We start from the raw sequence: 40836 nt of genomic DNA on the forward strand, positions 1-40836 counted from the left end.
GAATGCGACCACCGCGGCGATCTCGTGCGGGTATCCGTGCCTGCCCACAGCATCGCGCGAACGCTGCATCGCATCGGTGCCCATGCTCGCCTCGAAGTCGGCCAGGATCGGTGTCTCCACCGGCCCCGGACTCACCGACAGCGCCCGGATGCCGTGTGTGGTCAGCTTCGCGGACAGCAGTTGCGTCCAGTCGATCAGTGCGCGTTTGGAGGTGTCGTACGCGTCCGGGCCTTTGACGGGGTGATCCCTCAGCCAACTCTGGAGGTCGGTGCGGTCCCGCACCCGCAGGAGTTCGTCTATCGCGTCCGGTGGTTGGGTGTTGCGTTGGGCGGCAACGGAGGCGACGTTGACGATCGCCGCGCCCGCTGCCATTCGCGGGAGCAGTTGTTCGGTGAGGAGGCGGGCTCCGAGGAGGTTGACCGTCAGCACGGTCTGCGCCGCGGCCGTGCCCGGCACACCCGCGACGTTGGCCAGTCCGGCGACGTCGGCGGGCAGGGCGGCGACGGCGTCGCCGATCGAGGCGGGATCGGCGAGGTCGCACACGATGCTGTGCACCGAACCGAGCGGGCAGTCGCGGCGGTCGAGGGCGAACACCGTTGCGCCGGAGGCACTCAGCTGGTCGGCAAGTGCGAGGCCGATTCCCGACGCGCCGCCGGTGACGACGACGTTGCCGGTGACACTGTTTCCGGTCATGCCATTACCGCCGTCACGTCGGTGAACTCCTCGATGCCGAGGTGGCCGAGTTCGCGGCCGTAGCCGGAATCCTTGATGCCACCGAAGGGGACTGTGGGCCGGTTACGGGTCCGGACCCCGTTGATCTTCACCTGCCCGACGTCGAGTCGCCCGGCCACGGCGCGGGCGCGTTCGACGTCGCCGGACCACACTTCGGCGGACAGACCGTACGCGCAGTCGTTGGCGATGCGGACGGCGTCGTCGACGTCGGTGTAGATCTGTACGGCGAGGACCGGGCCGAAGATCTCCTCACGGATGGCGCGGGCGTCCTCGGGCAGGCCGGTGATGATGGTGGGATCGACGAAGTAGCCGGTCGGGCAGGCCTCGGACGGTTTGCCCGTGCCGGTCAGCAGGTGCCCGCCGGCGGCCACGGCGTCGGCCACGTGATCGAGGACGCGGTCACGTTGGCGCGCCGAGACGAGCGGACCCTGCCGGGTGCGGGGGTCCGCCGGGTCACCCAGAATCTGCTGCGCGACTGCGCCTTCGATGATGTCGACGGCGTCGCCGGCCAGGTGCTCCGGGATCAGCAGGCGGGTGGTGGCGTTGCAGGCCTGGCCGGAGTTCACCAGCCCGGACGTCACCGCTCCGGCGAGCGCGGCCTGCAGGTCGGCGTCGGGTAACACCACCGCCGGGGATTTGCCTCCGAGTTCGAGGGTGCAGCGGGTCAGTGTGGCGGCTGCAAGCCCGGCGACAGCGCGGCCGGCGGCCACACTGCCGGTGAAGGAGACGTGTGCGAGGTCCGGGTGCGCCGCCAGCGCGGCCCCGGTGACCGCGCCGGTTCCGGTCACGACGTTGAACACCCCGGGCGGAAGTCCCGCCTCGAGGAAGAGCCGAGCGAGAGCGTTCGCGTCGTACGGGGTCATCTCCGACGCCTTGAGCACCACCGTCGATCCGGCGGCGAGAGCCGCCGAGACCTTGGCGACGATCTGGTGGACCGGCATGTTCCACGGCGTGATCGCGCCGACCACCCCGCTGCCGCGACGGACCAGGGTGGCGCCGTCGATGTCCTGCGACCACGGGAAGGCGCGGGCGGTGCGGGCCGTGGCCCGCAGCACGTCGGCGGGCAGGTGCGCCTGGGTGACCTCGGCCAGCGAGATCGGCATTCCCATTTCCCGGCTGACCAGCGCGGCGATCGCCGGCCCGTCACGGGTGAGCAGATCCGCCGCACGGTCGAGCAACTCCGCCCGCTCGGTGACGTCGGTGCGCCGCCACGCCGGGTGGGCGGCCGCGGCCGACCGCACGGCGTCGTCGACGACCTCGGATCCGGCGTCGACGACCTCACCCATCACGGTCTCGGTGAACGGGTCGATCACCTCGATCACCGGCCCGGCCGGTACGAACCAGTCGCCGTCGATCAGGCAGCCGGCCCTGTCGAGTAGATCAGCCACGGCGCCGCTCCATCATCACGGGAAGGGACTTGATGCCGCGGAAGAAGTTGCTCTGCAGGCGCTTCGGGGCATCGACCACACTGATGTCGATGCCGCGTTCGACGAGCGCGGTGAAGAACAGCTTCGCTTCGAGACGCGCGAGATGCGCTCCGAGGCAGGCATGCTCACCCCAGCCGAAACCCAGGTGTTCGTTCGGGAATCGATCGGCGCGAAACACGTTCGGCTCGTCGAACACACGCTCGTCCCGATTCGCCGAGCAGAACCACATGACGACCTTGTCGCCGGCCCGGATCGTCTTGCCGTGCATCTCCACATCCCGGGTGGCGGTGCGCCGCATCGACAGCACCGGCGAGACCCACCGCACCATTTCCTCGACGGCGGTCCGGATCTTGCCGGGGTTCTCACGGAGTTCCTCCCACCACTCCGGGTTCTCGTGCAATGCCAGGACACCGCCGGAGAGCAGATTCCGGGTGGTCTCGTTGCCGGCGACCATCAGGATCAGGTAGTACGCGTCGAGGTAGCCGCGGCTGAGCGGGACGCCGTCGAGTTCTGCCGCGGTGAGCACACTGACCAGGTCGTCGGCCGGGCAGGCGCGCCGCTCCTCTTCGAGGGCGCGGAAGTAGGCGAAGACCTCGTCGCGGGCGCGGACCGCGGTCTCGGGCCCCTCGGAGTAGTCGGGGTCTTCCGACGCCATCTGATTGGTCCATCGCAGCAGGTTGGGGCAGTCCTCGAGCGGGGCGCCGAGCAGTCGGCCGATCATCACCAGGGGAAGCTGCGCGGAGATTTCGGCGACCATGTCGATCGGTCCGGCGCCGACGGCCTTGTTCAGCAGTCCGTCGATGACCGCCTCGATGTCCGGGACCAGCGCCTTGACCTTCGCCGGACGCACGTGCGGGGTGACGATCTTGCGCAGCGGGCCGTGTTCGGGCGGGTCGACGTGGTGAATGCTGCGCGCACCCTCACCCTCGGCGCGGCGGCTCGCGATCTGCGTTCCCTCGGTGACGGTGAAGGTCTCGTGGTCGGAGGCGACGGCCTTGACGTCGGCGTACCGCGTCACCGACCAGAAGCCCGGTCCGTTCGGCTCCGCATTCCAGTGCAACGGATCGTGTTCGCGCAGTTGCGCAAACACGTCGTCGGCGTACCCGGATTCGAAGGCCCGCAGGTCCATCAGGTTGATATCACTGCTGGTTGTCATTGGATGTCTCCCGTCACGGTCACGTTCGTTTGTGACATCTGTTTCACTAAATCACAGATCGGCCTTTTTGCAAACACCCCTTGTACGATGAGCCGATTCGCTTGTAGCCTGACCTTGATAGTGACTAACCATTCACAAAAAGAGGTCTTGTGTACCCACCCGCAATCGCCGCCGAGCACCCCGATTCCCGCGCGTTCGTGATGGCCGGTTCAGGCGCCTCGCTCACCTACCGCCAGCTCGACGAGCAGTCCAACCAACTCGCCCATCTGCTGCGCAGCCGGGGTGTGTCGCCTGGCGACTCGATCGTGCTGGTGCTGGAGAACCGGATCGATTGGCCCGTGATCGTCGCGGCGGGCATGCGCTCGGGCCTGTATGTCACACCAGTGAATTGGCACCTCGGCGCCGCCGAACTCGCCGCCCTCCTCGAGGAAGCGTCGCCGGACGCAGTGGTGACCAGCGAGTTGCTGGCCGAGACGGTTGCCGAGGCACTCCCGGCCGGTCGCCCCGCGGTGATCCTGTGCACGGACCCCGGCACCCGGTTCGAACACCTCGCCGCGGCGATCGCACCCCACCCGACGACACCGATCGCCGACGAGCGGTTCGGTGCCCGCGTCCTCTACAGCGGTGGCACGACAGGCAGACCGAAGGCGTTCCGGCAGAAACTGCTCGACATCCACCCCGCCGATGCACCCTCCCGCCACGCCGGGCTCGCCGCAGAACTGGGCATCGACTCGGACACCGTGCTCCTCTCGCCCGCCCCGAACTACCACGCGGCACCGTTCACGTTTCAGCTCATGACGATGGCCGCGGGCGGCACGGTCGTATGTATGGAACGCTTCGACGCCGCGGCGGCGATGGCCGCGATCGACGCCCACGACGTCACCCATTCGCAGTGGGTGCCGACCATGTTGCTGCGGATTCTCCGGCTGCCGGACCGCGAGTCCATCACGCTGTCGCCGACGCACACCACCGCCTTCACCTCCGGCGCGCCGTGCCCCGCGGAGGTCAAGGAACAGATCAACCAGTGGTGGGGGCCGATCCTGCACGAGTACTACGGCGCCTCCGAGGGATACGGGCACACCTACGTCTCCGCCGCCGAATCCGCCGATCACCCCGGATCGGTGGGCAGGCCCCTCGGTGGCACAACTGTGCACATCACGGACGACGAGGGAACACCGCAGCCGGCCGGCGAGATCGGCAAGGTGTGGTTCGAGCCGCCGGTGTCGAGCGTGTACGTGAACTCCGGCGACGCCGCCGCCACCCGCTGGAAAAGCATGGGCGACCGGGGCTATCTCGACGAGGACGGGTTCCTGTACCTCGTCGGGCGCGAGAGCTTCATGATCATCTCCGGCGGGGTCAACATCTACCCCGAGGAGATCGAGGCAGCCCTGCTACGCCACCCGGACGTCGTCGACGCGGCCGTGTTCGGGATTCCCGACCCCGAATTCGGCGAGCAGGTCAAGGCCATGGTCGAACTGCGCGAGGGCATTTCGACGGCCGAGACCACGGAAACCCGACTCATCGATCACTGCCGGGCAACACTCGCCACCTACAAGGCACCGCGATCGATCGACTTCGTCGAGCGCCTCCCTCGACTTCCGACGGGCAAACTCAACAAGAAGGCACTGCGCTCGCCCTATCTCGCCGGCTCGTAACCGGTGCACGACCCTTTTCGCCGACCGAATCGAACAGGAGCCAGATCATGGTTCACACCCAGCAAGACCAGCTCGTCTTCGACGTCCTGCACTCCCTGCGCGTGAAGGGCCTGGCCGGTGACGGCGTGCTCAGCGCGCTGTCCGGCGTCGCGGTCGAGGACCTTCCGGCGGTGGTCGACCCGCTCGTCGAGCAGGGTTTCGTCGTACGCAGAGAAGGCCGGATGGCGGGATCGATGCTGACCCCCGCGGGCAAGGCCGAACATCTGCGCGTCCTCGCCTCCGACGCCGGCACCGCCGGCGGCTCCGGCGCATTGAACGCCTTCTACGAACGCTTCCTGCCGGTCAACTCGGAGTTCAAGCAGGTGTGCCGGCGTTGGCAGATGCGCAGCGACGACACCCCGAACGACCACTCCGACCCCGCCTACGACGAGGAGGTCGTCGACCAGCTCGCGGCGACGGACGCCGAACTCCGGCCACCGCTGCAGGACCTGGCCGAAGCCCTGCCGCGTTTCGCGCGATATCTGCCCCGGCTCACCGCCGCACTCGACCGTATTCGCTCCGGCGACAATGCGGCGTTCGCCCGGCCGATGTACGACAGCTACCACGACATCTGGATGGAATTGCACGAGGATCTCATCCTCAGCTCCGGTCGCACCCGGGGCGCGGCCGACGAGGGCTGACCGACCGACGAACAAGGGAGTGGCCGGTACGCGACCGGCCACTCCCTTATTCGTGTCTTGCGATCGATGCGTCCCCCGATCGGCGTGTCTACCGATCGGCGGCGAGCGGCAGGCGAGTTTCGACGTACGCGGCGACGTCGAGGTCCTCCGGCGCACTGACGACGGCCTGCAACGCGCTGATCGCCACGTAGCCGTCGCGCACCAGCGCCGAATCGGTGCCGGTACCGAGGCGTTCGGTGTTGGCGTAGCGCAGCAGTCGCACGGTGTCGGGGCTCTTCTCGAACGTCAACCCGAGCAGTCCACGCGGGGCGAGTGGCGCGATGCGCGCACCCTCCAGGGCGGTCAGGTCGACGTCCGGAACGTTGACGTTCAGCACCGTCCGCGGGGCACTGTGCGCGATCATCCACCGCGTGACGTCGACGGCGACCCTGCTCGCCGTATCGAAGCGGTGCTCCGGCGGAAACCCGCAACTGACGGCGAGCCCGCGGACTCCGAGCGTCGATGCGGTCAACGCCGCGGCCACCGTGCTCGAGTTCAAGACCATGCGACCGGTGTTGTGGCCGGGATTGATACCACTGACGACGAGATCGGGGGCAGGTCCGAAGACCCCCGCGCACGCGGAGAACACGGCGAAGGCCGGCGGGGCGTCGAAGCTGATCGCCTCCACCCCGGGAAGGTGCTCGAACCGGCGATGCTCGTACGCGATCGCCGCGCCGTGCTCGAGGGTGCCCAGGGATGAACCGCTGCCACTGCACTCCTCGGCCGGAGCCGCGATCGTGATGTCGTATCCCTCTGCCAGCAGTGCCGTCGCCAGTGCGTGAAGCCCGGGTGCGTCGATCCCGTCGTCGTTGGTCACCAAAATGCGCATGCGAGCGCTCTCCTTCCGGCCGACCTCCACGACAGACGCCAGCAAACCTCGTATCGAACGATTGTGACTTAGCATTCACACTTCTGTCCATAGGGGGAGCCGGATCTCCCGAACTCGCTGCAGCAAACGACCCCGTCAACCCTTGACAACGTGATGCCACTCACATAAGAATGTGAACTTACAGTCGCTAAACGAAGCGGCGTAGACATCGCTCCCGGCGCAGACCGGTATTACGCACTCCTGTCCTGAAAGAAGGCATCACATGGCTGAGTGGCCCATCAACGACACCGTGTCGAAGGTGTTTCCCCTGTACTCGCGAGCGAACGTCGGGGAGATCTTTCCCGATCCGATCAGCCCGCTGAACGCCTCGGCGGGATTCCAGCACAATCTCGAACCCGGCTGGCGTGACGCCTTCGTCGACTGCAAGGTCTGGGATCACGACCTCTACGACGCGACCGTCGAGAAGAACATCCTCCCCGCCTTCGGCAGCTACCTGTACATCAACATGTCGTTGATGCGCCTCTTCGGTGTGCGCATTCCGGGCATGTCGCCCGAAGCGGTCGACCTGCAGTATTTCGGCGACATGCCCGGCATCCCCAGCTACGAGAGCGAGAAGCGCGACTTCGACGAGAACCCGGAATTCGAGGCCCGCGCCGGAGCCTGGCTCGTCGAAGAGGTCATCGGTGCCACCGACCTGTCCGAGTACGACGCCGACCGGCAGGATGTCGAGCGCATCCGAGCCGACCGTCCGGACATGACCACACTGACGGATCAGCAGTTGCGCGAGCGCATCACGTCGTTCGACTACATCCTGCGGCCGCTGTTCAAGCGCCACATCGAAGCGAGCCTGAAATCCGGTGTGGGGCTGGGTGCGGTCGCCCAGATCGCCGCGGCAGTCGGACGGCCGGAACTCGCGTTGACCCTCGTCGGCGGCATCGGCGACGTCGACTCCACCGGACCCTCCAAGCGGATGTGGACCCTGAGCCGCTCGGCCCAGGCCCCCGCCGTGGCCGCCCTGTTCGACGCAGGCAGCACCGATCTGTACTCGCGACTGTCGGCGAGCACCGATGCCGCCGTCGTCGCGTTCCGTCACGATCTCGATGTGTTCTTGTCCGACTGGGACTTCCGCGGTCCCGCCGAATGGGAGATCCGCGCCCAGACGTGGGGAGTGAAGCCGGCCCTGGCGCTGGCCACCATCGACCGGATGCGCCAGGTCGGCGACGGCGAGGCCCCGGACGGCAAGGGCGTCACCCGCTCCCAGGAACGTGAAGCTGCGGCCGCGGCGATTCGGGAACTTCTGGCCGAAGACCCGGAGACCTCCGCCCAGTTCGAGGCGACGCTCAATGCGGCAGCGCTCTGGCTGCGCGGCCGCGAACGCGGTCGCACCACCGCCGCCATGGTGATCCACGAAATCCGTCTCCCGGCACGGGAGCTCGGGCGCCGCGGAGTGGCGGCCGGGGCCCTCGACAGCGTCGAACAGAGCTTCATGCTGTTCGCCGACGAACTCGACGACTACCTGACCGATCCCGCCGCGTTCACCGACATCGTGCGCGAGCGGGAGAAGAGCTATCTCGAACTCTTCGACGTCAAGCCGCCGTTTGTCGTGTCCGAAGAGGTTCCGGCCCTGGAGAACTGGGAACGCCGCTCCAGTGGCGCCGGCGCGGCCCTCACAGCCGGTGACTCGATCGTCGGAGTGTCCGGCTGCACCGGCATCGCCCGCGGCCGCGCACGGGTCCTCACCACCGCGGACGACCCCTCCGCGCTCGAGCCCGGGGAGATCCTCATCGCCCCGATCACCGACCCGTCCTGGACGCCGCTGTTCGTCGCCGCTTCTGCCGTGGTCGTCGACGTCGGAGCCCCGTTCTCCCACGCCGCGATCGTCAGCCGGGAAATCGGGATCCCCTGCATCGTCTCCGCCACCGATGCCACCAAGAAGATCCCCGACGGAGCCCTCGTCGAGGTCGACGGCACCACCGGCACCGTCACGGTCATCGAGGCCGCGAACTGACGACGCTGATTGCGTGGGGGAGCTGACACCGCTACCGCTCGATCACCGACACCGTACCGTCGTCTGCGTTCGGGACGAACGCCGTCCGGGTCGAGGGATCCACTGCCACGTCGTGAGGACTCCCGCCGGCCGTGATCGTATCTGTGACGGTATGGGTTTCGGCATCGATCACCGACACCGATCAGTTCAGCCCGGTCGTCGCGACGTACAGCGCATGGGTCGACGGATCGACGCCCATTCCCCCGGGCCGGTTCCCGACCTCGACGGTGGCGGAGACGGTGCGGGTTTCGGTGTCGATGACGGACACTGAACCGTCGTCGACGTTGGCGACGTAGAGAGTGTGGGTCGACGGATCCCCGTCGATGCCCTGGGGCGCGGCACCGACGGGGATCGTGGCCGTGACGACCCGGGATGCGATGTCGACCACCGACACCGCGCCCTCGGCCAGGCTCGTCACGTACGCGGTGTGGGTTGACGGATCCATCGCTACCCCAGCCGGCGCCCGACCCACCTCGATGGCGCTGATGCCGCCGTCGGCGGCGATCATCGACAACAAGTCGTCGCGGCTGCTGGTGACGTAGGTGGTCCCGGTGGACGGATCCACCGTCACATCGAGGAGTGGCCCTTCTCCGACACTCACCGTAGCGGTGACCGTGGGATTCCCCACCGGGGCGTCGTCGACGGCGGAGTCGCTTCGCGACTGCCCGCATGCCGCCACGGTGAGGATCATCGCGGCCACGGCAATCCCGGGCGTTCGCGTCCTACGTCGCCTATGAACGCCGACCATTCCGTCCACGACGTCTCCCGTCGACTCGGATCACCCGTATTCGCCATTCTGTCACCGTCAGCGGTGCGGAATGTCCGAGTTGGGTCGACCGGCCCCTTCGTCGAAGCGAGGATGGAACTCACGCGGCTCCTGCTTGGTCGATGCTCATACCTCGGGTTTCACGAGCACCGAGCATGACGGGTCCCAGGCACACAAGGAAGATCGCACAGATGAGCCAGAACGGTGCACTCGATCCCAGCGTCGTCTGCAGGAAGGGAATCGACGCGACGACGAGGACTCCACCGAAGCATCTGCTCGCGGATTCGACGAATCCGGCGGCGGTTCCCCTCGCATGGGTGGGGAATTGCTCGGAGGTGAACAGTTTGGTGAAGGGCACCAAGCCTGTGCAGAAGAACGCGCTGACAAGCCCGCATGTGACAGCGAGTGCAATGTTCTGAGACAGTGCGAGCGTACTGAATCCGAAGATGGCGCCGACGCTGTAGAGGAGGAAGGTCTTCTTGCGGCCGAGCCTGTCGGCGAACTGTCCCACCGCGATTGCCCCCACTGCGCCGGAAATGATGATTCCGATGGTCGTGACCAACGCTCCCCGGGTTGTCATCCCCATATCCGCGTACATGACCGAGGCGTAGACCAAGAGCACATAGGCGCCCGCGCTGGCACCGGCGCAGATCAGCAGGCACAGCAAGAATCTCCCGAGCAGTGGCCTGCGAAACAGTTCGGTTGTCCCGCTGCCCCGTTCGATGCCGGCCTCGTACTCGGTCCGCACGACGGCCGCAACCTCGGGGTGCACGAGCTCATCCTCGTGCCTGTACCCGGCCTCGCGTTCCAACTGCTCGACCAGTGCCCGCGCTTCGCCTCCGCGACCCTTCAGCAACAGCCACCGAGGGCTTTCGGGCAGATTCCGATAGATCAGCGGCACCGCGAGGATCGGCAGGCCACCGAGGAGGAACAGGATGCGCCAGGCCAGATCGACCGGCAGATGACCGACCATGATGAGGGCTGCCGCCTGCGGAACCAGATAGCTCAGCGCGAGCACCGCAGACGCCGCCGCGATCATTCTGGCGCGGGATCGGGTACCGAGCAGTTCGGAGAGCATGAGGTATGGAATGGGAAAGACCGCACCCAACGCGAGTCCACCGAGAACACGCATCGCCATGATCCACCCGACGTCTGCCGACACTGCGCACAGTGCCGAGAACAGCGAGAACAGCGAAACGCCCCAGAGCAGCACACTTTTACGGCCGTATCGGTCGATGATGCGGCCGGCGAGGGCTGCGCCCACGATGATGCCGCCGGTGGACGCGATCCCGAGCTGAGCGGTTCCCTGAGCCGTCAGACCCCAGGGCTCCTTGACGAGCAGCAAGATCGGGCCGATGACCCCCGTTTCGAATCCTTCGGCGACCCAGATGACGGTCACGAGAATGGTTGTCAGCAGAGCTGTCCGCGTCATCGGCAGCCGGTCGAGACGCGACAGCAGGTTGGCAGTCACCAGGACATCTGGCACCGCAGTGGTTTTGTCCATGACGAACCTCCTTGGGTGTATTCGGGGTCGACGAAGTCCGCGACCGGCACCGGTCGACAGACGCGGACCTGGGCACAGATTCAGTGATGGGTCATTCGGTGCCGAGGATCATCACCATGTACGCGGACATGACCATTCCTCCGGCCTGTACGAGACAGGTACGCGCATCCGGGACCTGGCGTGCGGCGCATTCGCCGCGCAGCTGACGGACAGCCTCGATCATCAGCTGCATACCGAACTGACCGGAATGATTGAAGGAGAGTCCTCCGCCGGAGGTGTTCAGCGGAAATGTCCCGCCGGGCGCTATTCGCCCGCCGCCGACGAATGTGCCGGCACCACCTGGTTCACAGAACCCCAGCCCTTCGAGCGCGACGAGCACGTTGATGGTGAATGCGTCGTAGATCTGTACGATGTCGATGTCCTGGCGGTCGAGCCGCGCCATCGTCAGTGCGTCGTCGGCGATCTCGCGTAGCGCTCCGTTGTCGAGCCAGTCCTCGGTGCCGAGCGGGGTCATATGATGTCGATAGGTATCACCGAAACCTCGAATCGACACCGGTTTCTGCGCCAGATCGGCGGCACGCCCCGCACTCGTCAGGATCATGGCGCCGGCGCCGTCGTTGATCTGGCAGATGTCGAGCTTGCGGAGTGGGTCGGCAATGACCGGTGACGCGAGATAGTCCTCCATGGTCAGGGGTTCCCGGCGTGCCGCGTTCGGATTGAGCTGCGCCCACCGGCGAGCGGCGAGGGCTACCTCCCCGAGATGCTCTGGCAGGCAGCCGAAACGGCTCGAGTACAGCTGGGCCAGCATGGCGTAGTACCCGACCGGATTGAGCATTCCGTACGGCGTCGCGAACTGGCCCATCGGTGAGCGCGGGTCCTGGACGATGCCTCCCCGCGCGCGACTCTTGTCCAGATGCTGGGTGCTGCCGTAGGTGACGAGGGCGACCTCGCACAGGCCTGTCTCGATCGCCGCCATCGCATGAACCAGGTGGGTGATGTTGGACTGGCCGCCGACCACCGTGTTGTCGACGTACCGTGGGTGAATGTCCAGGTACTCCGACACGAGCAGTGCGTTCGCGCGGTCGTCCCAGTGAGCGAAGACCCCGTCGACGTCGGCCGGGCCGAGCCCGGCCTCGAGCATCGCCAGGCGGGCGGCGCGGCATTGCAGCGACAGCGCCGTGGCACCTACCGGTGCCTTGCCCAAACCGGCCTCGCCGACCCCGACGATGGCATACCGCCCCGCTAGTGCTTTGTTGTCCGCCATCTCTCAGTCCGCCCGCAGGTGTGCGGCGATGATCTTGGCGCGGACATCCTTTTTGAGGACCTTACCGACCGCGCTGCGCGGTAACGACTCCCAGAACTCGACCCTCTTGGGCGTCTTCATGCTGCCGAACCGGTTGCGGCACATCTCCATTATGTTCTCGGCGGTCGCCTCGGACTCCGACTTCAGTTCGATCACCGCGGTGAGCCGCTCACCCCAGTCCTCGTCGGGCACACCGACGACCGCACAATCCTGCACGGCGGGATGCGACCAGATCAGCTGCTCGATCTCGCTGGGGTAGATGTTGAAACCGCCGGAGATCACCACGTCTTTCGTCCGATCGACGACATAGAGGTATCCACTCTCGTCGAAGACCCCGATGTCCCCGGTGTGGTGCCAGCCGAAGCGGTGAGCTTCGGCATTGGCCTCGGGATTGTCGAGGTACCCGGGACAGACCAGCTCACCTCGGACGACGATTTCCCCGCGCTCACCGGCCGGGACGAAGTTGCCGCCCTCATCCATCAGCGCCACCTCACAAGCCCCGGTCGGCCGGCCTGCCGACGCAAGGTGCTTCACACCCGCGGGATAGTCGCGGAGGTAGTGATCCTGCCGAGACAGGCACGTGATCACACCCGGTGCCTCGGACTGACCGTAGAACTGGACGAAGACCTGACCCCACAGCTTCAGTCCTTCCTCGAGCTTGTCGACGGACATGGGTGCGGCGCCGTAGATGACGTACTCGAGGGAGGAACAATCGCGTGTTTGGGCATCGGGATGCGCCAGGATCCGGTAGATCATCGTCGGCGGTAGGAACAGGTGCGTGACGTGCTCTCGCTCGATCAGTTCGAGGACTGTCGCGGGATCGGTCGACGGCGCGATCACATTGCGGGTGCCGAAGGCCGAGAGCCCCATTGCCGTCGCCCCCGCAGCGTGGGTCAGCGGTGCAACCACCAGGTGCACCGGATCCTTTGCGGGTGAGGTGAACTGGTTGGCGATCCGGTAGGCGGCGAGCAGACAGCGGTGGCTCTGCATGATGGCCTTCGGTCGGCCGGTGGTGCCTCCGGACGACTTGATCAGCGCAATGTCGTCGAGGTCTCGTCGGGTGTTGCAGGTCTGTCCGCTGTGCTCTCGATTCCAGGCCTCGGTGCTGAGCCCGAGCGCAGTGTGCTCGCCGAACGCGATACAGGCTGTGAGCGTGGGTACTTCGGCCCGGATCCGCTCGATGTGGGGGAGGTACTGCTCGTGGTACACCAACGCCGACATCTTCGTGAATCGCATGAACCAGATCAGGTCCTCGATCTGATCGCGGGCGTTGAGCGGTACATAGGTGGCGCCCGCGCGCAGGATGCCGAGCATCGCGACGAAGCCGTCGGGATGGTTGGGGGACAGGATTCCGATCCTGCTGGTCGCCAGTCCTTCCCGGGTCAGTCCGTGCGCAATCGCGTGTGAGGCGACCACGACGTCCCGGTAGCTGAGTCGCAGTGTGTCGGACTGGAGAAACGTTCGCTCCGGGTACCGGGCGGCACCCGTGTCGAAGTAGTCGGTGATCATCGGTCGTCCACCTCTGTCAGAGTGAATTGGGGAAGGATCGTTTCGGCGCTGATCCGTTCGAAGCGCACTTCGACGCGGGCACCGACGCGGATGCGATCGATCGGGCAGTCCACGATGTTGGTCAGCAAGCGCACACCCTCGTCGAGTTCGATGACGGCCACGGCATAGGGAACCTTGTCCGCCATCGACGGATTGGCCGGAACCCGGCAGACCGTGAACGTGTAAATGCTCCCCGCTCCCTCCGAGTCCACCCATTCGAGGTTCTCGGAGAGGCAGGCGGTGCAAAAGGCGCGGGGGTAGAACTGATGACGCCCGCACTGCTCGCAACGTTGGACCACCAGGCGTTCCTCCCGGGCCGCATCCCAGTACGGCGCGGTCTCGGCGGTGGGCCGGGGTTCCGGTCGTACCGGGGTGTCAGCCATTGGCCCGCAGTTCGACTCCGGGGGCCACCAGGCGCACGTTGTGCTTGCTCCGCATCCGTCCGAGGCCGGCCACCAGTTCCACGATCGACTGCTGGACGGAGAAGGTGTCCTCGACCGGGACGAGTGCGTCGATCTTCTGGTCGCCGTACATGTACCGCAGGATCATCTCATCCGGCGACAGGTGTCCGTACCGCCTGCGCAGTTCCGGCAGGATCGGGTCGAGTTGTGGCGGTGTCTCGGATATGTCGCGCGACCCGTTGTTCATCACGAGGTCCTTGACGTTGTCGTCGACGGGCAGCGGCAGCGCACCGAAGTATCCGCACACGTACTTCTTCACTTCGACCGGAACCACGGCGTAGCGCTCGGGGTTCAGGACGTTCATGACGGCCTGGGCGGCGACGATGGCCGGGAATGGCGTAGCCATGACCGGGGAACCCAATTCCTCGCGAACCCGCCCGATCTCCTCGATCACCGTCGGCAGTTTGTCGGCAATTCCGGCGGCCTTCAGCTGAGCCTCGAGATTCGTCATGGCGCCACCGGCGTACTGCGTCTGGTAATTTGCCGGGTCGTACTCCGCGGGGACTCCGACGGGGTAGTCCAGTTGCGCGGCGAGCTTGCCCAGGTAGTCCCCGACCTCGTCGAGTGATCGGTCGTCGACATCGACGTCGAACCCCAGGGCGCGCAGATCCCGGGCCATCATCTGAGCCGACGGCAACGAGTTGCCGTTGGCCAGCGGATCGACGGCGGTCAGGATTTGATCCGCTCCGTACACGGCCGCTTCGAGCGCGACCTGCGGACCCATCCCGGTCAAACAGTGCGTGTTCAGCTCCAGCCGGGTGTCGCCGATCGCCGCGCGCAGCGCCGGTACCAGCGTCCGGGTGCGTTCGACGGTCAGGCTGCCGCCCGCGTCGGCAAGACAGATCGTGTCCACGCCGAACCGGTCGATGACCTCCCGTGCCTGCCGGACGTAGAAATCGTCGTCGTAACCCGGTGCGAGGTTGAACACGAGAGCAATCGTGACCTTCGCGCCGAGCCGCTTCGCGATGCGGATCCCGGGCGCCACATTGTCCCACGAGTGCAGTGAGTCGAGGACCGCGAAGTCACGGATGCCGTTGACGAACATCCGCTCGATGAACAGCTCGTTGATGTCGGCCGGTTGCGGGTAGAAGCCGTGAAGCAGGTTGCTGCGGACGGCCGCGCGTAGCGGAACCGTCGTGATCCGATCTCCGAGCAGCCGCACCCGTTCGAACGGGTCCTGATTCAGGAACAGGACTCCCGCGTCGAAGCCGACCATCGCGATGGCCTCGACGGAACCGAAGCCCGCGCCGGCGATCTTGCTCGCGATGGGCAGCATGTGTTCGGTGCGCATCCGGGTCGCCCACAGGCACTGATGCGCATCCCGTAGCGTGCCGTCGGTGAGGGCGATCGTCCGGCGTTTACCCGTCCGGGTGAATTCGGCCTCGACGAGGTGACGAAGGTTGGTGAGCAAGGGGATTCACCCTTCCTGTTGCAGATGGATGCGAAGACCGGGCGCGCACACTGTCAGAGTGGCGTAGCGACCGGCACGCTCGAGCAATCCACGGGTGAGACTTTCGTACGGTGCCAATGCCTTGTACGGCTGCACGTCCGCTCTCCGCGGGACGGTCGCCACCGTGACTCCCGCTATCCACGCGAGCAGTACATCCTCATCGGCAGCAAGATCCGCTTCGACTGTCGGGGAGTTGGATTCGGACCTCAGCACCGAGCCGACCCGCGCCTGGAGGTCGACGCGTTGGTCACCGTCCACCGTGCCGTACACGCCCTGCAGCAACCTGCGCAGAACCGGCCGGAGGCTGTCGTATCTCTGCTCCCCGCCGAAGTGACACATCGCCTGCTCGGCGATCGCTCGGGCGAAGGGGGCCACCATCGGCGGCGAGCCCATCTCACGGCGCACTGCCGCGCATTCGGCGGCAAACTCGTGCAGGTCTGCCCAACGTCCGCTCGCACGCAGTGCGCTCCGAACGTCGGCCGCTACCTCGCCCGGCAGCTGATGGACGTACGTCGCCAGATCGAATGGCCACGGGGTTGTCGCGGGAAAGCCTTCCTGATCGGCGATCCCGGCGAGGATCGCATCGGCGGACAGCAGAGCGTCGAGGTCGGGCAGATCCTGATAGTCCTCGCGGCGCAGGACGCGGATCAAGGACGGAAGCGACGGAAGGGAGGCGCCGTTGGCGACCGAGGGCAATGCGGTGTCGATGCCGCGGACGCCGAGCCGGCCGGCCTCGATGGCGACGACGGTCCCGAGTGCGGTGTGGCATCGGGTGTGGAGGTCGAGTGGAGTGTCACCGAGGGCCGACACCAGTGCCGGGACGAGGGTGTGCACCCGGTCCGGTGTCAGGACTCCGCCCTCGTCTCGCAGCATGACCCGGTCGGCGCCGGCAGCGACGAGAGACGCCGCGCGCTCCGCATAGGTTTCGTCGGACACGCCGTCGTCGGCTGTATAGGGAAGCGCAGCAATGGCGGTGAGTCCCGCCGCGGCGGCAGATTCGAGAGCAGCCTTGAGGCGGACCAGGTCCAGCAGCGGATCCAGCAGAACCACCTGCCGCAGGCCCGCTGCTGCCAGTGCCGTCAGCCAGCCGTCGATCGCCGCGGGGCCGAGGACGTCGGCACCCGCCCGCCCATGCTCGGTCAGCAGGTTGACGGTGGCCCGCAGCGGAACGGGACCGTAGTGCCGGTGGGCGAGTTCCACCCGCTGCAGCGGGTGTTCGTCGCGGGCCATGCATCCGTTCAGGACTGCCGGGCTCAGCACCTCGACCGCAGCGAGGCCACTGGACGACAGCGCGGCGGCGGGGACGAGGACCATCCGATTATCCAGTGCACCTGCCCATACCGCGGTCTGGCCGTCGGTCAGGCTGGTGTCGGTGAAGGTGAGCCGGTGGCTGCTCATGCCGATGCTCCCGCCTCGGTGAGGGACTGACGAATTCGGGGCTCCTGGTTACGCGACGGGAGAAAGACGTCTTCCACCCATCTCGTGGTGACCGCTCCCTCGGCGAAGTCGGGGTGAGCGAGCACCGAATGGTGGAACGGCGCGGTGGTCGTCGGACCGTTGACCGTCAACTCGGACAGGGCGGTACTCATCTTCTCGATCGCCTCGGCTCGGGTGGGGGCGTGCACGATGATCTTCGCGAGAAGTGAGTCGTAGTACGGCGAGACCGTATATCCCGAGTAGCAGTGGGTGTCGACCCGAACACCCTGCCCACTCGGTGGTACCCACTCCGAGACCGTCCCGGGGCTGGGGAAGAAGCCGCGATCGGGGTCTTCGGCGTTGATACGGCATTCGATGGCGTGGCCGTGCAGGACAATGTCGTCCTGGGTGAAGGACAGCGGCAGCCCGGACGCGATACGAATCTGCTCGGCCACCAGATCGCGCCCACTGATCATCTCGGTGACGGGATGCTCGACCTGGATGCGGGTGTTCATCTCCAGGAAGTAGTAGCTGTTGTCGCGGTCGTCGACCACGAATTCGACGGTGCCCGCACCGACGTAGTCCACGTTGCGGGCGAGACGGACCGCGCTCTCACCCATTGCTGCCCGTTCGTTCGTCCCGAGCACCGGCGAGGGCGCCTCCTCGATCAGCTTCTGATGCCGCCGCTGCGTCGAACACTCTCGTTCACCGAGATGCACGACGTTGCCGAACTGATCACCGATGACCTGGATCTCGATGTGCCGAGCGCGTTCGATGAACTTCTCGACGTACAGGGTGGGATCGCCGAAGGCCGATTGGGCCTCCGACGACGCGGACCTGAACGCGTCCGGAACCTCCGCCGCCGACCCCACGACCCGCATGCCGCGGCCCCCGCCACCCGCAGTCGCCTTGATCAGCACTGGAAACCCGATCTCCGTGGCAATCGCCAGAGCCTCGTCCGGATCGGACACCGCCCCCGAGCCGGGCACACACGGAACCCCTGCCTCCGATGCCAGGCCCACCGCCGTGATCTTGTCGCCCATGCTCTCGATCGACTCCGGTGTCGGGCCGATGAAGATCAGGTCGGCGTCGCCGCAGGCACGGGCGAACGCCGCTCGTTCGGACAGGAATCCGTAGCCGGGATGGACCGCGTCGCAACGGGTCCGCTTCGCCGCCCGGATCAGCAGGTCCGCGCGGAGGTAGCTGTAGGTCGGCTGCGGCGGGCCGAGGACGACGACCTCGTCGGCCATCCGCGCGGCCAGGCTGTCGACGTCCGCGTCGGAGACCCCGACCACGGTCTCGATGCCGAGCCGACGGCACGCCCGGATGATGCGGACCGCGATCTCGCCGCGATTCGCGACGAACACTCTCCGGATGTCGTGCCGAACGACTGGGATGTCGCCGGTCATGCTGCGGCCTCCGCCTCGGTGGGATCGACGATCATCAGGATCTGCTCGTGCTCGACGGCCTGACCGTGCTCGACGAGGATCGAATGAACCCGGCCCGCTGCCGGTGCCCCGACCGAGTTGAACATCTTCATCACCTCGATCAGGCAGAGCGTCGCGGATGCCTCGATCTGCTGACCCTCTTCCACGAACGGCGGCTGAGTCGGTGCCGGCGTCCGGAAGAAGGTGCCCGGCATGGGTGCCCGGATGGCGATCATCCGATCCGGGACTTCGGAGAGTGCCGGGCTCCTCACGGTGACCGGGGCAGCGGTCGGCGCGGGCTCCGGCGTCACGGATGGGGCCGGGGCCGCGGTGGCGGTCGTCGGCGCGAGGGCTTCGACCGGCAGCGCACTCATCGGTGCGGCCCCCGGCTTTCGCGCCTGCAGGACGACGTCGCCGATCCGGAGGTCCAGCGAATCGAGATGCTCTGCGGTGTCCAGTAGTTCAAGGATGCGTCGGACGTCTGCGTGTTGGAGATTCATGGTCTGCTCCTCGTAAGTAGCGTTCGCGATGAGGTGTCGGTCAGGCCCGCATGGTGCGTGCGGTCGTGCCGAGCTGTGCGGGCAGGATTCGGTAGGCCTGACGTACCCATTCACACAGCATCGGACGGGTATCGCGGGGATCGATGACGTCCTGGATTCCGAACCTTTCCGCGGTTCGGAACGGGTTCTCCACGGGCTGGAACCGCGCGTAGAGTTCAGCCCGGAGCGCATCCGGGTCATCACTTTCGGCCAGAGTGCGCCGGTAGGCGGCCTCGACGCCGCCCTCGATGGGGATAGATCCCCAATGCGCTGTCGGCCAGGCGAGACGACGATTGATGCTGCCACCACCTATCGGGCCGTAGGCGGCGCCGGCCAGTCCGTAGGCCCGACGCACGAACAGCGAGAGCCAGGGGACGCGAGCCTGCTCGAGGGCCATGGCCGTCCTGATGCCCTTGCGCAGGGTGCCCTTCTGCTCGGCGGCGCTGCCGACAAAGGTTCCGGGCTGGTCGATCAGGTTCACCACCGGTAGATGGAAGGTGTCGGCCATATCGACGAATCTGGTGATCTTCTCGGCGGAATCGACGGTCAAGGATCCACCGAGCCACATGGGATCGTTCGCGAGGACCGCCACGGTGTGACCGTCGAGACGGGCGAGCATCGTGATCTGAGATTGTCCGAAGTACCGTCCGATCTCGAACAGGCTGCCGTCGTCGAAGACCGAGGCCAACAGCTTGCGCATGTCGTACGAATACTGCTTGATTTCCGGGATCGTCGTGGACAGGGCCTCGTCTCGACGATCGACCGGATCGGCGCACGCCCTCGCCGGAGGGAGCTCGTGAACGCTCGACGGAAGGTACGACAGAAATCGAACGACGTCGTCGAGTGCCTCGAATTCGTCGGCGGCCTCGTTGTCGACGACACCCGATGCACGCGCATGCACACCCGAGCCGCCGAGCTCGGCGTTGGTGACGTCCTCGCCCACCGCCTTCTTCACGACAGCGGGTCCACCCGCGAACAGGCAGGAACCCTCGGCGGTCATGATCGACAGGTGACTCGCGCACACCCGGACCGCGCCGAGGCCTGCCGCCGCGCCGAGCGCGACGCCGACGACGGGAACTGTGGCCAGCAACTCTACCATCGGCCAGTGCGGGTACCCGGGAATCTTGGTGGCGGACATCTGCTCGAGGAGGTTGACACTGCCGCCGGCGGTCTCGACCAGCCGGATCACCGGCCAACGGTACGTCAATGCCAAACGCTCGACGTACTGCCATTTTTCGGGGTTGGTCGCTTCCGAAGATCCCCCTCGGACGGTGAAGTCCTCGGCTACGACGATGACGTCCCGACCGTCGATCTTCGCCTGCCCGCATACGACATTCGACGGCTCGACCGAGATCAGCTGCCCGCGTTCGTCGTAGCGGGCCGATCCGGTCATCATGCCGATCTCGCGCCACGATCCTTCGTCGACGAGCCGTTCGATGCGTTCGCGCGCCGTCAGTCGGCCGCGCGCGTGTTGGCGTTCGATCTTGTCCGGGCCGCCCATCTCCAGAGCGAACTCACGGCGCTTGGCGATTTCCGCTTCGAACCACGGCCGGCCGGTGCTGTCCGCTGCGCTGGTGCCGACGGTCAGGACCGGGGCCGCCGCTCCGGATTCGATCTGGGTCATGACGAGATTTCCTTCTGTCAGGGATGGCGGTCAGCGAAGCGCCGCGGCCGGCAGTACGTCCGCGAGGTGGGCGCGCACGTGGTGGGTGGAGCGGGCCACGAGGACGCCTGCGTCGGCGAGCGCTGCGCACTTTTCCTGCACGGTGGCACCGTCGGCGCTGCGCGGCGCGTGACCGAACGGCAGCGTCGTCGGGAGGGAATCGCCGGCACGCCCGGCGACCATCGCGATGACCGGCACGTCGATTCGTCCGTCTGCCACCGCGACTGCCAGGTCGACTTCCTGGCCACCGGACGGTTCGCCGAACACCACCACAGCGCGGGTGTGCGGGTCACTCGCGGCGAGTTCGACGCCCTCGGTGAGCGTGGTCCCGACCGCGGGCGTGCCGCCGATGGACATCTGCACGCTGGTTCCCCATCCCCAGTTGCGCACCAGCATCGCCAGTTCGGAGGCCATGCCGCCGCTGCGAGAGACGATGCCCACCGAGCCGGGCGTGAACCGCTGCCACGGTTCGTTGCCGCCGGGGCAGCCGATTCGGCCCACGCCGGGGACGACGACGCCTTGGGAGTTCGGTCCGATGACGTGGCAGTGGTGCTCTCGCGCGACCTCGAGCGCCCGGAGCCAGCGATGCTGCGGGATATTCTCCGAGCTGACCACGATCAGTTCGATGCCCGCCTGCGCGGCTTCGACGACCGCATCCGCGGCGGCGTGCGGCGGCGCGTAGCTCATCGCGACCCGGGAGTCTGTCGCCGCAACTGCCTCGGCCACGGTGTCGAAGACCGGCACGCCGTGCACCGCGGAACCACCCTTGCCGGGCGTGATCCCGGCGGCCACGTCGACTCCGGAATCGAGCATCCACCGCGTTTCCAGCTGCCCCTGCCTGCCGGTGATGCCTTGCACGAGAAGACCTGAAGGGGCTTCGAGTAGTTCACGAATCATCGAACGAGTCCTTCCAGTTCCTGCGATGACTGCTCCATGGCGGTCAGCAGTAGGTCACATGCGTCTTCGAGTGAGGCGGCGCGATCCAGGACGAGAGCTCCGGGCAGATGCTGACGGAGGACGGCGTGCGCCTCCGCTTCGTGTGGGCCGGCCAGCCGGACGACGGTCGGCACCCGTGTCGAGTCGAATCCGGCCCGATCCGCGGCAGCAGCGAACTCGACCGCCACATCGCGGGCATCGGCGAGACTCAGCACGGCGCCGCCGAACAGCACCCCGCGAAGCCCTGGGACCGAGAGCGCCGAACTGAACAGAGTCTGCAGCTTCGCGCTACCGGCACCCGGCGATGCGTCGAGGTAGCACGCGGGACGGATACCGAGGTCGGTCAGGTAATCCAGGGCGAGAAGCCCCGCACCGCCGCCGGTGATCATGCAGGCGACGTCGCCGTCCAACTCGAAGAACTTGATGCCTGCCCTGTTCGGTTCGGCGGCGTCGGCCGCGCGGACTGCCAGCTCACGCGGGGTGGGTGCGCGGTCCACGACGGGGTCGGGATCGACCAGTGCCGACGGGCGCAGTGCCTGGGCGTCGGGATGACCGTGAGGGTCGAATTCGACCGCCACACCGACTCCGACGAGTCGCCGACCGTCCCAGCGAAACGGGTTGACCTCGACGAGGACGGCCTCCGCACTGCAGAAGGCGGTCCAGAGAATCTGCAGCGCATCACCGATCGCGCTGCGCAGCCGAGGGTCCGGCACGGCAGCCCGGTCGAGCAGGTCTGCGACCATGTGGTCGTCGGGGCCTTCCGCCAGGCCGACCGTCACGGCAGCCGCCTGGTGCGCATCGAATCCGACCCCACCGGTGGCGGCGGCCCGCACGACAGCGCCACGGGTTGACTCGTCCAGGGCAATGGAGAGGTAGCACTCCTCGCCCTCGACGAATTCCTCCACCACCGCGGGCGCGCCGCTCCGAAGAGTTGCGGCGACGGCGGAGGACAGCTCGGCCCGGGACCTGCAGATGTGCACCAGGCCGGCGAGGCCCTTGCCGCTGCCGGCGATGTCCGGCTTCACAACCCATGGCGGGCCGAACGCCGGCCCGTCCGGCGCAAGGTCGTGCTCATCCGTCACGACGACCAACTCGGGCGTCGCAAGGCCGACCCGGCGCAGCCATGGCATCGCAGCGCTCTCAGTGGCGCGGGGCATCGCGTCTCCTTCCTTTGGGGCCCTCCCCGGGCCTCTCGATTTCGTTTCTCAGTGTGATCCGGGTAACTGATTCACGGAAGTGAGCGCAAGCGACCAGGGTGATTGCCATCATCGATCACTCGGGTCTAGGGTCGCGGCATGAGGTCGGAGCAGATGCGCTATCTGGAGGCCGCGATCCGCCTCGGTTCGCTGCGCAAGGCCGCTCAGGAGGTGGGCATCGGGCAGCCGACTCTCAGCCAGCAGATCCGTCGCCTCGAGGAGGACCTCAACGTCGTCCTCTTGATCCGTCGCGCCAACGGGGTTCTCCCCAGCGCGGAGGCGCGGATTCTGCTACCGCACATTCGACAGGTGTTGCAGGCCGATCGCGCACTTCGAGAGGAGGCGGGGCTGATCAACGGACTGCGCAGCGGCAGCGTGCGCCTGGGCGCAGTCACCACAGCCAGCCAGATACTTCTACCGAGAGTGGTCCCGCTCTACCGGAACTCATTCCCCAACGTGCGATTCTCGGTGTGGGAATCCGGCTCCCAGGGTGTACGCGACAGCGTGACGAACGGCGAACTCGACCTCGGGCTCGTCGTGAGGGCCAATGACCCGGCCTCCGACGCAAGCCTCACCGCAACCGATCTGATCTCTGATGAGGTCGTGCTGTGCGTGTCCCGGCGACATCCCCTGGCCGACAAGTTGACAGTGGGAATTCAGGACCTGGCCGGCCAGTCCTGGGTGGTGTCCGCGCATGGTTTCGCCCTGCGGGAGTTGGTGGACACCGCATTCGCACCGCCGGCACAGGACATCGTCTACGAGACGACGAACCCGCACACGAGCCTGCTCATGGTCGCGGCCCGAGTGGGTATCGCCATGCTGCCCCGGCATACACTCCGCGACCACTGCGCCGACGAAGTTGTCACTCCTGCAACGGATTGGGATCCACCTCAGCTGACCGTCTGCATGATCAGGCGGTCGGATACTCAGCCGGCACCGGCGGTCCGCAAGCTCATCCAGGCATTGCGCGAGGTCAGCGCAGACTGGTCCCGTGACCACCCGATCATCAGGTAACTGATCGCGCCATCGCCGGCGGATCATGCAGTGGCTGCTCTCGCCCTGATCAACCCTCGCTCTGCGATTCCACGACCCACGCCGCGATCTGCGCGCGGGAATTGAATCCCAGCTTCGTCAGGAGGTGTTCCACGTGCCCCTGGGCGGTGCGGGGCGAGATCACCAGTCGAGCGGCGATCTCCTTGTTGGTCAGCCCCTCGGCGATGAGTGCGGCAACCTCACGCTCCCGCTTCGTCGGCTTGGGCGACGGACCGGAGGACGTCGAAGAGGGCGAAACCTGCTCGCCCAGAGCGTAGGCGACGGCTGCGTCGAAACCGAGCGCCGCACCCTTCCTGTGGGCGGCGGCGAATGCCTGCTCACTCATCGCCCCTCGGGTCCGGTGTTCGCACTCGTCCTGGTACACGTTCAGGCCGGGCACCAACACCGTCGAACTGCCCACCGACAGGGTGAGCGCCTCTGCCGCTCCCATCAGCAAGACCGCCCGATCCATGTTCTGCTCGTCGGCGGCAATCCACGCGAGGGCCTGCACGCACACACTGGCATTGAGCCGGTCGTTCACCCGGCGGTCGAGCTGGAGCGCCTGCCCGAGGAGCCGCACCGCCCGTGCTCTCTCCCCGAGCCGCCACACCGCGACAGCCAGCGCCCACAGCGAATACGACCGATACACCGATTCGCCCTGTGCCTCGGTGATCGCGAGAATGCGCTCATGGCATTCGATGGCCCGTTCCGTGTCGTTCAAGAAGTCGTGCGTCATGCCGAGGCCCACGACTGCGGCGACCTCGAAGACGTCGTTGCGTGCCGTGAACACCTGGGCGGCCTTCCCGAGATGTGCGCGCGCGTCGAGAAGGCGCCCCCCGAACAGTGCCGCGTATCCGATCGCGTGGTCGAGGTGCGCGCGCACCTCCGGGTCGGTCGTCCGAGCGGCGAGCGACTGCGCTTCCTCCGCCAGTGTGTCCGACACCGGAATGTCGCCCTGCACTCCGGCCAGTACAGCGCCGGCGTATAGCGCCTTGGCGCGATCGCTCGTGGGCTCGGATGGCTGTCGAGCAAGGAGGCGACCAAGCCACCGCCGCCCCTCGCTGAACAGACCACGGGACAGCCAGAATGGGTACAGAGCGGCAGCGATCCGAAGCCCAGCATCGGGACTGTCGGACACGCAGAAATCCAGCGCCTCACGGATATTCGGCTGTTCTCGACCCAGTCTGGCGATCAACGCGAGCTGCCGGGAACTGATCCAGTCGGATTCCGCCTCGACCGCCAGCCGCTCACACCAGTCACGGTGCCGACAGCGAAGCTCGGTGTAGTCGCCAGTCTCCTGCGCTTTTTCCCGCCCATAGGCGCGCAGGGTCTCGAGCATCCGGAACCGCACCGCGCTACCCGACTCTTCTCTCGTCAGGATCGACTTGTCGACAAGGAACGTCACCGTATCGAGGAGGTCGACGGCGTCGTCACCATCGCAGACCTGTTCCGCAGCTTCGAGTTCGAAACTGCCCGCGAACACGGAGAGCTGCGCCCACATTCGTCGTTCCACAGGAGTACACAGGTCGTAACTCCAGTCGATGCACATTCTCAACGTCTGCTGCCGCGACGGCGCGTCCCTGCTGCCGCGAGTAAGCAACAGGTAGCGGTCGGTGAGGCGCTGCAAGATCTGGTCGGGCGTCATCGCGCGAAGCCGGGCCGCCGCCAGCTCGATCGGTAGCGGCAGCCCGTCCAGCCGCTGACAGATTCGGGCGATGGTGACCTTGTTGTCCTCGGTGAGCTCGAATCCCGGGACAGCGGCGGCGCCGCGTTCCGCGAACAGGGTGACCGCATCGTTGCGGGGCAGTCCCTTCGGCAGGTGATCGGGATCCGGGACGGGCAGTGGGGGGATCAGGAGCGCCGTTTCCCCGCCGATCCCGAGCGGTTCGCGACTCGTCGCGAGAATTCGCAGCCGAGGGCACGCGCGAAGCAGGATTTCAGCGAGCTTCGCGGCCGCGGCCACCACCTGCTCGCAGTTGTCCAGCACGAGCAACAGCTCCCGCGGGGCGAGGAATTCGACGAGCACCTCGTGCGAGGGGCGCGCCGACTTGTCGCGCAGCCCCAGTGCGGCCGCCACCACCCCCGCCATCAGCGAATCATCGAGCAGCTCGGCCAGTTCCACCAGCGTCACACCGTCGGAGAAGTTCCGTTGCGCCTTGGTGGCAGCACGCACGGCAAGCCGGGTCTTTCCTACCCCGCCGATTCCGGTCAACGTCACCAGCCGCGACGTAGCCAGCAGGTTCGTCGCCTCGGCCAGTTCGGTGCGGCGGTCGACGAAACTGGTCAGCTCCAGCGGAAGTCCACCCGTTCGGCCCGAGTCCGCCGGTGACCACGACGGCCGACGCCCCGCGCCCTCTTCCGAGGAACGCGCGCCCACGACGGCTGTTCCGCTCGGCACTGCACCCGGTTCGGCATGCATTGCCATTTCGTCGACCGGGAAGCCGTGATGAAGTTGGGACTCACGGAGTTGCCGACCCAGTTCCACGGCGGACGGGCGGGCGCCGGGTTCGGCGGACATGGCATGTTCGATGACGGCGCTGATGTCCTCGGAAATGCCGTGCTCGCGCGGGTTCGGAACCGGCTCGGACGTGATTCTCAGGAACTGTGCCATCAGCTGCTCACCGCTCCGGCGTTCGAACGCCGCATGGCCGGTGATCGCAGCGAACAAGGTGGCGCCGAGCCCGTACACGTCCGCGGCGGGACTCGGCGGCTCGCCGGCCACCACCTCGGGGGCGGTGAACGCCGGCGAACACGTCACGACACTGGCCGTGGTTTCGAACCCGCCGGCGATGTGGGCGATGCCGAAATCCGTCAGCGCAGGCTCGCCGTAATCGGTGAGCAGAATGTTCCCGGGCTTGACGTCGCGATGAAGGATCCCGAGCCGGTGCGCGGTCTCCAGGGCACCGGCCATCTTCACCCCGAGACGCAGCGCTTCGTCCACTGGGAGCGGTCCGTGGCGGCGGATCCGCTCGTCGAGAGAACCCTCGGCGTGGTACGGCATCACGATGAAGGGCCGGCCGTTCTCGGTGACACCGGCGTGGAGGACGTTGACGATGTTGGGGTGACCGGTCAGCCGGCCGGCCGCGCGCTGCTCCCGCAGGAACCGTGCCCGATTCTCCTCGTCGAGGTCGGCGGTGAGGACCTTGACCGCCACGGTGCGGTCGAGGGCCGCCTGGGTGCACCGGTACACGATGCCGAATCCGCCGCGACCGATCTCCTGGGAATCCTCGAATCCGGCCGCCGCCAGCTCCGCCGTGACCGAACCGGACACGTCGCGTTGCGTCGCGAAGGGATCGACATCAGTCATCGGCTACACCGATTCATCCCGCTCGAGGCACTGCCGACAAATGCCACACTGCTCACCTCTCGACGACGTACCCCAGGATATCGCCGCCGGTCACCGTCCGCTTCAGGAATCTCAGTGTGGCGCCGAACATGGCCGTACGATCGCTTGGACCGCCCACGGCGATGAGGAAGCCATGCTGATCTACTCGATGAGCGTCTCCGTCGACGGATTCATCGCCGACCGTGAGGGCGCGTTCGGGTGGACGGTTCCCGACGACGAACAGTTTCGTTTCCACACCACGCAGACACGCGAGCTCGGCGGCTACCTGTGCGGGCGCGGGCTCTACCAGACGATGCTGCCATGGGAGACGGATCCGTCTCTGCGCGAGAACGAGCTCAGGCCGCGTTCGCCGACGTCTGGTGCGCGATCCCGAAGGCGGTCTTCAGCCGCACACTCGACGGCGTCCGGGGCAACGCCCGGCTCGCCGAGGCAACACTGGCCGAGGAGGCCGCTGCGGCGCTCGACGCGACCGGCAAGGATGTCTCGATCGGCGGCGCCGGCCTGGCCGCGGCGGCTATCGAGCTCGGCCTCGTCGACAAGCTGCGCATCTTCCGCAATCCGATCGTCATCGGCGGCGGCACGCCGTTCCTGCCGCCGGTCACCGAAGACGTCCCGCTCGACCTGATCGAGACCGGGACCTTCGGCTCGCGTGTGATCTACGAGCGCTACCGGCGCGCCCGCGGTGAGTTGGACTGACACCTCCGACGGCGCCCTCACCCCGCGTGACGGCCCATCGACTCGACCCGCGATGGAGTGAGGTCAATGGAGGGTAGGGCGGTAGATGAGCTCTTGGATGTGACCGTCGAGCGTCCTGTTCTCGAGCAGCTCCAGGTCGAAGTCGGCCGCACCCTGGAAGATCGGGTCATCACCGGTCTGACCGGTGATCACAGGGAAGAGCGTCACCTGCAGGCGGTCGACCAGGCCGGCGGCCATCAGCGCCCGGTTCATCGACAGGCTGCCGTGCGAGCGCAACGGCACCTCGGACTCCCGCTTGAGCCGGGCGACGACGTCGACGGCGTCACCGCTCACGACGGTCGCGTCCGGCCAGTCGAGAGGTCCTTCCAGCGTCGTCGACACCACGGTCGCCGGCAGACTCCTCATCCGGGTGACCCATGGGTCACGCACTTCGGACTCCTCGGTGCTCGAGGCCAGCATCTGCGTGAATGCCCGATACGTGTTGGCCCCGAAAATCATCCGCTGCTCCGCCTCGTACAAGGCAAGGCGGTGGTCGAGCAACTCGGGGCCTTGCTTGCCCCAGTAGCCGCCCCAATCGCCGCCGCTGATGCCGCCGTAGCCGTCGAGGCTGGAAAAGACGTCGAAGGTGTAGGTCGCGGTCATGTCGTTCTCCTCGAGTGCGGTTGTGATCGGTACAGGTACAGACTGGGAACCACTGCGAAACTCATCGCCGTCGGACCGGCCACAGCGTCACCGGCGGCTTCAACCCTTGATGAGGTCGTCGATCTGGCCGATCGCCTGCGAGGCACCCTCCACCACGCCCATGTCGAGCACCTGCTGGAGACCTTCGGCGGTTGCGTAGGTGCTGACGTAGGTGGCGACGGTGCTGCCGTCCCGGTCCTCGAAGGAGAACTCGTTGGTGGACACCGGCATCGATTCGATCGGGGTGAAATCCGCGTCGGCGAATCCGTCGGTGAAGGTGAAGCCGGTCGGCTCATCGACGGAGATGATGTTCCAGTACCCCGCATGCTTGTCGCCCTCGGGTCCGGTCATGTAGTAGGTGACCCGACCGCCGGGGGTGAACTCATGGTCGACCACCGTCGCCGGGTACGTCGGTGGACCCCAGATCTTCTCGAGTTGGCGAGGATCGGCATAGATCTGCCAGATCCGCACTGGGGGCGCGGCGAACTCGGCGATGATGGTCAGGGTCAGCGCATCCGTGTCGTGGCTGACATTGGTGACAGGCATCGTTCATTCCTTCCGTTGGGGTTGCGTTGCGATCAGTTCGTCGATGCGTGCGATACGCCCACGCCAGACCTGTTCCAGCTCGGCGAGCATGGACGACACCGCGCGAACTGCTTCCACATCGCCCGTGGCGAGTTGTTCACGGCCGCTGCGTCGTTTGACGAGTAAGCCGGACTTCTGGAGGACGGCGACGTGCTTCTGTACCGCAGCGAAGCTCATGTCGTACTTCGCTGCCAGTGCCGAGACGGAATGCTCGCCGGCCAGCACGCGACGCATGATGTCGCGCCTCGTTCGGTCGGAAAGCGCGTGGAACAGGGCATCGGCCTGGTCCTCATCTGTTTCTGACACAACCAGAACATACAACCGATCGGTTGTATGCGCAAGGTCGCTTCGACTCTCAGGATGCGAGCGAGGAGGTCGCATGCCCCGGAGGCGTTGACGAGGACCTCACCGGCACGCAACGGACAGTGCGGCCACGGACTCAGCTAGTGGAAGGTGGTCCCCATACCCGGAAACGGTAGCCGGACGAGCGGGCGGGTCGGCGGATCTCACGTCGGTGTGCACACTCATCCGGGGGCTGGCGTGGTTCGCTACATTGTCGACATCCGGTTGCGCCGAACCTCTCTTGTCCTGGCGGAAGGGTCATGCCCCCAAGCTGCAGAGCCAGCTTGACGGTTCACATGAACGCCAGCATAGGAAACAGCGCGATCGCGGAGACGGTGATCCCCGCAGCGCCGGCGACGACGCCCAGCAATGCTCGCAAGGATGCGGCCTCGTCGTCGGCCACCGAGGACCGCAACGTGGCGATGGCCCCGCAGAGGACCGCTGCCACGCCCAGGGCGAAGCCGAGTCCGACCACCCAGAACGAACCAATGGAGAGCGCCCCCAGGATGATCGACACGGCAGGTAACCGTGAACCATGCCGCGTCCATACCTCCTCGCTGCCGGAGGAGCACACGCCGTTGTCGGCACGTGAGCCGCGGGGGACGGTGGCGGTCATGATCCTCCTTCGCGCGGTTGACGAGTCGGCGGGCATATGTCCGCGTCACACGACCGAAGCGTTCTCGGGGACTGTCAGTTGACGAACTCAGACGACGGTGTCGAGGCCGATTAGTGGGCGGCAGTCACGACTCGGTCGAGAGTGGTATCCAGCTTGTGACTGGACCCTTCAAAGAAGTTAGCACTCATGCGAGGCGAGTGCTAACTCTTTTTGATAAGCGACTTTCAGCTTTCTGCGTGTAGTGGACCTGTTTCGCAGGGGGCCAGGCCCGCTGGTGCAAGCGTCCGACTCCGATTCGCCGGCCGCACCTCGGCAATCGAGCGCGAGGACCACGCGTCCAATTGGCACCGGACCGCGTCGCCACTCTCGCGAGTAGCGACCGGTCCGGTCGACTATCGGAACAAACCCGGGAGGCGATTGGCCTCAGACGACGAAACCGCCCGGCCCCATTACCCCGGTTTGAATCCATTTCTCGAGATCTTCCCGTGCGGATTCATCAACGAACTCGAAGCGAACCCCGCCGGTAGTCTTCGGGTTCGTGTACCACGCAAATGTGGTTCCATCGGGGTTCAAAACCTCGCCATCCGATTCCACTCCGGAATCGAGATACCGCTTCTTGTTTTCATCGATTTTCGGGTCCCACATGCCGATGTGATGCACGCCCTCCCCGTGACCAGCGGAATAAACTCCGTCACCCTTGGCTTCGAGCAGTTCCATATAGGGGGGTCCTTGTTGAGAATATGTAACTCGCAGATCGAACTCGTGTTCGTCGGGATCGACCAGCCTATTGAGATGGACTTCAGTCGGCTCGTGGAAGGTAAGCCCAAAAAGCTGACCGTACAGCTTGATTGCGTTGTCGATGTCTCTGACGAGGATTCCGTAGTGATAGACGTTCGGTGATTCCATTTGCGTTCCTTTCGGGACTGCGAGCAAATTGGACGCCGGGAAGGCGGTGCGAAACCTGCCTTCTCCTAATGCTTCTTCCTGATCTCATCCACTCCAATCGGTTCATCCGGAGGCAGAATTCGTGCATTTTCATTCATGTTCTGCGGTCGCATTGTCCGGAGCCAGGAGTTGGTACGGTCGACAAGACCGACTATGCCATCTGGAAAAAACAGCACGATCAGAATAAACAGAAATCCGAGGACGAAGAGCGGTTCGGACACTGTGCGACTTGCCCATTCAGGTAGGCCGTCGAGGACGCCGGAAGTAGAAAGCTCGGGCAGCCGCAAAGTGAGGATTCCGTATACGAGGCCACCGATCGCTGCACCCCAGATCCGGCCGCGTCCGCCCAGTACCACCATGACGATCAATGCAAGACTGAAATGCACTGACGCGCTGGATGGATTGGCGCCACGCGCAACCAAGAGATAAACCGCTCCGCCTGCCGCCGCGATCACGCCGCCGAAAGCATATGCAACCAGCTTGTAGCTGTACGACAACAACCCAAGACTTTCGACCCGATCCTCGTTCTCGCGGATCGCTTGCCAAACCTGGCCACAACGAGACCGCGTCGCCATCCATGCCAGAAGGTAGGCGACGACGGCGAATGCAAGCGATAGCCAGTAAAGCCAGCGGACATCGCGGGCGCTCGCGAGCAGATCGGGGATCTGCTTGAAGGCAACAGGCAGGCCCTCCTCGCCGCCGAAAATCCCCACAGGATCTACCAGGAGCAAGATATAGAAGGCCTCGCCGAACGCCAGTGTGACCATTGTGAAGGCGACTTCCTTCACGCGAAGGGCGATCGCTCCCAGCGCGGTATTGACCAGCCCGGACAGCACGATGGCGAGCGCTGCGGCGGAAAAATACCCCAGGCCTGCGTGCATCAGTAGGTTGGTTGCGTAGATTCCCAGAGCGAAAACCAGGGCATGACCAGCGCTCAGCAGGCCGGTGTATCCAAATACGACGTCGAAAGATATCGCGACACCAGCGAACACGAGGCCAATCGACAAGATGAGCAGAGAACCAGAACTCGACAACTGTCCGGGGAGAAGGATCGGAATCGGAACATCCAACATCGGTAGGGCAGCCAAAACGAGAACGACCGTGAGGCCCACTCGCGCCCCGACGGAAATCCGACTCGGACGCATTTTTCCCGGACCACGATCGACGGGCAACTCTGTTTGGGTACCGGATAACGGAATCATGCTGATGCAACCCTTCCGAGCAAGCCCTGTGGGCGCAGTAATAGCACAGCCGCAAGCAGACCGACGACCGCGATGTCGCCCAGTCCGGTGCTTACGTAGAAGTTCACGATTTGCTGAGTAAAGGCGACGAGAGCGGCAGCGATGGCGGTGCCGCCGATAGATCCGAGTCCGCCGATAATCACCACGATGAAAGCGAAGATCAACAAATTCGGACCGAGTGCAGGAGTAATTCCCGTGAAGTAGACCGCGCCCAGCGCGCCACCCAGGCAGGCCAAGGCTGCGCCCAGTACGAACACGAAGGTGAAGCTCCGCGCGACATCAATTCCCAGCGCCTGAACCATCCGCCTGTTCTCGACACCTGCGCGGATGATCAACCCATACTTGCTCTTCTTCATGAAGAACAGCAAGCTCACCAGCACCAAGGCTGATATGCCGAAGATAAGGATTCTGCTGTTGGGAATGCGTCCACCGAGGATCACCGTGACGTCGGTGAACCAGGCCGGCTGTGCGATCGATTGCGGCGAATACGAAAAGATACCGCCGATGAGACCCTCCACGACGAATGCGAGCCCCAACGTGATAAGGATCTGCGTGAGGTGATCACCATAGTTGCGCGCTATCAGCGTCCGCTCTACGAAATATCCTAGAACGCATCCGAATATGACCGCGACAACTATGGCGACAGCGAAACGTGCAGCGAGGGAATCTATCAAGTCGAACCGGTCCATGACGACCCAGGCCACATATCCGCCCACCCCGAAGATGGCGGCATGCGCAACATTCAAGACGTCCATCAAGCCGAATATCAGGGAAAGCCCTGAAGACAGGAGGAAATACAGGCCCGCGAGTCCGAGGCTGGTAGCAGTGAGGACGATAAGTGTTGTCATTGTGCCGACCCCTTTTCGGTCCCGATCGTGTTGCTGTCGCGGGAAGACGGTGCGACACCGAGGTAGCGCTGCGTGAGATCCGCATCTGCGGCCAGATCCTCCATCGAACCGGTAAATACAACTGCGCCATGGTCCAGTACGATCGCATCAGTGGCCAGGCGCTGCGCGACTCGGATGTTCTGGTCGACCAGCAAGATTGTGGTGGCGCTGGCAGCCTTCGCCAGAGCCTCGACTACCTGGCCGACCACGATGGGCGCCAATCCCTTGCTCGGCTCGTCGATGAGGAGCAAGCGGTTCGGGTTCAGGATGGCACGCGCGATTGCCACCATCTGCTGCTGGCCTCCGGACAGCGCTCCCGCCCGCTGAGCGCTCCGGCGCAGCAAGTCTGGAAACAATTCGTGTACGAGATCCAGTCGTTGGGTCGCCTCCGGTGTCCGAGCGGCCAATCGAAGATTCTCGGCGACAGTCAACGTGCTGAATACCTCGCGGTCCTCGGGCACGTATCCGATACCTCGGCGGACCAGGTGGTGGGTCGGCACGCCCAAGGTCTCTTCGCCGTAGAGCCTGATGCTGCCGCTGCCCTCGAGCAAACCGAGAATTGTCATCAAAGTTGTCGTCTTCCCCGCACCGTTGCGACCGAGCAGTGCGGTGACACGACGTGGACGTACCTCGAATGACACGCCCTCCAGCACATGTGCTTCGCCGCGGTGCACCTGAAGGTCTCGCACGGACAGGGCCGCGTCGCCGGCGGACATCAGAACTCCGGCCCGAGGTAGGCGGCTTGGACCCGCGGATCGGACATCACTGCGTTCGGCTCATCGCACAGGAGAAGACCGCCGTCTTGCATGACGGCAATACGATCTGACGCGTCGAGAACCAGATCCATTCGATGCTCGACCATTACCACCGTACGGCCCGAGTCGTGCACCGCCCGTACGACGTCGATCAGCGCGTGGACATCCTCGGCGGAGACGCCGGCCGTCGGTTCGTCCAAGAGCAAGACGCGCGGGCGCGCGCACAACGCGAGGGCTATCTCGAGCTTCCGCTTGTCTCCGTACGGTAGGTCGGAAACGATGTTTCCGCCCATGTCGTGCAGGCCGACCTCTTCGAGGTGCTCTCGCGCACGCTCAGTGGCTCGATCGTGGGCCGATGGCCTGCCCCAAAGGTTCATGCTCCCACCCAGCGCAGCCTGGGCCGCCAACCGTGCGTTCTCGAGGACCGTCAATCCAGCAAACAGGCTCGATGTCTGGAACGTCCGTCCCAAGCCGCGCCGGACACGATGTGCGGCTCCCATCTTGGTGATGTCCTGACCATCGAAGTGGACTGAACCCGATGAGGGGCGATATACCCCTGACAGGAGATTCATCAACGTGCTCTTGCCGGCCCCGTTCGGCCCGATAACGGTGAGAAACTCGCCACGCCGAACACGGAGTCCGACATCACTGACGATGGCGAATCCACCTACACTCCACGAGAGATCAACTGTCTCGAGCACATACTCCATCGCCGGACCCAGTGCCTGTGATGCCGGCCCCCTTCGGGCCGGCGCTGCGGTATTCTTCATGGTTTCGCTGCCTCGCTACCGACGTTTCCGACGGTGTGGGCGGCCAATTCGCCATCGCTGTCACTGAGCGAGACAATGTACATATCCTGAAGTAGGGCGTGGTCACCTGAGCGGATTGTCATAGGTCCTTTCGGTGCCTCGAATGACCACCCCTCGAGTGCCTCGATCATGCCTTCCACGTCGTCGGGGCCCGCAGTGGAGATTGCGTGCACGATCTGCTGAGCAGCCACGAAGCCGTCGTGGGTGGACAGGTCCGCATCAGGTACGCGCTCGGTCAGGCATTCGTTCATTTCGCCACCTGGTGCGCCGGGGTAATAGTGCGTCACGAAGTTGATCTTCTCGGCGGCATCACCGTAGATGGACCAGTGTGGCTTCTCGACCAGCACGCTCGCCACCGTGGTCGTGTCCAAGATCCCTTGTTGCGACATCGCTTGCCACATGGACGGAGCCCCATCGCCGTAATACACAACAATCAGTAGATCGGGCTTCAACTCGCTGATTCGCCGCGCGTAGGGAGTGAACTCATTCGTGTCCAAAGGCACAAGCACTTCTTCTACTTCAGATCCGCTCGATTCGAGGATGCCGGTGATGGTAGAGGCGTACTTCTGTCCGAATGCGTAGTCCTGGGCAAGCACTACCGTCTTGTTATTGTTCTTCTCGAGCACGCTGCTCAGGGCAGCCGCTTCCTGATACGCCTGTCGCGAGGCACGGAAAGTGTTGGCGTTCAGACCGGTGACGTCATCGATTCCCGCGGCACCGGAGATGTACAGGAGATTCTGCTGCTCGGCGAAGTGCCCGAGTTGGAGCGCGGCGGCGGACGATGTGGTGCCTGTGAGGATGTTTATCCCGTCACCAACCATCCTGGTGGCCGCAGCGAGTGTCTGCTCTGGATCGCCGCCGTCATCGGCGTAGACGAATTCGATTGGCTTGCCGTCAACTTCGTTGGTTCCGTCGGTACTGCAGTACAGGCCGGCCTCCAACCCGTCCTTGATCATGTTTCCGTAGGTACCAAATGATCCGGTAAGCGACGTTGTCACGCCAACTCTGATCGCATCTCCTGATGCGCCGGAACCCGTTGAACTGCAGGCGACCAAACCGACTGACGCCAGCAACGCTGCGGACAGTACACACGCGCCTCGACGCGCACCTCGTAAAATCACCACAATTTGCCCCTTCAGGAAGATTCTCGTCGCAAGAAATGCCGGCAACTGAGGAATGCGACTGGTCGAAACCGCTCAATGCTGCGTCGGAACTGGTCAATCTCATGGTCTTCGACCAAATTTGGATTGGTTCGCCACGGCCATGGGAGATTCAAAGTTCATAGACTCGAAACGCATTTCGATTATCAGAATGTCGCGCCGGATGGCTGAAGTCAAGAGTTTCGAGAAGTTTCGGCCGTCCGAGCCCCTACCGTCCCGGCCTGATGCAGCGCAGGACGTGCGCAGCACAGCTCTTGACCTGGCCGCGAAAGCCGTGGCCGCGCAGTCGGAATGGCGCAGCGATGAGCACCGAAACCGTTGCAGGGGAGTCGTATTGCGACATTTGCCCACCAGGACGCCCGACCCTGCACTCGAAGGCGAAGGCAGGGTGGAGCGCACCGGAGCGCTTCTCAGACGAGGAGGTTCCAGCCCTTCCTGCCCGACATGCACACTTCATAGGCCACGGGGTCGATAGTCTGGTATATCCCGAGAGCGGTCTGGCCGTCATCACGTGTGACACGGCAGAGATGCTCGTTGAGGCCGCGGATGCCGATCCGGGTCTCCGGTCGGCTCAGATCATACGTTTCACCCTCGGTCAGGTCGGGGCCGTCATAACCGCCTTGGTGGATATCGCGATCCGGCGTGCCGCCGTACATTCCGCATCGAAGATAGGCCGTCTGCTGACCTACCCGCTCGTAGTGGAGTTGGACTTGCTTGCCGTCATCGAACTCGTAGTCGACGATGGCTTCGACGAAGATGTCCGTGTCCGGCTCGAACCGGAGCCGGCGGGTGGGCTTGAAAACTCGTGTCGAACCCGATGTCGAGTCGCCGAACGGGTAGAACAGTCGGTCCCCCCATAGCGCCCAGTCCGGAAATGCCACGAAGGCGTTGCCGTTGGTCCCTACGTGCAGGCGGCCTCCCAGGGACAACTCCGGTCCCCCGACGCCGCGGCCGGTGCCCCAGTGGCGATCCCTCGTGCCTGCAGCATTCGGACCCAAAGTGGTTCGTTCGCCGTCGATCTCGACCCATCCGGTCACCGATCCGAAGCATTCGAATCCGCTGGTGACATCGTTGCGGCGGCCAGCCGGAAAGCCGCGCGCAGAGTCCGACAACGGCTCGCGAAAGACTTGCCGAGTGGTGTCGTGGAACGTCAAATCGTAGCTGACCCCCCACTCGTTCGGCTCGAGGACGTATCGCCACTCCCGCAGACCGCGAACAATCGTGGGCACGATCGGTCCCACACGCAGGTCGGTGCGATCCGCGCCGATCGAGCGGAAACTCCGGACAGTGGTATGTCGACCTTTCGAGTTGACGATCGCGTAGGCCTCGGCCCGGTCGAGGTTCGGATAGAGGCTGCCGCCCGTGGCGATCAGTAACTCGCCGGTGTCGTCGTGGATCACCACCCAGTGGCGCTCATACGCCCGGGGATCCCCTGTCCACATGACCCGCACGGGATCCGGGGTTTGGTGGACGAAATAGTCATCTATCGGTGACAGCGGAAACTGTTCGGCCAAGTGCTTGTCGCCGGAGATCGATTCTGGTGATAGTGCGTTCACGTTTGTTCTCCTTGCTGGCTGTCAGGTGGGATCGGTAGCAACCCGCCACTGCAGGTAACGTCCGATCTCGGCCCGACGCTGTCGACACTCGGGGTTTCTGGGCATGGTGGAGATGAGCTGAGCCAACGATCCTCGTAGCTCCTCGTTTCGCGCGGCGACGGCTGTGAGGTCGGTCGGGACAGGTGCCTGCGCCTCGACCCCGGCGTCCAGGAGTTCGGTGAGCCGAGCGTTGTCGTCCAGGAGGAAGGGCAATGCTGTGTCCCACGATGTGGCAATCCGCTTGATCAGTCGGCGGGCGTTGCTCAGCAGTTCGGACGTCTCGGCCGGAAGCGAATGGGATTCGTCAGCGAGATCGAGAAGCCGATCAACTCCGGACAATTGCTCGTGAATGGTCGGTCTCATCGGAAATCCTCCTTGACTACGAAATCGAGCAATGTCGAAAGCACCCGGCGGGTGGGGCGAAATGGCTCGTCACTACGGCCATAGAGAAACGATCGCAGACCGCTGACCTGCATCACCGCGGTCTTGAAGGTCGAGAAGGTCTGCCACCACTGAAGGCTGCTGTGGTCGACCACGAATCCTGTGGCTCGCTCGTAATGCGCGATCAGGTCGTCGGCATCCCACGCTCCGTCGATCAGGTGCTCCACCCTGCGCAGCGGCTGCGTCACCCAGCCGAGGTCCTCGAGCGGGTCGCCGAGATGAGCCAACTCCCAATCGAGCAGTGCGGTAATCCGATCACCGTCCAACAGAATGTTGCCGGGTTTGAAATCGGCGTGGACCAGGACGATGCGAGCCGGTTCGGGTGCTGACGCTCGTAGTCCGGCAATCGCAAAATCCAACTCGGGCAAAGGCTCCAGCTGGTTTTGACGCAGAACCTTCTCCCAGGCGTCGAGTTCGGCGGGCGCACCGAGCTGGCCGGAACCATCGAGTACAGCCGACAATCCGAGTGCCTGCCAGTCGGTGCTGTGGACTTGCGCCATTAGTTCGCAGAAGCTTTCGGCAAGCGCCCGCCGCTGAGTGATCGAGCGTTGCGAGTCCGACAGCACCCGGTAATCGCAGTCCCCTGGGCACCGCTGCATGATGAGCGAGGGCCGGCCGAGCCATCGCCCGTCGGCGTCGAGCCAGCGGGCAGCCGGGGTTGGCAGATCGCTGTTCTCCAGTATGCCGAGCAACGCGAACTCCACGTTGCGGTCTGTGTCGACCAAGCCTCCGTCCGGGTCGCTGCGCAGGATCAACGGCTCGCAATGCTCGGTGCCATTGCGGTCGGTCACCAGGTCGAACACCCAATTGTCCCGGGACCTACCGACACCGATGCGGTTCAGGCCTACTACTCGAGCACCGACCCCATCCAGTTGGTCGGACAGGAATCTGGTGAGACGGTCGTCAATTTCGGATGGTGCTGTCATCGTTGGTGTCCGTTCTGTTCGTGAAGGCTCGATCGGTGCTGAGGCGCCGCTATCGCGATCATCGCCTCGGCGCGTTCGCGCAGAGTCCGTCCTCTGAGATCGACGACGCCGAACTCGGTGGCCACAAAGTCGATGCTCGTTCGCGGCGTCGTGACGGTCGGGGGCTGCAACTGTCGAACGATCCGGGAGGTTCGACCGCCGTTTGCCGTCGCAGCGAGCGCGACGATCGAGGCCCCGCCGGGCGAGCGCTGAGCGGCCCGCAGGAATTCTGCTTGCCCGCCGGTGGCTCCCAAATATCTGCTGTCGATCTCTTCGGCATTGACTTGACCGGTGAGGTCCACCTGCAGTGCCGAGTTCACTGCGAACAGTCGCGGGATCGACGCTGCGGCTGCCGGACCGATTACCTCGGCGACCGGCCGTACCCACGCTGTCGACGCGGCGATGTGCTCGTACAGTTCCTCGGAGCCCGCGGCCTCGCTGATGATGACCGAACCGGGCTCTTCGCAGAGTGATCCAGCGCGATGCAGATCCAGCAGCCAATCGCCGGCGAGGGTCGATCGAACACGCAATCCGCGGCGTGCGGTCAGCGCCTTCCCGATGGCTGAGGGGACCGCGCCGATGCCGAGTTGGATGGTCCCGCCGTCAGGGATCAGCGGCAGGATATGCCTGGCGATTCCGTGGTGATCTTCATTTACTGCTGGTGTGGGCACAATGGGAAGAGGCCGGGACGTGTGGATAACGGCATCGAACGTGGAGGCCGGAAGTGTAGGCGCGGAAGTGGTCGGCATCGCGGCATTGACCTCGGCCACCACGGTCCGTGCTTCCGCGATCAGTTCGTAGGTGTAATCCATCGCCATTCCCAAGCCGTAGCATCCGTGCGAATCAGCAGGGGACACCTGCATCAGGAGAACGAGGTTGCTCTGGGCACGCAAAGGCAAGAGGCGTGGCAGGTCGTCGAAATTGCAGGGGATTACCTCGGCATGGCCGGTGGCCGCGAGCTTGCCGAGCGGCCCCATTGCGCCGAAGGACACGAGCGGACGCTGCGGCGCAGATCCTATGAGCGCATCGCTGTGGCTGAGTCCGACGAAGATCTCGACGTCGCGTGGGCAGGCCGCGAGAAGCTGATTGAGCAGTGGCGTCGGCTCCCCGACGCCTTGCGCCACCACAACCAGGTCTCCGGGCCGGACGAGATCGGCAGGCCAGTTGCTGTTCACAGGACCGCCACGGGCGTCACCGGAGTTCCGGTCGAGCCGACGAGGGGGATCGGAGCGAACAATAGGAAGAACGTCGAACGGTCGAGGACGGACAGCGCCTCCCCGAGTTCCGCGAGATCCAGGTTTTCGATCAGCGGCACGCCGAACTGGTGGAGGAGCACCAGATGTGCCGGAAAGCCGGGTTCAGCCGATTGCTGTTCGACGGCGTAATTGTCCGCACCGACCAACGCCACGTCACGGCTTGCGAGCCAGCGGGCGGCCTCTTCGGTGATGCCGGGTTCGTCCGCGAAGTAGGAGTCGCTCGATCCCTTCGATTCCCACCACCCGGTCCGGATCAATACAGCGTCTCCCGGCTCAACCGACACGCCGGCTTCCGAAATGCCACGCTCGAGGTCTTCCGGGCCGACCGCGGTCTGCGGGGCGAGCGGCTGACCGGATGCGCGCACCAAGTCGACGAGAATGCCACGGGTGGCGACAGGTGCGAGCTTCTCGGCGCCGCAGCGCTGTGCGCCCTGCGTACTTCTGATGAGGGCAGACGAATGCCCATTGTAGAGTTCGTCCCCCGACCACGCATGGGATAGTGCGTCGACGTGAGTACCACTGTGCGTCGCGAATTGCACTGTGTCCTCCGCGAATTTGAATCCTCCCGGCGTGCGTGCGCCGAGCGCGTAATCGCCGGCGTCGCGGTTCATGAACCGCGACGGCTGCTGCCGGTGGCCGGGCGCAGGTGTCTTCGGGCCGAGAGGTTGGGCCAGTGAAAGCGTCTGTCCGGTGGCGACCAAGCCCGCGGC

38 protein-coding genes (1 of these 38 running past the window's edge) are annotated in these 40836 nt (G+C 65.2%); 5 read left to right on the forward strand and 33 right to left on the reverse strand.

The window, feature by feature from the left end; translation table 11 throughout:
• The 3 genes in view from ACFWAY_RS20595 to ACFWAY_RS20605 are tightly spaced (each overlapping or abutting the next) and all read right to left on the reverse strand, a layout consistent with a single transcriptional unit that may run on beyond the window.
• Positions 1 to 693, reverse strand: partial view of a coniferyl-alcohol dehydrogenase gene (locus tag ACFWAY_RS20595; protein ID WP_378511892.1) — the 5' portion only. The gene continues 114 nt to the left of window position 1, outside the view; 693 of the gene's 807 nt are visible here — the first part of the coding sequence; its start codon is at positions 691 to 693; the stop codon falls past the left edge of the window.
• Positions 690 to 2120, reverse strand: coding sequence for an aldehyde dehydrogenase family protein (locus tag ACFWAY_RS20600; RefSeq protein WP_378511893.1), 1431 nt, complete (start codon positions 2118 to 2120; stop codon positions 690 to 692). The genes ACFWAY_RS20595 and ACFWAY_RS20600 overlap by 4 nt, the downstream gene beginning before the upstream one ends.
• Positions 2113 to 3315, reverse strand: a complete 1203-nt coding sequence (locus ACFWAY_RS20605) for a cytochrome P450 (protein WP_378511894.1) — start codon at positions 3313 to 3315, stop codon at positions 2113 to 2115. The genes ACFWAY_RS20600 and ACFWAY_RS20605 overlap by 8 nt, the downstream gene beginning before the upstream one ends.
• 149 nt (positions 3316 to 3464) lie before the next feature.
• Here ACFWAY_RS20605 and ACFWAY_RS20610 point away from each other — a divergent pair, with 149 nt between their 5' ends.
• Positions 3465 to 4970, forward strand: coding sequence for an AMP-binding protein (locus ACFWAY_RS20610; RefSeq protein WP_378511895.1), 1506 nt, complete (start codon positions 3465 to 3467; stop codon positions 4968 to 4970).
• A gap of 47 nt (positions 4971 to 5017) precedes the next feature.
• A complete protein-coding gene (locus tag ACFWAY_RS20615) occupies positions 5018 to 5650 on the forward strand; it encodes a MarR family transcriptional regulator (RefSeq protein ID WP_378511896.1) in 633 nt (210 codons plus the stop codon).
• Positions 5651 to 5738: 88 nt separating this feature from the next.
• Here ACFWAY_RS20615 and surE read toward each other — a convergent pair whose 3' ends face one another.
• Positions 5739 to 6518 carry a 5'/3'-nucleotidase SurE gene (gene surE / locus ACFWAY_RS20620; RefSeq protein WP_378511897.1) on the reverse strand — a complete coding sequence of 260 codons (780 nt, stop codon included), beginning with the start codon at positions 6516 to 6518 and terminating at the stop codon, positions 5739 to 5741.
• 262 nt (positions 6519 to 6780) lie between these two features.
• On the opposite strand from surE, the gene ACFWAY_RS20625 reads away from it, so the two are divergent.
• Complete coding sequence (locus ACFWAY_RS20625) at positions 6781 to 8526, forward strand: PEP-utilizing enzyme (protein ID WP_378511898.1); 1746 nt, start codon at positions 6781 to 6783, stop codon at positions 8524 to 8526.
• 31 nt (positions 8527 to 8557) lie between these two features.
• On the opposite strand, the gene ACFWAY_RS20630 is transcribed toward ACFWAY_RS20625, so the two are convergent.
• The 13 genes from ACFWAY_RS20630 to ACFWAY_RS20690 all read right to left on the reverse strand — a co-directional run bounded on the left by ACFWAY_RS20630 (position 8558) and on the right by ACFWAY_RS20690 (position 22735).
• Positions 8558 to 8704 carry a YncE family protein gene (locus ACFWAY_RS20630; RefSeq protein ID WP_378511899.1) on the reverse strand — a complete coding sequence of 49 codons (147 nt, stop codon included), beginning with the start codon at positions 8702 to 8704 and terminating at the stop codon, positions 8558 to 8560.
• Between the two features lie 3 nt (positions 8705 to 8707).
• Entirely contained in the window at positions 8708 to 9256 is a 549-nt protein-coding gene (locus ACFWAY_RS20635; RefSeq protein WP_378511900.1) for a YncE family protein, read from the reverse strand.
• Positions 9257 to 9431: 175 nt separating this feature from the next.
• A complete protein-coding gene (locus tag ACFWAY_RS20640; protein WP_378511901.1) occupies positions 9432 to 10835 on the reverse strand; it encodes an MFS transporter in 1404 nt (467 codons plus the stop codon).
• Between the two features lie 91 nt (positions 10836 to 10926).
• The gene (locus ACFWAY_RS20645) at positions 10927 to 12099 is read right to left on the reverse strand and encodes a hypothetical protein (RefSeq protein ID WP_378511902.1); all 1173 of its coding nucleotides are present in this window, start codon (positions 12097 to 12099) and stop codon (positions 10927 to 10929) included.
• Positions 12100 to 12102: 3 nt separating this feature from the next.
• Positions 12103 to 13647, reverse strand: a complete 1545-nt coding sequence (locus ACFWAY_RS20650) for a class I adenylate-forming enzyme family protein (protein ID WP_378511903.1) — start codon at positions 13645 to 13647, stop codon at positions 12103 to 12105.
• Complete coding sequence (locus ACFWAY_RS20655; protein ID WP_378511904.1) at positions 13644 to 14069, reverse strand: Zn-ribbon domain-containing OB-fold protein; 426 nt, start codon at positions 14067 to 14069, stop codon at positions 13644 to 13646. The genes ACFWAY_RS20650 and ACFWAY_RS20655 overlap by 4 nt, the downstream gene beginning before the upstream one ends.
• Entirely contained in the window at positions 14062 to 15558 is a 1497-nt protein-coding gene (locus tag ACFWAY_RS20660) for a pyruvate carboxylase (RefSeq protein ID WP_378511905.1), read from the reverse strand. The genes ACFWAY_RS20655 and ACFWAY_RS20660 overlap by 8 nt, the downstream gene beginning before the upstream one ends.
• Positions 15559 to 15564: 6 nt before the next feature.
• Positions 15565 to 16995, reverse strand: a complete 1431-nt coding sequence (locus tag ACFWAY_RS20665) for a hypothetical protein (RefSeq protein ID WP_378511906.1) — start codon at positions 16993 to 16995, stop codon at positions 15565 to 15567.
• On the reverse strand, positions 16992 to 18422 hold the full coding sequence (gene accC / locus ACFWAY_RS20670) for an acetyl-CoA carboxylase biotin carboxylase subunit (RefSeq protein ID WP_378511907.1): 1431 nt from the start codon (positions 18420 to 18422) through the stop codon (positions 16992 to 16994). The genes ACFWAY_RS20665 and accC overlap by 4 nt, the downstream gene beginning before the upstream one ends.
• Positions 18419 to 18940 (reverse strand): acetyl-CoA carboxylase biotin carboxyl carrier protein, encoded by a 522-nt coding sequence (locus ACFWAY_RS20675; protein WP_378511908.1) that lies wholly within the window; start codon positions 18938 to 18940, stop codon positions 18419 to 18421. The genes accC and ACFWAY_RS20675 overlap by 4 nt, the downstream gene beginning before the upstream one ends.
• Before the next feature lie 40 nt (positions 18941 to 18980).
• A complete protein-coding gene (locus tag ACFWAY_RS20680) occupies positions 18981 to 20603 on the reverse strand; it encodes an acyl-CoA carboxylase subunit beta (protein WP_378511909.1) in 1623 nt (540 codons plus the stop codon).
• Positions 20604 to 20633: 30 nt separating this feature from the next.
• A complete protein-coding gene (locus ACFWAY_RS20685; RefSeq protein ID WP_378511910.1) occupies positions 20634 to 21539 on the reverse strand; it encodes a CoA-binding protein in 906 nt (301 codons plus the stop codon).
• Positions 21536 to 22735 (reverse strand): ATP-grasp domain-containing protein, encoded by a 1200-nt coding sequence (locus tag ACFWAY_RS20690; protein WP_378511911.1) that lies wholly within the window; start codon positions 22733 to 22735, stop codon positions 21536 to 21538. Before ACFWAY_RS20690 ends, ACFWAY_RS20685 begins: the two co-directional genes overlap by 4 nt.
• Positions 22736 to 22873: 138 nt before the next feature.
• Between ACFWAY_RS20690 and ACFWAY_RS20695 the strand changes: the two genes are divergently transcribed.
• Positions 22874 to 23788: a LysR family transcriptional regulator gene (locus tag ACFWAY_RS20695; protein ID WP_378511912.1), complete on the forward strand. Its 915-nt coding sequence runs from the start codon at positions 22874 to 22876 to the stop codon at positions 23786 to 23788.
• Positions 23789 to 23837: 49 nt separating this feature from the next.
• On the opposite strand, the gene ACFWAY_RS20700 is transcribed toward ACFWAY_RS20695, so the two are convergent.
• The gene (locus tag ACFWAY_RS20700; protein ID WP_378511913.1) at positions 23838 to 27113 is read right to left on the reverse strand and encodes a protein kinase; all 3276 of its coding nucleotides are present in this window, start codon (positions 27111 to 27113) and stop codon (positions 23838 to 23840) included.
• A 339-nt stretch (positions 27114 to 27452) separates the two neighbouring features.
• On the opposite strand from ACFWAY_RS20700, the gene ACFWAY_RS20705 reads away from it, so the two are divergent.
• Positions 27453 to 27848: a dihydrofolate reductase family protein gene (locus tag ACFWAY_RS20705; RefSeq protein WP_378511914.1), complete on the forward strand. Its 396-nt coding sequence runs from the start codon at positions 27453 to 27455 to the stop codon at positions 27846 to 27848.
• Between the two features lie 63 nt (positions 27849 to 27911).
• Here ACFWAY_RS20705 and ACFWAY_RS20710 read toward each other — a convergent pair whose 3' ends face one another.
• The 15 genes from ACFWAY_RS20710 to ACFWAY_RS20780 all read right to left on the reverse strand — a co-directional run.
• Positions 27912 to 28490 carry a dihydrofolate reductase family protein gene (locus tag ACFWAY_RS20710; protein ID WP_378511915.1) on the reverse strand — a complete coding sequence of 193 codons (579 nt, stop codon included), beginning with the start codon at positions 28488 to 28490 and terminating at the stop codon, positions 27912 to 27914.
• Between the two features lie 99 nt (positions 28491 to 28589).
• Positions 28590 to 29075, reverse strand: coding sequence for an SRPBCC domain-containing protein (locus ACFWAY_RS20715; protein ID WP_378511916.1), 486 nt, complete (start codon positions 29073 to 29075; stop codon positions 28590 to 28592).
• Positions 29076 to 29078: 3 nt separating this feature from the next.
• Positions 29079 to 29420, reverse strand: coding sequence for a helix-turn-helix transcriptional regulator (locus ACFWAY_RS20720; RefSeq protein ID WP_005254327.1), 342 nt, complete (start codon positions 29418 to 29420; stop codon positions 29079 to 29081).
• A gap of 328 nt (positions 29421 to 29748) precedes the next feature.
• Positions 29749 to 30072, reverse strand: a complete 324-nt coding sequence (locus ACFWAY_RS20725; RefSeq protein WP_378511917.1) for a hypothetical protein — start codon at positions 30070 to 30072, stop codon at positions 29749 to 29751.
• Positions 30073 to 30495: 423 nt separating this feature from the next.
• Positions 30496 to 30978 carry a VOC family protein gene (locus ACFWAY_RS20730; RefSeq protein WP_378511918.1) on the reverse strand — a complete coding sequence of 161 codons (483 nt, stop codon included), beginning with the start codon at positions 30976 to 30978 and terminating at the stop codon, positions 30496 to 30498.
• Between the two features lie 65 nt (positions 30979 to 31043).
• Positions 31044 to 32219 (reverse strand): branched-chain amino acid ABC transporter permease, encoded by a 1176-nt coding sequence (locus ACFWAY_RS20735; protein WP_378511919.1) that lies wholly within the window; start codon positions 32217 to 32219, stop codon positions 31044 to 31046.
• Positions 32216 to 33106, reverse strand: coding sequence for a branched-chain amino acid ABC transporter permease (locus tag ACFWAY_RS20740; protein ID WP_378456087.1), 891 nt, complete (start codon positions 33104 to 33106; stop codon positions 32216 to 32218). Before ACFWAY_RS20740 ends, ACFWAY_RS20735 begins: the two co-directional genes overlap by 4 nt.
• Positions 33103 to 33861 (reverse strand): ABC transporter ATP-binding protein, encoded by a 759-nt coding sequence (locus ACFWAY_RS20745; RefSeq protein ID WP_378456086.1) that lies wholly within the window; start codon positions 33859 to 33861, stop codon positions 33103 to 33105. Before ACFWAY_RS20745 ends, ACFWAY_RS20740 begins: the two co-directional genes overlap by 4 nt.
• The gene (locus tag ACFWAY_RS20750; protein WP_378511920.1) at positions 33861 to 34670 is read right to left on the reverse strand and encodes an ABC transporter ATP-binding protein; all 810 of its coding nucleotides are present in this window, start codon (positions 34668 to 34670) and stop codon (positions 33861 to 33863) included. Before ACFWAY_RS20750 ends, ACFWAY_RS20745 begins: the two co-directional genes overlap by 1 nt.
• Positions 34667 to 35833 (reverse strand): substrate-binding domain-containing protein, encoded by a 1167-nt coding sequence (locus ACFWAY_RS20755; protein ID WP_378511934.1) that lies wholly within the window; start codon positions 35831 to 35833, stop codon positions 34667 to 34669. Before ACFWAY_RS20755 ends, ACFWAY_RS20750 begins: the two co-directional genes overlap by 4 nt.
• A gap of 446 nt (positions 35834 to 36279) precedes the next feature.
• A complete protein-coding gene (locus ACFWAY_RS20760) occupies positions 36280 to 37425 on the reverse strand; it encodes a hypothetical protein (RefSeq protein WP_378511921.1) in 1146 nt (381 codons plus the stop codon).
• A gap of 21 nt (positions 37426 to 37446) precedes the next feature.
• On the reverse strand, positions 37447 to 37827 hold the full coding sequence (locus ACFWAY_RS20765; protein WP_378511922.1) for a hypothetical protein: 381 nt from the start codon (positions 37825 to 37827) through the stop codon (positions 37447 to 37449).
• Entirely contained in the window at positions 37824 to 38831 is a 1008-nt protein-coding gene (locus tag ACFWAY_RS20770) for a phosphotransferase family protein (protein ID WP_378511923.1), read from the reverse strand. Before ACFWAY_RS20770 ends, ACFWAY_RS20765 begins: the two co-directional genes overlap by 4 nt.
• Entirely contained in the window at positions 38828 to 40045 is a 1218-nt protein-coding gene (locus tag ACFWAY_RS20775; protein ID WP_378511924.1) for an acetyl-CoA hydrolase/transferase family protein, read from the reverse strand. Before ACFWAY_RS20775 ends, ACFWAY_RS20770 begins: the two co-directional genes overlap by 4 nt.
• A partial coding sequence (locus ACFWAY_RS20780; RefSeq protein ID WP_378511925.1) for a cyclase family protein occupies positions 40042 to 40836 on the reverse strand: 795 nt, incomplete at its 5' end. The genes ACFWAY_RS20780 and ACFWAY_RS20775, both read right to left, overlap by 4 nt.

It is taken from the genome of Rhodococcus sp. NPDC059968 (assembly GCF_042738615.1).
Classification (GTDB): domain Bacteria; phylum Actinomycetota; class Actinomycetes; order Mycobacteriales; family Mycobacteriaceae; genus Rhodococcus_F.

Bases quoted from the DNA above. Each gene is read 5' to 3' on its own strand.
- ACFWAY_RS20605 (WP_378511894.1), bottom strand. From the start codon at position 3,315: ATGACAACCAGCAGTGATATCAACCTGATGGACCTGCGGGCCTTCGAA.
- ACFWAY_RS20615 (WP_378511896.1), top strand. From the start codon at position 5,018: ATGGTTCACACCCAGCAAGACCAGCTCGTCTTCGACGTCCTGCACTCC.
- surE (WP_378511897.1), bottom strand. From the start codon at position 6,518: ATGCGCATTTTGGTGACCAACGACGACGGGATCGACGCACCCGGGCTT.
- ACFWAY_RS20625 (WP_378511898.1), top strand. From the start codon at position 6,781: ATGGCTGAGTGGCCCATCAACGACACCGTGTCGAAGGTGTTTCCCCTG.
- ACFWAY_RS20635 (WP_378511900.1), bottom strand. From the start codon at position 9,256: ATGATCCTCACCGTGGCGGCATGCGGGCAGTCGCGAAGCGACTCCGCC.
- ACFWAY_RS20640 (WP_378511901.1), bottom strand. From the start codon at position 10,835: ATGGACAAAACCACTGCGGTGCCAGATGTCCTGGTGACTGCCAACCTG.
- ACFWAY_RS20645 (WP_378511902.1), bottom strand. From the start codon at position 12,099: ATGGCGGACAACAAAGCACTAGCGGGGCGGTATGCCATCGTCGGGGTC.
- ACFWAY_RS20650 (WP_378511903.1), bottom strand. From the start codon at position 13,647: ATGATCACCGACTACTTCGACACGGGTGCCGCCCGGTACCCGGAGCGA.
- ACFWAY_RS20655 (WP_378511904.1), bottom strand. From the start codon at position 14,069: ATGGCTGACACCCCGGTACGACCGGAACCCCGGCCCACCGCCGAGACC.
- ACFWAY_RS20665 (WP_378511906.1), bottom strand. From the start codon at position 16,995: ATGAGCAGCCACCGGCTCACCTTCACCGACACCAGCCTGACCGACGGC.
- accC (WP_378511907.1), bottom strand. From the start codon at position 18,422: ATGACCGGCGACATCCCAGTCGTTCGGCACGACATCCGGAGAGTGTTC.
- ACFWAY_RS20675 (WP_378511908.1), bottom strand. From the start codon at position 18,940: ATGAATCTCCAACACGCAGACGTCCGACGCATCCTTGAACTACTGGAC.
- ACFWAY_RS20680 (WP_378511909.1), bottom strand. From the start codon at position 20,603: ATGACCCAGATCGAATCCGGAGCGGCGGCCCCGGTCCTGACCGTCGGC.
- ACFWAY_RS20685 (WP_378511910.1), bottom strand. From the start codon at position 21,539: ATGATTCGTGAACTACTCGAAGCCCCTTCAGGTCTTCTCGTGCAAGGC.
- ACFWAY_RS20690 (WP_378511911.1), bottom strand. From the start codon at position 22,735: ATGCCCCGCGCCACTGAGAGCGCTGCGATGCCATGGCTGCGCCGGGTC.
- ACFWAY_RS20695 (WP_378511912.1), top strand. From the start codon at position 22,874: ATGAGGTCGGAGCAGATGCGCTATCTGGAGGCCGCGATCCGCCTCGGT.
- ACFWAY_RS20700 (WP_378511913.1), bottom strand. From the start codon at position 27,113: ATGACTGATGTCGATCCCTTCGCGACGCAACGCGACGTGTCCGGTTCG.
- ACFWAY_RS20705 (WP_378511914.1), top strand. From the start codon at position 27,453: ATGGGAGACGGATCCGTCTCTGCGCGAGAACGAGCTCAGGCCGCGTTC.
- ACFWAY_RS20710 (WP_378511915.1), bottom strand. From the start codon at position 28,490: ATGACCGCGACCTACACCTTCGACGTCTTTTCCAGCCTCGACGGCTAC.
- ACFWAY_RS20715 (WP_378511916.1), bottom strand. From the start codon at position 29,075: ATGCCTGTCACCAATGTCAGCCACGACACGGATGCGCTGACCCTGACC.
- ACFWAY_RS20725 (WP_378511917.1), bottom strand. From the start codon at position 30,072: ATGACCGCCACCGTCCCCCGCGGCTCACGTGCCGACAACGGCGTGTGC.
- ACFWAY_RS20730 (WP_378511918.1), bottom strand. From the start codon at position 30,978: ATGGAATCACCGAACGTCTATCACTACGGAATCCTCGTCAGAGACATC.
- ACFWAY_RS20735 (WP_378511919.1), bottom strand. From the start codon at position 32,219: ATGATTCCGTTATCCGGTACCCAAACAGAGTTGCCCGTCGATCGTGGT.
- ACFWAY_RS20740 (WP_378456087.1), bottom strand. From the start codon at position 33,106: ATGACAACACTTATCGTCCTCACTGCTACCAGCCTCGGACTCGCGGGC.
- ACFWAY_RS20745 (WP_378456086.1), bottom strand. From the start codon at position 33,861: ATGTCCGCCGGCGACGCGGCCCTGTCCGTGCGAGACCTTCAGGTGCAC.
- ACFWAY_RS20750 (WP_378511920.1), bottom strand. From the start codon at position 34,670: ATGAAGAATACCGCAGCGCCGGCCCGAAGGGGGCCGGCATCACAGGCA.
- ACFWAY_RS20765 (WP_378511922.1), bottom strand. From the start codon at position 37,827: ATGAGACCGACCATTCACGAGCAATTGTCCGGAGTTGATCGGCTTCTC.
- ACFWAY_RS20770 (WP_378511923.1), bottom strand. From the start codon at position 38,831: ATGACAGCACCATCCGAAATTGACGACCGTCTCACCAGATTCCTGTCC.